This is a genomic window from Lentibacillus sp., from assembly GCF_035301925.1.
Classification (GTDB): Bacteria; Bacillota; Bacilli; order Bacillales; family Amphibacillaceae; genus Lentibacillus.
In genome coordinates, this window is record NZ_DATGTI010000188.1 from 1 (window position 1) to 46,581 (window position 46,581).

The 46,581-nt window shown below is 44.2% G+C and carries 44 protein-coding genes; 4 read left to right on the forward strand and 40 right to left on the reverse strand.

Going from position 1 to position 46,581, the window contains the following annotated elements; translation table 11 throughout:
• The 4 genes from VK080_RS15105 to smc form a co-directional block, all read right to left on the reverse strand.
• On the reverse strand, positions 1–809 hold an 809-nt coding region (locus tag VK080_RS15105), incomplete at its 3' end, for a signal recognition particle protein (protein ID WP_324225603.1).
• A gap of 13 nt (positions 810–822) precedes the next feature.
• Complete coding sequence (locus tag VK080_RS15110; protein ID WP_324225604.1) at positions 823–1,140, reverse strand: putative DNA-binding protein; 318 nt, start codon at positions 1,138–1,140, stop codon at positions 823–825.
• Positions 1,141–1,186: 46 nt separating this feature from the next.
• Positions 1,187–2,185 (reverse strand): signal recognition particle-docking protein FtsY, encoded by a 999-nt coding sequence (gene ftsY / locus VK080_RS15115; protein ID WP_324225605.1) that lies wholly within the window; start codon positions 2,183–2,185, stop codon positions 1,187–1,189.
• Between the two features lie 15 nt (positions 2,186–2,200).
• Positions 2,201–5,767 carry a chromosome segregation protein SMC gene (smc, locus tag VK080_RS15120; RefSeq protein WP_324225606.1) on the reverse strand — a complete coding sequence of 1,189 codons (3,567 nt, stop codon included), beginning with the start codon at positions 5,765–5,767 and terminating at the stop codon, positions 2,201–2,203.
• Positions 5,768–5,922: 155 nt separating this feature from the next.
• Here smc and VK080_RS15125 point away from each other — a divergent pair, with 155 nt between their 5' ends.
• Entirely contained in the window at positions 5,923–6,147 is a 225-nt protein-coding gene (locus VK080_RS15125; RefSeq protein WP_324225607.1) for a DUF1128 domain-containing protein, read from the forward strand.
• 207 nt (positions 6,148–6,354) lie between these two features.
• On the opposite strand, the gene rnc is transcribed toward VK080_RS15125, so the two are convergent.
• The 9 genes from rnc to sdaAB all read right to left on the reverse strand — a co-directional run bounded on the left by rnc (position 6,355) and on the right by sdaAB (position 14,834).
• A complete protein-coding gene (rnc, locus tag VK080_RS15130) occupies positions 6,355–7,038 on the reverse strand; it encodes a ribonuclease III (RefSeq protein ID WP_324225608.1) in 684 nt (227 codons plus the stop codon).
• A gap of 98 nt (positions 7,039–7,136) precedes the next feature.
• Positions 7,137–7,373, reverse strand: coding sequence for an acyl carrier protein (gene acpP, locus VK080_RS15135; protein ID WP_324225609.1), 237 nt, complete (start codon positions 7,371–7,373; stop codon positions 7,137–7,139).
• A gap of 91 nt (positions 7,374–7,464) precedes the next feature.
• Entirely contained in the window at positions 7,465–8,205 is a 741-nt protein-coding gene (gene fabG, locus VK080_RS15140) for a 3-oxoacyl-[acyl-carrier-protein] reductase (RefSeq protein WP_324225610.1), read from the reverse strand.
• Complete coding sequence (fabD, locus tag VK080_RS15145) at positions 8,205–9,146, reverse strand: ACP S-malonyltransferase (protein WP_324225611.1); 942 nt, start codon at positions 9,144–9,146, stop codon at positions 8,205–8,207. The genes fabG and fabD overlap by 1 nt, the downstream gene beginning before the upstream one ends.
• Entirely contained in the window at positions 9,143–10,150 is a 1,008-nt protein-coding gene (plsX, locus tag VK080_RS15150; RefSeq protein WP_324225612.1) for a phosphate acyltransferase PlsX, read from the reverse strand. The genes fabD and plsX overlap by 4 nt, the downstream gene beginning before the upstream one ends.
• On the reverse strand, positions 10,134–10,727 hold the full coding sequence (gene fapR / locus VK080_RS15155) for a transcription factor FapR (RefSeq protein ID WP_324225613.1): 594 nt from the start codon (positions 10,725–10,727) through the stop codon (positions 10,134–10,136). The genes plsX and fapR overlap by 17 nt, the downstream gene beginning before the upstream one ends.
• A 287-nt stretch (positions 10,728–11,014) precedes the next feature.
• Positions 11,015–13,048, reverse strand: a complete 2,034-nt coding sequence (gene recG, locus VK080_RS15160) for an ATP-dependent DNA helicase RecG (RefSeq protein WP_324225614.1) — start codon at positions 13,046–13,048, stop codon at positions 11,015–11,017.
• 16 nt (positions 13,049–13,064) lie between these two features.
• Complete coding sequence (sdaAA, locus tag VK080_RS15165; protein WP_324225615.1) at positions 13,065–13,940, reverse strand: L-serine ammonia-lyase, iron-sulfur-dependent, subunit alpha; 876 nt, start codon at positions 13,938–13,940, stop codon at positions 13,065–13,067.
• 231 nt (positions 13,941–14,171) lie between these two features.
• Positions 14,172–14,834, reverse strand: a complete 663-nt coding sequence (sdaAB, locus tag VK080_RS15170) for an L-serine ammonia-lyase, iron-sulfur-dependent subunit beta (protein WP_324225616.1) — start codon at positions 14,832–14,834, stop codon at positions 14,172–14,174.
• A gap of 143 nt (positions 14,835–14,977) precedes the next feature.
• On the opposite strand from sdaAB, the gene VK080_RS15175 reads away from it, so the two are divergent.
• Positions 14,978–16,261, forward strand: a complete 1,284-nt coding sequence (locus VK080_RS15175; RefSeq protein WP_324225617.1) for an NCS2 family permease — start codon at positions 14,978–14,980, stop codon at positions 16,259–16,261.
• Between the two features lie 40 nt (positions 16,262–16,301).
• On the opposite strand, the gene VK080_RS15180 is transcribed toward VK080_RS15175, so the two are convergent.
• Together VK080_RS15180 and VK080_RS15185 are read right to left on the reverse strand one after the other, a co-directional pair.
• A complete protein-coding gene (locus VK080_RS15180; RefSeq protein WP_324225618.1) occupies positions 16,302–17,963 on the reverse strand; it encodes a DAK2 domain-containing protein in 1,662 nt (553 codons plus the stop codon).
• Positions 17,964–18,018: 55 nt separating this feature from the next.
• A complete protein-coding gene (locus VK080_RS15185; RefSeq protein ID WP_324225642.1) occupies positions 18,019–18,381 on the reverse strand; it encodes an Asp23/Gls24 family envelope stress response protein in 363 nt (120 codons plus the stop codon).
• Between the two features lie 275 nt (positions 18,382–18,656).
• Between VK080_RS15185 and rpmB the strand changes: the two genes are divergently transcribed.
• On the forward strand, positions 18,657–18,845 hold the full coding sequence (rpmB, locus tag VK080_RS15190) for a 50S ribosomal protein L28 (RefSeq protein WP_324225619.1): 189 nt from the start codon (positions 18,657–18,659) through the stop codon (positions 18,843–18,845).
• Positions 18,846–19,000: 155 nt separating this feature from the next.
• Here rpmB and spoVM read toward each other — a convergent pair whose 3' ends face one another.
• The 14 genes from spoVM to VK080_RS15260 all read right to left on the reverse strand — a co-directional run bounded on the left by spoVM (position 19,001) and on the right by VK080_RS15260 (position 34,266).
• Positions 19,001–19,084: a stage V sporulation protein SpoVM gene (spoVM, locus tag VK080_RS15195; RefSeq protein WP_324225643.1), complete on the reverse strand. Its 84-nt coding sequence runs from the start codon at positions 19,082–19,084 to the stop codon at positions 19,001–19,003.
• Positions 19,085–19,134: 50 nt separating this feature from the next.
• A complete protein-coding gene (locus VK080_RS15200; RefSeq protein ID WP_324225620.1) occupies positions 19,135–19,782 on the reverse strand; it encodes a thiamine diphosphokinase in 648 nt (215 codons plus the stop codon).
• Between the two features lie 4 nt (positions 19,783–19,786).
• Positions 19,787–20,449: a ribulose-phosphate 3-epimerase gene (rpe, locus tag VK080_RS15205; protein WP_324225621.1), complete on the reverse strand. Its 663-nt coding sequence runs from the start codon at positions 20,447–20,449 to the stop codon at positions 19,787–19,789.
• A 1-nt stretch (position 20,450) separates the two neighbouring features.
• Complete coding sequence (gene rsgA, locus VK080_RS15210; protein WP_324225622.1) at positions 20,451–21,332, reverse strand: ribosome small subunit-dependent GTPase A; 882 nt, start codon at positions 21,330–21,332, stop codon at positions 20,451–20,453.
• Positions 21,333–23,369: a Stk1 family PASTA domain-containing Ser/Thr kinase gene (pknB, locus tag VK080_RS15215; protein ID WP_324225623.1), complete on the reverse strand. Its 2,037-nt coding sequence runs from the start codon at positions 23,367–23,369 to the stop codon at positions 21,333–21,335. It lies immediately after the preceding gene.
• Complete coding sequence (locus tag VK080_RS15220; RefSeq protein ID WP_324225624.1) at positions 23,369–24,124, reverse strand: Stp1/IreP family PP2C-type Ser/Thr phosphatase; 756 nt, start codon at positions 24,122–24,124, stop codon at positions 23,369–23,371. The genes pknB and VK080_RS15220 overlap by 1 nt, the downstream gene beginning before the upstream one ends.
• A 48-nt stretch (positions 24,125–24,172) precedes the next feature.
• The gene (gene rsmB, locus VK080_RS15225; RefSeq protein WP_324225625.1) at positions 24,173–25,519 is read right to left on the reverse strand and encodes a 16S rRNA (cytosine(967)-C(5))-methyltransferase RsmB; all 1,347 of its coding nucleotides are present in this window, start codon (positions 25,517–25,519) and stop codon (positions 24,173–24,175) included.
• Positions 25,520–26,461, reverse strand: a complete 942-nt coding sequence (gene fmt, locus VK080_RS15230) for a methionyl-tRNA formyltransferase (RefSeq protein WP_324225626.1) — start codon at positions 26,459–26,461, stop codon at positions 25,520–25,522.
• Positions 26,462–26,492: 31 nt separating this feature from the next.
• Entirely contained in the window at positions 26,493–28,901 is a 2,409-nt protein-coding gene (gene priA / locus VK080_RS15235; RefSeq protein WP_324225627.1) for a primosomal protein N', read from the reverse strand.
• Positions 28,898–30,106, reverse strand: coding sequence for a bifunctional phosphopantothenoylcysteine decarboxylase/phosphopantothenate--cysteine ligase CoaBC (coaBC, locus tag VK080_RS15240; RefSeq protein WP_324225644.1), 1,209 nt, complete (start codon positions 30,104–30,106; stop codon positions 28,898–28,900). The genes priA and coaBC overlap by 4 nt, the downstream gene beginning before the upstream one ends.
• A 115-nt stretch (positions 30,107–30,221) precedes the next feature.
• On the reverse strand, positions 30,222–30,425 hold the full coding sequence (gene rpoZ, locus VK080_RS15245) for a DNA-directed RNA polymerase subunit omega (RefSeq protein ID WP_324225628.1): 204 nt from the start codon (positions 30,423–30,425) through the stop codon (positions 30,222–30,224).
• A 1-nt stretch (position 30,426) separates the two neighbouring features.
• Positions 30,427–31,041 (reverse strand): guanylate kinase, encoded by a 615-nt coding sequence (gene gmk, locus VK080_RS15250; protein WP_324225629.1) that lies wholly within the window; start codon positions 31,039–31,041, stop codon positions 30,427–30,429.
• 11 nt (positions 31,042–31,052) lie between these two features.
• Positions 31,053–31,319, reverse strand: coding sequence for an extracellular matrix/biofilm regulator RemA (gene remA, locus VK080_RS15255; RefSeq protein ID WP_010530483.1), 267 nt, complete (start codon positions 31,317–31,319; stop codon positions 31,053–31,055).
• 292 nt (positions 31,320–31,611) lie between these two features.
• Positions 31,612–34,266, reverse strand: a complete 2,655-nt coding sequence (locus VK080_RS15260; RefSeq protein WP_324225630.1) for a calcium-translocating P-type ATPase, SERCA-type — start codon at positions 34,264–34,266, stop codon at positions 31,612–31,614.
• A gap of 603 nt (positions 34,267–34,869) precedes the next feature.
• Here VK080_RS15260 and VK080_RS15265 point away from each other — a divergent pair.
• Positions 34,870–36,576, forward strand: coding sequence for an Rqc2 family fibronectin-binding protein (locus VK080_RS15265; RefSeq protein WP_324225631.1), 1,707 nt, complete (start codon positions 34,870–34,872; stop codon positions 36,574–36,576).
• 38 nt (positions 36,577–36,614) lie between these two features.
• Here the strand turns inward: VK080_RS15265 and VK080_RS15270 are convergent, their stop codons facing one another.
• From VK080_RS15270 to pyrR, 11 genes are all read right to left on the reverse strand, one after another.
• Positions 36,615–37,046 carry an organic hydroperoxide resistance protein gene (locus tag VK080_RS15270; RefSeq protein ID WP_324225632.1) on the reverse strand — a complete coding sequence of 144 codons (432 nt, stop codon included), beginning with the start codon at positions 37,044–37,046 and terminating at the stop codon, positions 36,615–36,617.
• A gap of 290 nt (positions 37,047–37,336) precedes the next feature.
• The gene (locus VK080_RS15275) at positions 37,337–38,197 is read right to left on the reverse strand and encodes a LysR family transcriptional regulator (RefSeq protein WP_324225633.1); all 861 of its coding nucleotides are present in this window, start codon (positions 38,195–38,197) and stop codon (positions 37,337–37,339) included.
• 312 nt (positions 38,198–38,509) lie between these two features.
• Positions 38,510–39,124, reverse strand: a complete 615-nt coding sequence (pyrE, locus tag VK080_RS15280) for an orotate phosphoribosyltransferase (protein WP_324225634.1) — start codon at positions 39,122–39,124, stop codon at positions 38,510–38,512.
• Complete coding sequence (pyrF, locus tag VK080_RS15285) at positions 39,108–39,824, reverse strand: orotidine-5'-phosphate decarboxylase (protein WP_324225635.1); 717 nt, start codon at positions 39,822–39,824, stop codon at positions 39,108–39,110. The genes pyrE and pyrF overlap by 17 nt, the downstream gene beginning before the upstream one ends.
• Positions 39,821–40,738: a dihydroorotate dehydrogenase gene (locus VK080_RS15290; protein ID WP_324225636.1), complete on the reverse strand. Its 918-nt coding sequence runs from the start codon at positions 40,736–40,738 to the stop codon at positions 39,821–39,823. Before VK080_RS15290 ends, pyrF begins: the two co-directional genes overlap by 4 nt.
• Positions 40,735–41,490, reverse strand: coding sequence for a dihydroorotate dehydrogenase electron transfer subunit (locus VK080_RS15295; protein WP_324225637.1), 756 nt, complete (start codon positions 41,488–41,490; stop codon positions 40,735–40,737). Before VK080_RS15295 ends, VK080_RS15290 begins: the two co-directional genes overlap by 4 nt.
• A complete protein-coding gene (locus VK080_RS16095; RefSeq protein WP_414672261.1) occupies positions 41,487–41,765 on the reverse strand; it encodes a carbamoyl-phosphate synthase domain-containing protein in 279 nt (92 codons plus the stop codon). The genes VK080_RS15295 and VK080_RS16095 overlap by 4 nt, the downstream gene beginning before the upstream one ends.
• Positions 41,758–43,041: a dihydroorotase gene (locus VK080_RS15305; protein WP_324225638.1), complete on the reverse strand. Its 1,284-nt coding sequence runs from the start codon at positions 43,039–43,041 to the stop codon at positions 41,758–41,760. Before VK080_RS15305 ends, VK080_RS16095 begins: the two co-directional genes overlap by 8 nt.
• The gene (locus VK080_RS15310) at positions 42,995–43,924 is read right to left on the reverse strand and encodes an aspartate carbamoyltransferase catalytic subunit (protein WP_324225639.1); all 930 of its coding nucleotides are present in this window, start codon (positions 43,922–43,924) and stop codon (positions 42,995–42,997) included. Before VK080_RS15310 ends, VK080_RS15305 begins: the two co-directional genes overlap by 47 nt.
• 25 nt (positions 43,925–43,949) lie before the next feature.
• Positions 43,950–45,338, reverse strand: a complete 1,389-nt coding sequence (locus VK080_RS15315; protein ID WP_324225640.1) for a solute carrier family 23 protein — start codon at positions 45,336–45,338, stop codon at positions 43,950–43,952.
• Positions 45,339–45,775: 437 nt separating this feature from the next.
• Positions 45,776–46,318 (reverse strand): bifunctional pyr operon transcriptional regulator/uracil phosphoribosyltransferase PyrR, encoded by a 543-nt coding sequence (pyrR, locus tag VK080_RS15320; RefSeq protein ID WP_324225641.1) that lies wholly within the window; start codon positions 46,316–46,318, stop codon positions 45,776–45,778.
• Between the last annotated feature and the right edge of the window lie 263 nt (positions 46,319–46,581).

The following is a 46,581-nucleotide window of genomic DNA, read 5'->3' on the forward strand; positions in this document are numbered from 1 at the left end:
GGTTTATCGGTGACTGCTTTAATGGAAAGCGCAGCACCGCCGCGTGTGTCACCGTCAAGTTTTGTCAGAACAACACCGGAGATATCCAGCTGTTCATTAAAACTTTCAGCCACATTGACGGCATCCTGACCAGTCATGGCATCGACGACAAGGAAAATTTCGTCAGGTTTGACTGCTGATTTAATCTGCTCCAGCTCATCCATCAAGTCTTCATCAACATGCAGCCGGCCTGCCGTATCAATAATGACATAATCATGGTGTTCCGCTTTGGCCTGTTCAAGTGCCTCACACGCGATATCAACCGGATTCGCGTCCGTGCCTTTGGAAAACACCGGCATATCAAGCTGCTGACCAACTGTTTCAAGCTGATCGATCGCAGCCGGCCGATAAACGTCGGCGGCTACCAGTAAGGGTGAACGATTGTGTTTTTTGCGCAAATGATTGGCAAGTTTACCGCTCGTTGTCGTTTTCCCCGCACCCTGTAAACCCGCCATCATGATAACGGTTGGCGGACGATCAGCGACTGCTATCTTGCTCTGTTCGCCGCCCATCAGTTCAGATAATTCTTCTTTAACAACTTTAATCACCTGCTGACCGGGTGTTAAGCTTTCCATCACTTCTTGTCCGACAGCCCGTTCTTTAATGCGTTTGATCAGATCTTTGACCACTTTAAAGTTGACATCCGCTTCCAGCAGGGCCAGGCGGACTTCCCGCGTCATTTCTTTAACATCCTGCTCAGAAACCTTGCCTTTACCGGTGATTTTTTTCATTGTACTTTGCAAACGCTCGGCCAATCCTTCAAATGCCATAGAAGGTGTCCCCCTACTCTAATTCTTTTAATTGATGAATCAATGCACGTATCACACCGTCTTCAGCTGCTTCATCCATCCTGTCCAAAATAGTGGTGCGTTTTTGAAATTTATCATATAATCCTAACTTTTTTTCATACGATTCGAGAATCTTTTCGGTACGCCGGATATTATCATAAACGGCCTGCCGTGATACTTTCAGCAACTCGGAAATTTCTCCAAGCGAATAATCTTCACGATAGTACATATCCATATAACTGCGCTGTTTAGGGGTTAAGAGTGATTGATAAAAGTCAAACAGATAATTGATTCGTGTTGTTTTTTCCAGCAATCAAAACACCCCTTGTTAAGTGAAAACCCTTTACAAAAGTTTACCATCATTCAGCGTCATCTTCAAGCAGATCCGCAAACAATCCATAGACGAATGCATGCGCATCAAATGCCTGCAGATCCTCAATTTTCTCACCCAGACCGGCAAATTTAACCGGAATCTGCAGTTCGTTCCGGATGGCCAGTACAATCCCGCCTTTTGCTGTTCCATCTAATTTTGTCAGGACGATTCCTGATACATCAGTAGCCTCGGAAAATGTCTTCGCCTGGCTCAAAGCATTCTGACCGGTCGTCGCATCCAATACGAGCAGCACTTCATGCGGGGCATCGGGCACTTCCCGTTCAATCACCCGCTTCACTTTGGCAAGCTCGTTCATTAAGTTGACTTTGTTTTGCAGCCGGCCGGCCGTATCACAAATCAGGACATCGGCATTGCGTGATTTGGCTGCTTTGATGCCGTCGAAAATAACGGCAGCCGGATCACTGCCAGCAACTTGTTTGATAACATCAACACCGGCCCGTTCACCCCAAACATCCAACTGTTCAATCGCACCGGCGCGGAAGGTATCACCAGCAGCCAGCATGACGTGTTTCCTTTCCTGCTTTAACTGATGGGCAAGTTTGCCGATTGATGTTGTTTTACCAACACCGTTCACACCAACAACAAGAATGACAGAAAGCCCCTCTTCCTGCAGGTTTAATTTCTCAACTTCATCGTCATCATCACCGTAATAAATCTCCACGAGCTTTTCGGAAATGACGTCTTTGATTGCCTTTGTATCTTTAATATTTTGCCGCTTCACTTCCATTTTCAACTCATCGACAAGGTCCATCACTGTATTGACACCAACATCTGCTGCAATCAGCACTTCTTCCAGTTCCTCAAAAAAATCCTCATCGACTTTCCGATAGCGGGCAATCAGATCATTGATTTTTCCAGAAAACGAATGCCGTGTTTTTTCCATACCTTTTTTATACTTTGTGGACACTTCTTCCGTTTCCTCATTTTGTTTGAACTTGCTTTTCAGTTTATCCATGAAACCCATCGATAAATGACCTCCTTACGAATTAACAAGCTCTTCCGTTTCTTCCAGCCGTACAGAAACGAGCCGTGATACCCCGGATTCCTGCATCGTGACACCATACAGGACGTCTGATTCTTCCATTGTACCCTTGCGATGGGTAATGACAATGAACTGCGTATTTTCACTGTATGTTTTCAAATATTTGGCAAACCGGACAACATTTGCTTCATCCAATGCTGCCTCAACCTCATCCAATACACAGAACGGTACCGGACGGACACGCAAAATCGCAAATAGTAATGCAATAGCCGTTAATGCCCGTTCGCCGCCGGAAAGCAGTCCGAGATGCTGCAGCTTCTTGCCGGGCGGCTGGGCGGTGATTTCCACACCCGTATCAAGCAGATTATTCGGGTCGGTCAGTTTCAGTTCAGCCTTCCCGCCGCCGAACAATTGTTTAAAGACAACGGTGAATTCTTCTTTAATCTGGCCGAATGTATCACCAAACCGTTTTTCCATTTCCTCATCCATTTCCGCAATCACGGAATACAGCGTCTGTTTGGCCTCAATCAGATCGTTTTGCTGTTCGGATAGAAAATCATACCGCTCCGAAACACGATCGTATTCATCGATAGCTCCCAAATTGACCGTGCCCAATTGATCGATGGACTGCTTGATCTGTGCCACCATTGATTGTGTTTCTTCGATATTATCGGTCCTATCGTAATTTTGCTTGGCCTTTTCAAACGTCATTGTATATTCCGTCTGCAGTTTGGACAGACGATTCTCAAGCTCAACATCGAGACGATTGGCTTTTACTTCTTTTTCCTGAATGGCCTCTTTGAACGCCTGATGCTGCTTGTTTTCCTCTTTCAGTTCACGGTCTTGATCGTTTAACAGCTGTGTACGCTCTGAACGGTTTGACCGCATACTCTGAATTTCAGCCGTGATAGATTCTTTATCCGCTTTTGCTGATGCAATTTTCCGTTCAATCTCTTCCTCGGTTTCCGCTGAATTCTGCATGTCCAGCAGCTCGTTCAGATCATTTGCATAGATTTCATATTGCTCCTGGTAATCATTTAATTGCGTCTTTAAAGTATTTGTTTTTTCGCGCTGGTTCTTCAGACGTTCCTCCTGTTCGGCTAAAGCAACCTGTGCCTTCTGATAATCGTCTTTCAGCTGGTCCTGATTTTCCTGGAATGCTGCTTCTTGTTCAGACAGCTTGTCGATTTGTTCCTGAACTGTTTCAAGCCGCTCCGAAATGGCATCAAGCTCTTTTGACAGTAGTTCATCTCGTGTTCTCAGTTCATTCGTATCCTGGTCAAATTGCTGTTTATCCTGATCATATATTTGAAGATTGTCGTTCACCGAAACCAGCTTCATTTCCGTTTCTTTAAAAGATGAACGAATTTCCTGCAGTTTTTCCTGCTCTTTACTGATTTGTTCTTCTTCAGCCGCAATCTCCTGCTCCAGCTCGCTGATTTGTTGTTTTTGTTTATCAACTTGCTGCTCAAAGGTGTTTGCTTTTTGCTGAAAGTTTTCAAGTTTTTCGGTCACTTCCTGCAAATCTTTTTCTCGTGTAAACAGCGATTGCTTGTTTTTTTTCTGCGCACCGCCGGACATGGAACCACCCGGATTGACGACATCTCCTTCAATCGTAACGACCCGGTGCTTGCGCCTGATGAGTCCGGCTATTTCGTTGGCATCTCTTAATGATTTAGCAACGAGGACGTGTCCCATTAAATGGCCCACCGCTTTTTGATATTCTGCCGATGCTGACACAAGATCACTGGCAACCCCGACAAATCCTCGATGATTCCCTGCTTTTGCCAGCAAATCTCTCGGGACAAACCGCGCCTGAATTGAACTAAGTGGTAAAAAAGTAGCCCGGCCGCTGTTTGTTCTTTTCAACCAGCTAATCGCTTTTCGTGCTGCCTGATCATCATTGACAACAATGTGCTGCGCCTGTCCACCCAGTACTGTTTCGATGGCGGTAATATATGGCTTTGGGACATCAATCAGCTCAATGACAGCTCCGCGAACACCGTCAAGTTTCTGTTGTTCCCGGGCTTTAAGAACAGCTTTAACCCCGTGGAAAAAACCTTGAAAATCCTCTTTCATATCTTCAAGCATTTCTTTTTTGGATTTCAGCTTTTCAATATATTGATAACCCTGGTACAGTTTTGTCTGTGCTTCCTGAAAGGCATTGCGTTTGTTTGTCAGGTCATCTTTCTTCTGCTGAACAGCCTGAGATTTAGATTGACACGTTTCTTGTTGCCGATTGAAATCAGTTGTCATTTTTTTCATTTTCGCGCTAAGTTCTTCCCGCTCAGCCAGCAGGCCTTCAAATTTTTCTGCCTGCTTGTCCTTTTTGCCGGAAATTTGCTCAAGCTGCTGTTGGATCGATTGTTTTTCATTCCGTTTGGCAGCCTGTTCATTCAAGTACTCGATATAATCGGATTTCAGTTCCTCAATTTGTTCAGCAATGTTTTCTCTGTCTGTTGTCAGATTGGCTTCCAGCTGTTTAACCTGTTCCTTCGTTTCGTCGCGGCGTTCCTTGAGTGAATAGAACTTCTCATTTTCCTGGTCAAGCTCATACTTAAGCATATCGATCCGTTCTGCCGTTTCTTTTTTCTGTCTTTCAAGTTTCTCTTTATTTTCGGCAAAATGTTTGGTTCGTTCATTAAACACTTGCTTTTTGCCTTCATATTGTTCAAGCTGCTGAGTGGTAGACAGCAATTTGGCCTGCAGCTGTTCGATATCGTTATCAAGCTTCTGGATTTCCTGACGCTCCTGTTCCAGCTCGGCTTCTTTTGTCTGGATCGTTGTTTTTTGATTCAGTTCATCGTTTTTTTCTTTTTCCAGTTCATCCAGCAAGGCCTGCCACTCACCATGAAGCTGTTCGATCTCCGTAATAAGCAGCGAAATTTCATACTGTTTTAACTGCTCTTTTTTATCCAAATAGGTTCGTGCGGTTTGCGCCTGCTCCTCGAGTGGCTCAATTTGCTGTTCAATTTCATGGATAATATCTTCCACACGATTTAAGTTTTCTTGTGTTTCGGCTAATTTATACTCAGCTTTTTTCTTTCGATGCTTGTACTTTAAGACACCGGCAGCCTCTTCAAAAATGGCCCGTCGTTCGTCTGCTTTGGAACTGAGTATTTCCTCAACTTTTCCCTGACTGATAATTGAGAATGCTTCACGCCCAAGTCCTGAGTCCATAAATAAATCGACAATATCTTTCAATCTGCACGACTGTTTATTGATATAAAATTCACTTTCACCGGACCGGTAGATACGTCTGGTGACACTGACTTCCTCATAATCAAGCGGCAATGCCTTGTCACTATTTTCCAGTACCAGCGTAACTTCCGCGACATTGAGTGCACGTCTCGAGTCACTGCCCTGGAAAATGATGTCTTCCATTTTTGAACCCCTAAGTGACCGTGCCGACTGTTCACCCAGCACCCACCTGATTGCATCGGTAATATTGCTTTTTCCACTTCCATTAGGGCCCACTACCGAGGTCACACCCGGAACAAATTCAACACTGATCCGTTCAGCAAATGATTTGAAGCCCACACTTTCTAATCGTTTTAAATACATAACCATTCTCCTAATTTCGTTCAGGGATTACGCAAAATATGTATCCAAGCTGGTTGGCATTTTAACGCATTTATTTTATCATAAAGAGAAGCACAAAAGAAGGCTTAAACCGATACATAGGCTTTAAGCTGACTATTTATCAAAGGAGTGTTCATGTGAATCTCAAGAAACCAACACAGGAAAACCTGAAATTTATGCTGGATGAACTGGCTGAACAATTGAGTGTCGTCAATCCCGAACTGATGGATGCACAAGACTATGATCTGGACAAATACGATGACATCAAATTTATGTATGATATGGTTAAACAGAAAGGGCAGCTCAGTGCACCCGAAACACAGGCGTTTATTGATGAATTGCGGTCTGTGAGGAAATCATAACAAAAACATGAGTAAAACGGCGATTGCCTATTAGTGCGTGTTCACAGCGGAATAATTTTCTCTGCTGAATGTTGGTTGAACCGAGTCGGGTATTTAAGGTCAGTTAGCCGCCATATTTTGGCGGGTTACTGACCAAATATAAAACAGTTTATCACTCAAAATATTTGAAAAGGCTGGTGCCTATTCCAAAAGCACACAGCCTTTTGTTTAATCATCCAACGTATCCAACGCATGCTTAGCGGCACGTTGTTCGGCTTCTTTTTTGGTATGGCCTTCTCCCTCACCTGCTACATTGCCATTTATAATGACTTGAGCAACAAACTGCTTATCGTGGGATGGCCCTTTTTCATTTGCAATCACATATTCAATGCTGTGATTGCGGTTCTCCTGGATGTGTTCCTGCAGCCTGCTTTTATAATCCATCGCATGCGAAAAAGCACCTGTCGTTATTTTCGGATAAACATATTGTTTCAGGAATTGAATGACGGCATCATAACCCTGGTCAAGGTATAGAGCACCTAAAAACGCTTCAAAAACATCTGCCAGAATTGCTGGTCGTTTGCGGCCGCCTGACTGTTCCTCTCCGTGGCCAAGCAGCAAAAAATCACCAAAATCCAACTGAAGGGAAAATTCCACCAGAGACGGTTCGCAGACAATAGAGGCACGAAGCTTGGTCAAATCCCCCTCTGCCAAACGTTCCTTTTGCTTGTATAAATATTGGGATACCCCCAATTCCAGAACGGCATCGCCCAGGAATTCCAACCGCTCATTATCCGAAATATTTTTATCCCGATGCTCATTCACATATGATGAATGTGTAAAAGCCTGCTTCAGCAGATTTTTGTCATTGAACACAATATCCAGCTTTTTTTCCAATTGTGAAAAACTCATGTCAGTTATCACCACTCAACATTAAGATTCGATGCATTTATACGGTGACATGACAGAAAGTCCCGCGTGGTGCGGGACTTTCCCAAAGCTATATGAAGTCAGGACTGGTTGCTGTTTATGTAATCGACAGCATCACCAACCGTATTGATTTTCTCAGCCTCTTCATCAGCGATTTCCATGTCAAATTCATCTTCAAGTTCCATAACGAGTTCAACCACATCAAGTGAATCAGCCTCAAGGTCGTCTTTGAAAGATGCTTCCATCGTTACCTGGGATTCTTCAACCTCAAGTTTATCAACAATAATTTCTTTTACTTTATCGAATACGTCTGCCACGATTCGTCACCCCCTTTCGATAGGTTGTATTACCAAAAATCGCTTTGAAAACCGATTTCGTTAAATCCCGACTTTGATAACTGACTTCGGTCTACATCACCATACCGCCGTCGATATGAATTGTCTGCCCAGTGATGTAATTCGCATCCTCTGACGCCAGGAAGCGGACAACCCGTGCCACATCTTCCGGTTCGCCAAGCCTCTCCAAAGGAATCAAGGACAGCATACCTTCTTTCTGCTCGTCAGTCAGTGTATCGGTCATGTCGGTTGCAATAAATCCAGGAGCAACCGCATTAACTAGAATATTCCTGGAAGCCAATTCTTTGGCGGTCGATTTTGTCAAACCAATTACACCTGCTTTAGCGGCCGTATAGTTGGCTTGTCCAGCATTGCCACTGACACCGACAACTGATGATACATTGATGATCCGACCGCTTTTTTGTTTCATCATCTGTCTTGAAACAGCTTTTATGCATTGGAAGACACCTTTCAAATTGGTATCAATTACCTGGTCAAATTCATCTTCCTTCATCCGCATTAATAAATTATCCCGGTTGATGCCGGCATTATTCACTAAAATATCCAGGCTGCCAAAATCACCGACAACTTCTTTTACCATGGTCTTCGCTTCTTTTTCATCTGCTACATTCGCCTGAATCTTAAACGATTGTACACCAAATTGCCTGACTTCTTCAACAACAGATTGTGCCTTGTCTTCACGCCCGGCGTAATTGACAGCGACATTGGCACCCTGCCTTGCCAGTTCAACAGCAATCGCTCGTCCGATGCCGCGTGAAGCACCGGTTACTAACGCATTTTTTCCTTCCAGCATCAGGATCCCCCCTTATACCATGTTAAAAACTTTTTTAGTGAATCCGGATCTTGTACAGCAAATGTTTTAGTTTTGCGATCGATTTTCCGCACAAGTCCGCTCAGTACTTTGCCTGTTCCAAGTTCGACGAAAGCATCAATACCTTCATCAAGCATATGCCGTATTGATTCTTCAAACCGGACTGGTGAATACAGCTGTCTGATTAACAACTCTTTGACGCTGTTCTTATCGGTTACAGGCTCAGCCGTCACATTGGCATAGACCGGGAATTCATTATGACTGAATGTTATTCGGTCAAGTTCTTTTGCATATTGCTCATTGGCCGGTTTCATCAGTCTGGAATGAAACGGCCCGCTCACATTCAGCGGAAGCACCCGTTTGGCGCCATTTTCCTTTAACAGACCTGCCGCGGCATCAATGCCTTCTTTTGATCCCGAAATCACAATCTGTCCCGGGCAGTTCAGATTGGCAATATCAACGACTTGATCATCATTTAACTGCTCCAATGTCTGTTCAATATCACCTTGAGACATACCCAGCACTGCTGCCATTGTGCCCTTGCCTTTTGGAAAAGCTTCTTCCATCAGCTTTCCTCTCGTTGCAACAAGCGGTAATGCTTCCTCAAAAGACATGGCACCGGCAGCTACCAGTGCACTGTATTCACCAAGACTGTGGCCGGCTGCCATTACCGGACGTACACTTTCCTTTTGTAACAGTTTTTGTACAGCAATGCCGGATAATAATAACGCTGGCTGAGCATTTTCTGTTTCGGTCAGCTCATTCTCAGGACCTTCAAACATCAGCTTGGTCAACTCTTTCTCCAAAAGCTGATCAGCCTGATGGAATAATGCCCGTACATCGGAATGTTCATTGTAAAGCGCTTTCCCCATACCAACCGCCTGCGAACCCTGGCCGGGAAATAAAAATGCGACACGTTTCATATTGAGTCCCCCTTGTTCCAATCAACGGATTCCACCGTTGTTTTAATCGTGTCGGTTACATTGTTATTTACCATATGTGCTGCCTGCTGGATAGCGTTGAAAACTGCACGGCTGTTTGATGATCCGTGTGCTTTAATCACTGGTGATGCCAGACCAAACAATCCTGCCCCACCATACTCCGAATAATCCAGCTTGCCCTGCAGTCTCTTTAGATCGGGCTTTACCATACCGGCTGCAAGCTTTGTTTTCATCGATGACATAAAGGTTTCTTTCAGCATGGAAAACATAGTCATCGCTGTTCCCTCAATCGTTTTCAGTGCAATATTCCCGCTGAATCCATCGGTGACAACAACGTCAGCAGCACCCGACAGGATATCACGTGCCTCAACGTTTCCGATAAAATTAACCGGCGTCTCCTTCAACTGGCTGAACGCCTTTTTCATCAGATCATTTCCTTTTCCTTCTTCTGTGCCGATATTCATGAGTCCGACAGTCGGATTTGGAATGGATCTAACTTTTTTCGTATAGATGGAGCCCATGATGGCATACTGAACAAGATTATGCGCTTTTGCATCAACATTCGCGCCAACATCAAGTAATAAAAACCCTTTCCCACCGATGGTTGGCAGCGTCGGGCTTAATGCCGGCCGGTCAATCCCGCGAATTCGTCCGACAACAAATAACCCTGCACTCATCAAAGCGCCGGTATTCCCTGCTGAAATACACGCATCAGCACGTTTTTCCTTCACTTCTTTAGCCATCAGGACCATTGATGAATTTTTTTTGCTCCTTACTGCTCTTACCGGTTCATCATTCGCCGTGATAACCTCATCTGTATGAATAATGTCAATCCGGTTTGAATCAGTGAGATACTGGTTGATTTTTTTCTCATCACCAATCAGCGTCATATCCAGGTTATCAATCTTGGATACGGCCTCTTCTGCACCCTTGACAATTGCTTCAGGTGCATGATCTCCTCCCATCGCATCAATTGCTATCTTCATTTCGAATGTCCCCTTTTGGATCGTCTGAACGATACATATGAAATAAGCCGGTAAACACTTTTTCATTGTCGACAAAGCTGTTTACCCGAACCACTGTCATTCCCTTATCATCCACATCTTCAACGAAAGCCTTAGCAACAACACGCTCCCCTGCTTTTACCTGCCTGGTGAACTTGATTTCTGATTTTGCTGTCAGCGCAAGCTCATCATTGATGACCGCGACTGCCAGGGAATTTGCCTGGGCAAACAAGTGATGCCCGCGTGCGATTTTATTCCGTGAAAAAACATGTTCTTTTTTAATTTCCAGTATCGAAATGGCACGTCTGTCGAGATCCAGATCGATTATTTCACCGATTACTTCATCCAAAGGAAGAGCTTTTACGGTCTCATTCCACTGGTATGCGGCGACAGATTTGATCCGTTCACGGAGTTCAGGGATGGAAAGTTCCATCCGGTCAAGTCTGATCGTCTGTATACTCACATCAAATTTTTCAGCTAATTTTTCATCGGTTATAAAAGGTGTCGCTTCAATCGTATCTTTTAATAACCGTTGTCGTTCTACTTTACTGATTTTCATTTGCAGCACCGTCCAATAGGAAAAACACGGTATTCGCCGAGTTATGACGGCAGCAACTTTGTTTTTCCTTTAATTAATCACATGTTAATCCTATGACTTGGTACTAATAGTAATATATAATACCACATCAGGATATGCAAGCTATTATAAATTACATCGGACATTAGATTAGTTTCTTTAAGTGCGTGTTCACAAGGAGGATATGCGCACGTCACAGGACGTGGGCGGTTTTAGCAGAAGGTCCCTAATCGACGTGTCACTTTTACCGGACTGTTTGAACAACCTCTTTAATCCAGTTTCTTATTTAAACCCGCATTTTCTTCCAAATACATTTGTATATGGCGGAAAGAGGGGTCATTTTCCAGCAGTCCATTCTCAATAATCTCCTCCGCATCCCGGCGTGCCGTCTCCAGCGCCCTGTAATCATGAACCATATCCGCGACTTTAAATTCCGGGAGGCCGCTCTGTTTCTTTCCGAAAAAGTCCCCGGGACCTCGGAGTTTCAAGTCCTGTTCGGATAACTCAAAACCATTGTTTGTATCGGTCATAATCCGCATCCGTTCTTTGCCTGTTTCGCCTTTTGGATCGGCAATCAGGATGCAATAGCTTTGCCTGTCACCTCGGCCAACACGGCCCCTGAGCTGATGCAATTGGGAAAGCCCGAAACGCTCGGCATCATAAATGACCATGATTGTGGCATTGGTAACATTGACACCGACTTCCACAACAGTCGTTGAAACAAGAACATCCACTTCCCCATCGGCAAACTGTTTCATCACCCTGTCTTTTTCATCGGTTGAAAGCCTGCCATGCATTAGTCCAATTTCTAATGAACCCTGATAAAATGTCTCAAGCTGATGGTATAAATCGACTGCATTCTGGATATCCAGCTTGTCTGACTCCTCAATCAGCGGACAAACGACATACGCCTGTTCACCCTGCTCAACGCGTTTTCCGATAAACTGCAAAACACGTTCGAATGTATTCTCTTTTGCCCAATATGTTTCAATTGCTTTTCGGCCCGATGGCATTTCATCAATCACCGACACATCCATATCACCGAACGCGGTTATCGCCAATGTTCGCGGTATTGGTGTCGCTGTCATGAATAATACATCCGGATTCAGACCTTTCTCCCGCAATGCGCGGCGCTGTTCAACCCCAAACCGGTGCTGTTCATCGACAATAACAAAACCGAGATCGTTGAAATACACGTCGTCTTGTATCAACGCGTGGGTTCCGACAACAATATCTGCTTCATGATTTTCAATCGCATTAAGGGTTTCTTGTCGTTTTTTTCCTTTGACAGATCCGGTCAATAATACTATTGAAGCCCTGTTCCCAAACGTTTCGTTTAATGACTGGAAATGCTGCTCAGCCAATATTTCGGTCGGTACCATCAAAGCGCCCTGTTTGCCAGCGGTAATCGATGCATAAAGACACACTTCTGCAACGGCCGTTTTGCCTGATCCGACATCCCCCTGCAGCAGCCGGCTCATCCTGTATGGCGATTTCATATCAGCCAAAATCTGGTTTAGTGCCTTTTGCTGTGCTTTTGTGAGGGAAAATGGGAAACTGCTGATAAATTCCCTGAGGCTTTGCGGTTCATAGTGCTGTGCATTTCCGCTGGTTGATTCACGTTTTAATTTCCTCAACAGCTGCATTTTGAGCTGAAACAATAAAAATTCCTCATATATGAACCGGCGCCTGGCATGTTTCAGATCAACTCTGTTTTTGGGAAAATGCATGGTGGAGACTGCAGCTGACCTATCCGGAAGTTTATAAGAATTAAGGTAGCGTTCCGGCAACAATTCCGTGATGTTATGCCGGTATGTTTTGATGGCATTCCTGACTACTTTTTTCATCTTATAATTGGTCACATCACCTTTTAATGAATACATGGGCTGAATGGACGCGTGTTCATTTGCCGGCCCTTTCTTATAATGGCTGACCGTTATTTGCAGCCGGTGTGCATCCCATTTGCCTGTCAACGTCACAGTATCACCGGGATTCAGCTGCTTTTTGGCAAATGAACGGTTGAACATAACTGCCTTTACCGCAACCCCTTCAACCTCCACATTAAAAGACAGCCTGGATTTTTTTCTTTCATAAAAATGAAGGGAAGGCTCATGGAGAATCCTTCCCTCAATGGCGACCTTATCTTCATGAATCAATTCACTCAGTGGTTTGATTTCAAATACATCATAGCGATAGGGGAAATAAAAAAGGAGATCTTCCACGTTATGAATGCCCATTTCCCCCAGATCGGCCGCCATTTTTTCGCCGATGCCTTTAATGGCGGTTATTGGATCATTTAGCATGTTCGATCACTCTTTCTCAAACTGACATTCCAAATATTTTCTCTTTTAACAGGCGTCCTGTTGGTGTATCAGCAAGACCGCCCTCGCCTGTTTCCCGCAGGCTTGACGGCATTTGTTTTCCGATACGGTACATGGCACCGATCACTTCATCACACGGAATCGTGCTTGTAACACCAGCCAGTGCCATGTCGGCTGACACAATGGCAAGTGTCGATCCCCCAGCATTCCGTTTGACACATGGCACTTCGACAAGGCCGGCAACCGGATCACAAACAAGTCCAAGCATATTTTTCAGGGTCATGGCGAATGCTTCAGCCGATTGCTGTGGGCTCCCCCCTGCCATTTCGACGATGGCCGCCGATGCCATAGCGCCGGCTGATCCGACTTCAGCCTGACATCCGCCGGCAGCTCCCGAAATGAATGAATTATTGGCGACAACAAACCCGAATGCGCCGGCTGTGAATAAGTAGCGTACCATCTGTTCGCGGGTAGGATTCAACTGGTTTTTAACAGCAAATAATGTTCCCGGCACACAGCCTGCACTGCCTGCTGTCGGTGTTGCACAGATAGTCCCCATAGCAGCGTTCACTTCATTCGTGCCCATTGCTTTGCTGACAGCATCCATGACGAGATTACCGGACAATGGTGTATGTTCTTTCATATATTGCTGGACTTTTACCGCATCCCCCCCGGTCAGTCCTGTAACAGATTCAACGCCTTTCAGACTGTCCTCTACAGCCTTTTCCATCACATCAAGATTTCTTTCCATTTCAGAAAATACCGCTTCCCGTGATTTTTCTTTTATATCCATCTCTTGACGGATCATAACTTCCGAGATTAATATATTTTCCTTTTCAGCTGTTTCCACTAATTCAGCAACTGTACGAAACATGGCATTGACTCCCCCTTCTGAAGTAGGCATTCTTTTTTAAAAAATTTGATTGCTTAACATTCTGGACGAACGCACGAATTTTTCAGTCTTTCGCGCGATTTGGTAAGGGTGTTGCGCGAATTTATATAGGCGTCGCGCGATTTTATTAAGTTGTCGCGCGAAATTTTTGTTTACTGCGCGAATTTCAGTTTCCGTCGCGCGAATTTTTTAATCCTGGCCGATGTCGATTCTCTAACCGACGATTTTGGCAATCTGCTCAATATGGTATGCATTTTCCATCTCTCTCAAAACACTGTCATCCACGTTCTGGTCAACTTCAATGACCATTAATGCTTCCTTGCCGACATCCTTGCGATTGACTTCCATATGACCGATATTGATTTCATGTTTTGCTAAAATTTCCGTAACAGATGCAATCGCCCCGAACCGGTCATTATGCATGATTAAAATGGCTGGATGATTGCCGGACAGACGCAATTCAAATCCATTCAATTCTGTGATTTCAATTTTCCCGCCACCAATCGAAATACCGACCAGTTCAATCTGCTCGGTATCATCACCGATAATCAGTCGTGCCGTGTTGGGATGGTCGACACCGGCACTGTCTTCAATAAATTCAATGCTGAGTCCACGTTCTTCAGCAATCTTTAGTGCCTGATTCATCCTGGGGTCGTCTGTTTCAAATCCTAATAACCCGCCTGCCAATGCAAAATCCGTACCGTGACCCTTATATGTTTTGGCAAATGATTCATACAAATGGATCTTGGCCCATTTCGGTTCTTTTCCCAATAAATTCCGTGCTGCCTTTCCGATTCGTGCTGCTCCTGCAGTATGTGAACTTGATGGACCGATCATGACCGGTCCGATAATATCGAATACTGAATTGTATTTCACAATGGAACACCGCCTGTCACCGTATAATTTTTCTCTCTTTGCTAATTATAACAAAAAGCTTTATAATAATCACTTGTGGATTGTACATTCAAATCATGTATGATCGGGCGGGAGAGGGATCGTAACATAACGGTGAAAAACACATGTCTGTTCAAGACAGCATGAGATTGCAAAATAACAAGGGTACATGGCTTACCGAAATGACTGCAGGGTTAATTGGCTATCTGACGACGCTTTATATTGTTGCGGTAAACGGATCAATACTAAGTGAAGCCGGTATATCGCTGGAAATCGGCATGACAGCTACCATCCTTGCCAGTTTTACCGGCAGCATCCTTATGGGATTATACGCCAGACTGCCATTGATTCTGATTCCTGGAATGGGAATTAACGCGTTGTTTGCTTACTCCATTGTCGGAAGCACAGGGCTTTCATTTCAGGAAGGCCTGGCAGTTGTCCTCGTTGCCTCTGTCCTGTTTATTATCACGGCATTCACCAAACTTGGAAGTGTACTAAAAGAGGCCATCCCCGAGTCACTGAAACATGCCATAACTGTCGGACTGGGCTTTTTCCTGATTCTGATTGGTCTGGAAAAAAGCGGTCTGGTTGTAAGTGGTAAAGAGACGATTATTGCGATCGGGGACTTTACATCGCCGGAATTTATCGTCAGCTTGCTGACATTGTTTATTGCGATATTTTTATTTATGAAAAATATCCAGGCCAATTTCCTGATTACAATGATTGTTGGGAGTATTTTGGCTTACTTGTTTGAGGTGCTTGACACAACAAAACGTTCGTTTGAAATCAATATGAATGATATGTTGTTCATGCCTTCATTTTCAGCTGCAGGTGACATCGAATTTTGGCTGGCTGTGTTTCCGCTGACCATTATTCTTATTTTCGAAAATATGGGCTTGCTTCACGGCCAGCTCCATATGCTAAAACGTCACAACCAATACAATAAGGCGTACCGGACGACAGCTTTTTCAGCATTCATGTGTGCTTTTTTCGGAACATCACCTACTGTTTCAGCGGCGGAAAATGCAGCTGTCATTACTTCGACCGGCAAAACGGGAAAAGCTGCGGTAACGGCGGGGTTATTATTTTTGGCAACGTTATTGGTTATACCATGGATTTCCATGATTCCGAATGCTGCTATCAGCCCAATTTTAATCATTGTTGGCGTCCTGATGGCACAAAATCTTCGGAATATCCCTTTGGATGACCTGTCAGAAGCGCTCCCTGCCTTCCTGATTGTTGCAATGATTCCGTTCACCTACAGCATTGCTGACGGTATGGCATTCGGGTTTATCGCGTATCCGGTTGTGAAAGCAGCTATGTCCAAACGGAAGGATTTATCGGCCATACTGCTGATTATTTCCGGTTTATTCCTATTTTATTTTGTCATGAAAATAATCGGGATTTAAAAATGCCTCCCTTATCGTGAGGGAGGCATTCATTATATTGTTATTCCACTGAAAATATAAACGCATAAATTGGCTGATTGCCTTTATGAACTTCTATTTCAATATCTTCATATGTTTCCTCAACATATTGCTCAATCGCTTTTACATCCTCGTCACTGGCATCTTCACCCTGCAGGATCGTCAGGATTTCATCATCGTCCGTAATCATTTCAGCGAGCAATGATTTAACCGTTTCGATTTTATCCTGATTGGAAGCTTTGATCGATCCATCGGCCAGCCCCATAAAATGATCTTTCTCAATCGTCATGCCTTCGATTTTGGTATCTCGGATTGCATATGTAATTTGCCCTGTTTTAACTTCCTTGCCCGCAGCTTCCATCAATTTTTGGTTTTCATCAATACCCGCTTCGGGATGGAATGCCAAGAGTGCACTGATACCTTGTGGAATTGTCTTGGTCGGAACAACCACCGTGTTAACCTCAGCCAATTCTGCAGCTTGCTCAGCTGCCATGACAACGTTTTTGTTATTCGGCAAAATCAGCACATTGTTTGCGTTCGCTTCCTGAATTGCACTGGCTATATCCTGTGTGCTCGGGTTCATCGTCTGACCGCCTTCAATCACAACGGTTGCCCCGAGACTTTCAAACAGCTCTTTTATTCCGGAGCCCATTACGGCAGTGACAATGGCATATTCTGCTTTTTCCTGTGCCGCTGTTTTCCTGTGTTCCCCGACAATGGCTGTATGCTGATCACGCATGTTTTCAATCTTCATGTTTGTCAGTGATCCAAACCGCTGTCCAAGTGTCATCACTTCACCCGGATATTCAGCATGGACATGAACTTTGACCAGATCATCGTCCGAAACAACCAAAAGCGAGTCACCATGTTCTGACAGTTCTTTGCGGAAAGTTTCCTCGTCAAATGGATGTTTCTTAAGCTTGTCCGGTTCAAATCTGACCATGAATTCCGTACAATAGCCATACTCAATCTCTGAGGTATCCATGAAATCCTGGGCGATTTTGTGATGCTCAGCATTGACCATTTCTTCCATTTCAATGTCATCCGCATCCGCTTCAGGCACTTCTTCACCTTTCAGTGCCGCCAGAAAGCCTTCATAAATCGTTACAAGACCCTGGCCGCCTGAATCAACCACGCCTACTTCCTTCAATACAGGCAGAAGATCCGGTGTACGTTTGAGGGACGCTTTCGCTTCCTTTACGACCTCCTCCATTAAAGCGGTTACATCTTTTTTGGTTTCCGCTGCATCGACTGCTGTTTCAGCGGCATCTTTAGCGACTGTCAAAATCGTGCCTTCAACAGGTTTCATAACCGCTTTATAAGCTGTATTAACGCCGCTGTCAAAGGCATTGGCGAATTCTTTGACTGACAGTGTTTGCTTTTGTTCTATTCCTTTGGAAAACCCGCGAAAAAGCTGGGATAAAATAACGCCGGAATTCCCGCGCGCTCCCATGAGCAATCCTTTTGAAAAAGCATTGGCAACCTCTGAGATATTATCACTGTTCAATTTTTTGACTTCATCTGCTCCGGACGTGATCGATAAATTCATGTTCGTGCCGGTATCACCATCCGGAACAGGGAAAACATTTAATGTATCTATTTTTTCGGCATTGTTTTTCAAATGGCGCGCACCTGAGAGTACCATTTGTGTAAACATCGTGCCATTTAATGTTTCTGATGTCACAATACTTTCCTCCCTCATAGCAACAATCGCAAAAGCGGTTAATCCGGATGCACGGTTAATCTTTAGCCACCCGGACACCCTGAATATAAATATTCACCGAATCAATCTCCAGACCTAATGACTTGCTTAACGTATACTTCACCTGTGATTGAACATTATGCGCAACTTCGGAAATTTTTGTACCATAACTGACAATAATATACATATCAATATAAAGGTGGTCTTCTTCCTGTCTGACAATAACACCTTTTGAAAAGTTCTCTTTTCTTAAAATTTCAGCAAGACCGTCCCTGATTTGGCTTTTCGATGCCATCCCGACAATGCCATAGCATTCAACGGCTGCACCACCGGCAATTGTGGATATCACTTCATTCGTGATGGTTACCTGACCATCGTTTGTATTCAGTTCTATGGACATCATGATCCTCCTTTGACACCACGATCATTATTGGAGTCTGTTCAAAAAGTCCAGTTAATCCTCCTTTTTGAACACGTATTATAAGGATATTTTACTATAAGCGTACGTTGATTAAAAGGATTTTATGAACGATTGCCTCTTATAACAATGGACGATTACTGCCTTTCTGTCAAGCAGTTTTTCTTTATATTCCCCGCCGGCAATTGCATTGGCTGATCAATTATGATAAATTGGATGAGTGATAATAGGACACAGTATTGACAGGAGGGATTACAATGTCCAGAAAATGTACCGTGACCGGACGTCAAACCCGCAGCGGAAATAATCGTTCCCACGCTATGAATGCAAATAAACGCAACTGGAAAGCTAATGTGCAAAAAGTTCGTATTATGGTAGACGGGAAACCAAAACGCGTTTATGTATCTGCCCGTGCCTTAAAATCAGGCAAAGTGCAGCGCGTTTAAATAGCATGACGAAAGCATCCATATACAGGATGCTTTTTTATTTGCTGTTTTCAAAAGTTATGTTTCATCATATAAAACCACACTTTTTGACATACATGAAGTTGCGAGCCAAAAAATAAGCTTCTGCCAATTAATGACAAAAGCAAAAAACACGTTTACTTATCTTTTTTGAAAACACCTGCAATAATCCTGACAAATCCGCCGATAAACCTCGGGAGTTTAATCGTATAAAATTTCATGAGATCTCCGCCTCCTCTGTTTCCAAACAAAGCTTTCAAACAATTTGTAACTAGACATCACGACTCTTTATTACTAATAGTATGCCTTCTTCGTACGAAAAAGTACCAAAATCTGAAATAAGCTTGTTTGAAATACAGCGTGTTGAACCCCAGGATATCGTTTCGTTAATAAGGGGATAATAAAATCCTTCCAATGTCAGTCCCTTTACATCACGTGAATATGGGATAAAAGAGATGTTCGGATACTTTTTATCGTGGTTGATTTTATGTGTACCGGGTTCTGATATGGCGAGTTCATTTTGAGCATCCACAACGCGTCCTTGAATATTGCGGGTCATGATTGAATAAAGCAGCTGAATATTGATTAATTCATGGTCAAGACGGCCGCCGGTCACACCAAATAAATAGATTTTTTCCGCATGCAATGCATATGCCTTATCCAGCGCAATTTCCAGGTCAGTCTGATCTTTTTCAGAAGGATGCTGTTCAAATACATTTGCCTGTTTCCTTACTGACTCTTTGTCCGTTTCAGCCATCGAATCAAAATCACCCACGGCATAGTCCGGTGTTATGCAATGATCCATTAATGTCAGGGATCCCCTATCAGCACCGATCCAAATATCAATCTCAGCTTTGTACCGGGTGAGATCGGGAACCAATTCCTGCGGGCCATTTCCCATAACGGCAATATTTGACACAGTATTATTCCGCCTTTCCCGATGCCTGGATAATTTCCCGGATTGCTTGCTGACGGTCATTCTGTTTAAAAACGGCGCTTCCGGCAACAAGTACATCTGCCCCGGCATCCGTACATAATTTTGCCGTATCTCGATTGACACCGCCGTCAACTTCAATTTCAAAGTTTAATTGACGTTTTTCCCGCCATATGGCTATCTGTTTAATTTTTTGCACAACTTCAGGGATAAATGATTGACCGCCAAACCCCGGATTAACAGTCATCAGCAGCACAAGATCAACATCTTGTAAAATATCCCGGATCATTTCAGCTGGTGTTGCCGGGTTAATGACCACGCCGGCTTTCGCGCCATGATTTTTAATCAACTGAACGGTCCGGTGCAGATGCGGGCATGCTTCCTGATGAACCGTGATGATAGATGCACCTGCCTCGGCAAAGACTGGAATGTATTGATCAGGGTTTTCAATCATCAAGTGCACATCCAATGGCAATTCAGTATGCGGCTTGATAGATTCAACAATAAGTGGACCGATTGTGATATTCGGCACAAAATGCCCATCCATCACATCAACGTGAATATAATCCGCACCGCCTTTGTCAACATCCTGAATTTCTTTTCCAAGCTGTGAAAAATCAGCTGATAAAATGGAAGGTGCTATTTTTGTCATATTAATACCTCGGCTTTCGTGAGTTGATTTCGTCCAAAAAACGAAGATAATGATGATAACGGATTTCAGCCATTTGGCCATCCGCTACCGCCTGTTTCACCGCGCAGTTTGGCTCTTTGTTATGAAGACAACCGCGAAACTTGCAATCCGCCTGGCGCTCAGCGATCTCCGGAAAGCAATCACCTAATTCTTTCGTAGTTATGTCACTGAAATCAAGTGTGCTGAATCCTGGCGTATCGGCAACAAGTCCACCACCGGCTTCAAGCAATTCAACATGTCTGGTAGTATGTTTTCCTCTTCCCAAACTCTGGGATATGTCGTCCGTTTTCAGCTCAAGCGAAGGATTGACAGCATTTAATAACGACGATTTTCCGACACCGGACTGTCCAGCAATGACTGAGACCTGATTTGTGAAATAACGTCTTAAATGATCGGGGTTATCCAATTCTATGGATGACACGAGTTCAATTGGATATCCGATTTCTTCATATAATGTTTGATACTTGGCGATCGTTTCCAGCTCTGGCTCAGCCAGCAGATCCTTCTTTGTAATGAAGATAAGCGGTTTTATTTCCTTCGATTCAATCAGGACCAGGAATCGGTCCAATAAGAGCGGATTAAAATCAGGCATCGCGGCGGAACTCACAATGATAGCCTGGTCAACATTTGCCACAGGGGGCCGAACAAGCTCATTCCGCCTCGGTTTGATGGCGTGAATATACCCTTCTTCCGGATGATCTCCCTCAAACTCTACAAAATCACCGACAAGCGGCGTGATGTTCTGCTTGCGGAAAACACCTCTTCCTCTGCATTGAAATATGTTTTCGCTGGACTTAACGTAGTAAAATCCGCTAACTGCTTTCATGACTCTGCCTTCAGCCATTCATTCACCTTCCGCTTCTTCATATGGAATAGATTTATCAATCACGACCTCATCATCACGAATAACACGGTAATTGGCAACACTGTCCGGTGCTATCGTCAGCGTGATAGTGAACTGCCGGTCCTCCGTTATGGTATATTCATTATAAACCTCTGAAATCGAACGGTTGTTATCACCAATATAGATTTTTACAGTCTGTTCAACAGGGCCATCTCCGTTTTCTCCATCCTGACTCGGATTATGGGAGATCGTGAATGTCTCTTCATGGTTTAGTGGTGGTTTTTCTTCAGGACCTGCAGAAATATAAACATTAACGGTATCACCGGCCCCCAGTTCGGTACCAGCTTCAGGTTCTTGACGAATTACCTCACCTTCAGGGGTGCTGTCAGAGTTTTCTTCCTTGATGGAAGCATTCAAGCCCTGTTCTTCAAGCGAATTGACAGCATCCTCTTCGCTCATTCCTCTCAGGTTACGCAATGTAATTGGTTCCGGACCAATACTGACATCAAATATGACCTCTGCTTCATCAGGTATCACTTCAGTGCCTGGAGCAGGGTAAACATGGTTCATAATGTCGCCTGAATTGTATTCATTGGAATATCCCTCATTAGCGGTGATATTTTCAAATCCTTTATTTTCAAGAATACGTTTGACCTGGTCAAAATTTTGACCGACATAATCATCAAATGCTACGGTTTCTTTCCCCTGACTGACAACCAATGTAACAGTATCGTCTTCCTCAATGGTACTCCCGGCTTCCGGTTCCGTACGTATAACAGTATCCGCTTCGAACTCAGCTGAATACATTTCATCACGCTCAGTATCCAGATTCAGTTCATTTAAATCAGCCAAAGCCTCTTCATAAGCCATACCGCTCACATCAGGGATCTCAACCTCTTTTGGCTGGAGCAGCCCTGGTATGAAAAATAGTGTCACAATCGCGGCAGTCAACAGTATCAGCAGAATACCGGATATAATCAGCCATTTTTTCTTTCTCTGCTTTTTCCCTTTTTTCTTCTTTTTCTTCTTTTTACCTTTTTTTACATCATTAACTTTATTATCCTCATCCGCAAACGATTTTGTGTTCTCGTCCGGATGATTGACGATGGTATCGCCATTCGGATCTTCCTCAATCTGGTTATCAGTTATGATTGGAATAGCTTTCGTTTCTTCACCTTCTTCTGCCGGCGGTACAAACCTTTCCTCATCAATTCTGTCCAAATCAAGTGCTGTTTCAAGCCCATCTTCCATATCATATACCGATTCATAACGATGGAAGGGGTCTTTAGCCGTAGCCTGGAGCACAATGTTTTCTACACTTTGCGGTATATCCGGATTATACTGCTTGACAGATGGTGTATCATGCTGCAAGTGTTTTAAAGCAATTGATACTGGTGACTGGCCCGAAAAAGGGAGTCTGCCAGTCAGCAATTCAAATAAAACAATACCCAAAGAATAAATGTCCGATTTTTTTGTTGCTGTACCGCCACGGGCCTGTTCCGGCGATAAATAGTGCACAGAACCAAGGATGGAGTTGGTTTGTGTCAAAGCGGTTGAACTTAACGCCATGGCAATCCCAAAATCCGTTACTTTTGCCTGACCATATGTATCAATCAAAATATTTTGCGGTTTAATATCGCGATGAATAATATCGTTGGCATGAGCGTGTGCAATTGCTGACGAAATTTGTTTCATAATGTCCAGTGCTTCCTGGACATCAAGCGGGGCATAGCGTTGTATGTATTCCTTGAGTGTCATCCCGTCAACATATTCCATTGCCATGAATAAAATCCGGTCTTCTTCCCCTACATCATAGATGCTGACGATATTCGGATGCGACAAACTTGCTGCTGATTGTGCTTCACGGTCGAACCGGGCTATGAATTCCTCATCATCTGCATAATCAAGGCGCAATACTTTAATGGCTACGTCACGGTCCAGTATCGTGTCTTTTGCCAGATAAACGTCAGCCATACCGCCGCCGCCTATCGATCTTTTTATCCGGTAACGTTCATTCAGCAGATGCCCGTCCAGCATTATGCCTCACCCTCTTCCCTGGCTGTATCATGATGTACAATGATAAGGGATATGTTATCCTCACCGCCGCGGTCGTTGGCAAGTTCAATCATGTCACTGCAGATTGTTTCAATATCCTGATCTTTTTTTAAGAATGATGAAAGTTCATCGTCAGCCAGTTTATTGGTCAGGCCGTCAGAACATAACAAAAGCTTGCTGTCTATTTCCCATTTAATTGTTTGTGTGTCTGCAGCTATTTCATCATCAGTGCCAAGTGCCTTTAACAAAACATTTTTCCGAGGATGATGTTCAGCATCATCTTTACTGATCTGACCAGATCGGACAAGTTCATTAACCAATGAGTGATCCTCGGTTATTTGTGTGAACCCATCCATATCCAATTTATAACACCGGCTGTCACCAACATGAGATACAGCCACAAAGTCAGCTGTGCATACAGTTGCCACCACGGTAGTTCCCATACCTGCACACGCTTCATTTTCACGGGCATGATCCAAAAGCTCTTGGTTTGTTTCCTGAAGGATGTCACTTAACCATGCCTCAGTTTCTTCGGATGAATCAAAACAATCAGTCTGCTCCCATCTATCCCCGACAAAGGAAATTGTCATCTGGCTGGCGACATCTCCTGCCTGATGACCGCCCATCCCGTCGGCAACGATTGCCAGCAACTGGCCGGTTCGGTTAAAAAAGACACCGCCGGAATCTTCATTATGGGTTCTGACTTGTCCCTGATCTGTCTGAAAATGTGCTTTCACTTTTTCACCTCTCAACAGCAAACGGTCGATTTTAACCTTTACGCTGGATCATTTTCGTTTTAGCCTTGTCAGAAAAAATCCGTCCGTCGAAAATGTTTGCGGAAATAATTGTAAACCTGTTTTAGAAATCCCTGGTGATTGTCGGATCATGACTGGCAATTGTTCAAAAAAAGTGGTGTCCACAGTGAAATCCGGATTTTGCGCCAAAAAAGTTTCTGTCACGTTCTCATTTTCTGATTTATTGACCGTACATGTACTGTATATCAACAGTCCACCTTTTTTCAATAATGGTGCTACATGTTCCAGTATATCTGTCTGAATCCGGACAAGCCGCTTAATATCGTCTTCCTGCTTATGATACTTGATATCCGGTTTGCCGCGTATCACACCAAAGCCTGTACACGGTACATCAACCAGAATACGATCAAAACTTTCCTTTTCGTGTATATCCTGTAATTTACGGGCATCTCCCGCTTTGGCATCGATGATGGTTAAATCAAGTGAAGCTGCTTTTTTTTGGATTTGCTTTGCTTTTTTGGCATGAAGGTCATATGCGACAATGGACCCTTCATTTTGCATTTTTTCGGCAGTATGTGTTACTTTTCCCCCTGGTGCACTGCAGGCATCCAGAACAGTCATGCCAGGTTCGGCATCAAGCATTTCTGTTACCAGCATCGAACTTTGATCCTGGATGGTGATATAACCTTCCTCGAAAAGTCTTGTCCGCAAAATATTGCCCTTGTCAACAATTATGCCTTGACTGGAAAATTCAGATTGTCTTGTTTCAAACCCCAATTTATGAAGCTCATCCATGACTGCCTTTCGAGTGATCTTGATCGGCTGCACACGGATTGATAATGGTTTTCTTTCCAGATTGGCATGACACATCGCACACGTTTCATCATAACCGTACATATCTATCCAGCGTTTGACAAGCCATACGGGATGACTGGTTTCAATTGCGAGCCGTTCCGCTTTATTACTGATGTCTGATGTATTCGGGACACCTTTGCGCTGCACGCTTCTGAGCACGCCGTTAACAAACGACGCAATGCCTTTATGTCCGCGATCCTTGGCAATCTCAACCGCACCGTGAATAATGGCATGATCAGGAATCTTGTCGAGAAAATGCATCTGATAGACGGACATTCGCAGTAACATGCGTACCCAAGGCTTTATTTTTTTCTTTGTATTTACAAATTCTTCCAAAAAATAGTCCAGTGTCAATTTGCGCTGAATCGTTCCGTAAACAATCTCCGTCAGTAATGCCTCATCTTTTGGCGGTATGTTTTTAGAGTTGATTTCATGATCAATCAGCAAGTGACTGAAACCGCTATCCTGCTCAATACGGACAAGCAAATCAACAATGGCTTCCCGGACCTGAAAATTCTTCATCTAATCACCCATTACAATACCTGTTTTAATCCGGTCAGGAGACCCCTGCAAATATTGCTTGACCGTCATCCGCTTTTTCCCTGCAGGCTGAATCTCCGTTATCCGGATGCCTTTTTGGTTGCCGCATACAACAATAAAGGCTTCATCACCGATGATTTCAGCAATTTCACCAGGTGTCCCCCCATAGTGGCCATCATCCATTTCGCCCCACCAAATTTTCATGACCTTGCCATTATACGTCGTGTACGCGACCGGCCAAGGATGCAAACCTCTAATATGATTATAAATGACATCATGACGCTTGCGCCAATCGATTCTTTCCTGTTCACGTTTGATGTTATAAGCAAATGTTGCGCGACTTTCATCCTGACTCACAGGTGTTACGTTCCCGGCAAATAGTTTAGGCAATGTGTCACTCAAGAGACGTGCTCCGGTTTCGGACAGTTTATCATGCAATGAGCCGACATGGTCATTGTTGGCAATCGGTACTTCCTGCTGCGCGATCATATCACCGGCATCCAGTTTCTCGGCCATATACATGATGGTTATACCTGTTTTTTGTTTTCCCTGTAAAATCGCATGATGGATCGGGGCACCGCCTCTAAGTTCCGGCAATAGTGATGCATGGACATTAATACAGCCGAATTCAGGAATTTCAAGCAGTTCTTTCGGCAAAATTTGGCCATAGGCTGCTGTTACGATGATGTCAGGCTCATACGCGAGAATTTTTTGATATTCATCTTTCAGTTTTTCCGGCTGGAGTACCGGAATATCATATTTTTCGGCCACTTTTTTAACAGGAGGCGGTGTCATGATTTTTTTTCTGCCTTTGGGGCGGTCCGGCTGTGTTACGACCAATACAAGCTCATACGCTGTCTGTATAAGTGTTTCCAGGATTGGTACGGAAAAATCCGGTGTCCCCATAAAAACGAGTCGTTTCATTGGTTGGTACTCCTTTCCGCTGCGATCTTTATCACATTAACTGGTATGGCTGCATATCGACTGTAATTTGCAAATCATCTTTGCGTATCTGATCGTCAAATTGCTGAATAATTTTACGTATTAACGTCCTTAGTCTGGGTTCTTGTTTGTATTTTACCATGCATTGGTAACGATATCTATCCTTCACCCGGGTTATCGGTGATGGTGTCGGTCCCAGAATGACCGTATCCCGCCGCACATGTTTCCATAAGCTTTTCGCGATTTTTTGAGTTGATTGAACGGCCGTAACATGGTTCTGATGGGATACCGTTATCAACGCTAAAAAGACATATGGGGGATATTGAAATTTTTTGCGCATCTGCATTTCCTGCCTATAAAACTGTGGATAGTTATAATGGCTTGCCAGTTCAATACTGTAATGTTCCGGTGTATACGTCTGGATGATCACTTCACCGGGCAAATCGTGTCTTCCTGCCCGCCCGCTGACCTGTGTCAGGAGCTGAAACGTTTTTTCGGATGAGCGAAAATCCGGGAGATTCAGCATGGAGTCAGCAGTCAGCACGCCGACAAGCGTCACATTCTCAAAATCAAGCCCTTTGGCAATCATTTGCGTCCCCAGCAGGATATCTGCTTCCTTATTGGCAAATTGGCCCAGCAGTTTTTCATGTGCACCTTTTCGGCGTGTTGTATCCACATCCATCCTTAGTACCCTTGCTTGTGGCATCAACTGGGTCAATGCTTCTTCTATACGCTGTGTTCCCGTTCCGAAAAATCGGATTAAATGGCTGCCACACGACGGACAGATCATTGGCATGGGCTCTTCATAAGAACAGTAATGACATTTTAATCGATTGTGATGTTTGTGGTAAGTCAATGCGATATCACAATGCGGGCATTCATTCACATGACCACATTCCCGGCACATGACAAAGGTTGAATATCCTCGCCGGTTCAACAGCAGAACAACCTGCTCACCACGGTCAATTCGTGCTTCCATATTTTCTTTTAGGCTGCGTGAAAACATGGAACGGTTGCCGGCATGCAGTTCATCCCGCATATCAACAATCGTGACCTCAGGCATTGCTTGGTCATTGGTTCGTTCAGTCAAGGTTGCCAGCTTATAGACACCTTTTTGTGCCCTGGCATAGGATTCCAATGTCGGTGTCGCACTGCCGAGGATAACCGGGCACCCGTGATACTCAGCGCGATGAATGGCAACATCGCGTGCATGATAGCGCGGCTGATCTTCCTGTTTATAGCTGTTTTCATGCTCTTCATCAATTATGATAATCCCAAGATTTTCAAATGGGGCAAAGACAGCCGACCTGGCCCCTACCACCACTTGTACTTCTTTACGATGAACACGCCGCCATTCATCATACTTTTCGCCGTGGGATAGTGCGCTATGCAGGACGGCCACGTTTGATCCAAATCTCCCTTTGAACCTTTTGACCATTTGCGGTGTCAGCGAAATTTCCGGAACGAGTACGATCGCCTCTTCACCTTTATCAATCACATCCTGGATCGCCTGCAGGTAGATTTCTGTCTTTCCACTCCCTGTTACACCGTGCAGGAGAAACACATCATGCCGCTCTTCCCTGATATGCTGCTTTACCGGTTCAATGGCTTTCTTTTGCTGTTCTGTCAGCTCCAAAGCGGTTGTCCGTTCAAATTTATTATCATCATAGGGATTTCTGTACACTTCTTTTTTAAACGTCGTTAGCAAACCTTTCTGATGCAATGCGTTTATAACCGATCGTGTGGTTCCAAATTTATTTAGGATACGATTTAGCTCAATTTCTTCAGGATGATCGATAAAAAAAGCAAGTATTTCCTGTTGTTTTTTGGCTTTGTTGGACATATCGCCTAATGCCTCTTCCAGCAGATGGATCTCACGTGCCGGTTTCAGGAAAGTGACATGCTTTTTCGTCACTCTTGATTTGACCAGGTAATGAACAGCAATCTCACCGGCCTGAATCGCTTTTTGCACCTGGTGATAACTGATCTGGGCATTCTCCAGTTCCTCATAAGAAACAAAATCCCTTCCGGCAAAGAGAGCTTCAAGCTCTCGAGGCAGCGAATCGCTTGTCAGTCGTTCCAGCTCTTTTTTATAGTTTGCTTTCAACACTTGTGGCAGCATGGCCTGAAAAGCCGTAATGTATAGACTTAATGTCTCTTCCGCCAGCCATTTGCCCAAATCAAGCAATTCAGCAGTTAGAATGGGTGTTAAATCAAGTATGTCGATTAATTCTTTTAACTGATCAAAAGAAGATTCACTCACCCTGTCGACAACATACCCCATTATTTTCCTGGGACCGAATGGAACAATCACGCGCATCCCCGGCTGCAGAATCTCCTGAAACCGTTCGGGTATCTGATAATCAAATGTCTGGTTTATGGAACTTGCTGGAACATCGACGATTACTTTTGCGATATTCACTTTGCTTCATCCTTCATATCACGGGCTATCAATTTCAGTATTTCCTCAGCGATCTCCCGTTTTGACCTTAGTGTAATGGTTTCCTTTTTCTCTGCTTTGTTCACATAAGTGACCACATTGGTATCACTGCCAAAACCGGCGCCTTCAGCTGCAACGTTATTAATGATGACTGCATCAAGATTTTTTTTCTGTAATTTGCTGATGCCGTATTCAACCGGATTGGTTGTTTCAGCCGCAAACCCCGCCAAAAATTGGTGTGCTTTCCGTTCGCCAAGTGACGCCAGGATGTCTTGAGTACGCTCCATTTCAACATACCAGTCACCAGGCTGTTTTTTCATTTTTTCATCGTAAATTTGTTTTGGCCGATAGTCAGCAACTGCAGCAGCTTTAATGACAATATCACTCGTTTCAAAATGTCCGTGCATCTCCTGGTACATTTCTTCGGCTGTCACGACATCGATGCGTTTTATGTTTTTGTTTCCGGTTTCCAGACTGACCGGTCCGGCAACCAGTGTAACGTCTGCACCTGAATTTGCTGCCGCTTCAGCCAATGCAAACCCCATCTTGCCGGATGAACGGTTCGTAAACAATCGGACTGGATCCACTTTTTCCTGTGTTGGACCCGCGGAAATGAGAACTTTTTTTCCAGAAAACAATGCCTGTCCTGCCTGATGCTGTGAAACGGCTGAAATTATACTTTCCGGCTCTTCCAGCCTCCCCTTGCCGACATATCCGCAGGCAAGGTACCCTGCGCCTGGTTCGATAAAATGATAGCCCCAGGATTCAAGCTGTTTCATATTGTTTATAACAGCTGGATGCGCATACATATGTACATTCATCGCCGGCGCAATATAGACGCTTGACTGTGTGGCGAGCAGTACCGTTGAAAGCATATCATCAGCGATCCCATTTGCCAATTTGCCGATAATATTGGCTGTAGCCGGGGCAATCAGCGTCATATCAGCCCAATCAGCCAGATCAATATGGGCAATTTCTGCAGGGTCTTTTTCATCAAACGTATCAATGTGAACCGGATTTCTCGATAAAGCCTGAAATGTCAGCGGGGAAACAAATTTTGCCGCATTTTCGGTCATAATCACTTTCACATTAGCACCTTGCTGGGTTAATTTACTCGTTAATGCACACGCTTTGTATGCGGCGATACCACCTGAAACACCTAGAAGTACATTTTTGTTCTGGATCATCATACATCCCCTCGTTCCCTAAAATGTCGTTGCGGTCAAAAGTCTGCCTTAAAGTGTATAACCACTAAAACTTAGACCCCCGCAAACTAAAGGGAGAAAGCGAGGGTCATCAGGATTACTTGCTATCTTCTTTTACAAACAGTTTATCCGCCATAATTTCCTCAAGTGCCTGCCCGACGTACTTATTCGATTGGGGCTCATCAACAAGGACTTTATCTGTTGCCCGGATTTGACGTGCCCGTTTGGCAGCAATTGTAACGAGTGTATACTTGGAATTTATTTTTGTCTGCAAATCATCAATGGACGGTTCCAGCATCATATTACTCATCCTCCAATAACTGTTTATATTGTTTTGCAATTCGCTCACGTTTGCAATGTTCGCTCTGTATGATTGATTGAATTTTCGTGACCGCAGCATCAACATCATCATTGACAACAACATAATCATAGGCATCCATCATGTCAATCTCTTTCCGCGCTTCTTTCAGCCGTTTCAGCACTGATTCCTGTGATTCCGTACCTCGCTCGACGATCCGGTTTTTTAATTCTTCCAGACTGGGCGGGAATAAAAAGATGAAAACACCTTCCGGAAAATTTTTTTTCACCTGCATAGCGCCCTGCACTTCAATCTCAAGAAATACATCCTTGCCTTCCTGTAATGTATCTTCAACATATTTCCGGGGTGTTCCATAGTAATTATTGACAAATTTGGCATATTCCAAAAGCTGACCCGCTTCTATCAGCTGCTCAAATTCCTCATTCGTTTTGTAAAAATAATCCACACCTTCTGCTTCACCGGGGCGTTTTTCCCTTGTCGTCATGGAAATTGAATATGCCAGGTCATTTGCACGATTGAAAAGTTCCCGTCTGACAGTACCTTTTCCGACGCCTGAGGGTCCGGATAAAATGAACAAAATGCCATTCTCATCAGCCACAACGTTTCCTCCTAGTTATTTTCATCGATAACTTCCTCATGACTGATCACACGTTGTCCCACAGTTTCAGGCTGTACAGCCGACAGCACAACGTGATCACTGTCCGTAATGATAACAGCCCGCGTACGCCGACCATATGTTGCATCCACTAACTTATTATTGTCACGGGCTACCGTAATAATTCGTTTGATCGGTGCTGATTCCGGTGAAACAATCGAAATGACCCGATTCGCCGAAACAACATTCCCGAACCCTATATTGATTAACCTTAAACTCAAATTGGCTCCCCCTTAGAAACATAGTCTGTTTCTATAATTGTTGTATAATTCTAGCACTATAATAAATCTATTATAGTGTAAATAAAAACGAAAACACAACCGGTTACTGTGTCATTTACCCTTATTCTTTCATTTTCTCAATATCTCGTTACGATTAAGGGTTTGCAGGCCAAAAGCTGACACGCCCCTCGATCACCTGAATTACTAGAATATCATTATAACAACTTAACGGCAAAAATAAAAACCCTTCTCTGACAGAAGGGCAGCAATGGTGGGACAGAAATCCCCTTCTTTATTTTTTGGAAAAACCAAAGAGGACACTTGGCAGAAAACTTAAGGCAAGAATCAGCATCCAGTCTCTGATCCCTAAGGCTGTCGTATGAAAAACCGGCTGCAATGGAGCCCAATAGATGACAACCAGCAATAGCAAAATGGACGATAATACCGCCAGAACCAAGTATTTATTTTCAAATGGGTTTCGTGCAAAAATCGAATGTTCACTCCGGCAGTCAAAGACATGAATCAGCTGCGCCATCACCAAAGTCGTAAAAGCGACTGTCTGGCCGTAAATCAGGTTATCCGGGTTCCCCTGATAGGCAAGCATAAATGCGACTAATGCAACAACACCGATCACAATACCGCGGCTAAAAATCTTAAAGCCCAATCCCCTGGCAAAAATACCTTCTTTTGGATTCCTCGGACCGCGTTTCATCACATCGTCTTCTGACTGATCCAGGCCGAGCGCCATTGCGGGCAGTCCATCTGTAACAAGGTTGACCCATAGAATCTGCACCGGCACGAGCGGCAGCGGCATAGCGAGCAGCATGGCAAACAGCATCACCAAAATTTCACCGACGTTGGATGCCAATAGATAGCGGATAAATTTCCTGATATTTTCATAGATATTGCGGCCTTCGATAATGGCCGATTTGATGGTGGCAAAATTATCATCCATCAAAATGAGTGACGAAGCTTCCTTAGTTACATCGGTTCCGCTTTCACCCATGCTGATGCCGATATCACTGGCCTTGATAGCCGGTGCATCATTAACCCCATCGCCTGTCATGGCGACAATATGGCCTTCTTCCTGCAGTGCCTTAACAATTTTCAATTTATGTTCAGGAGTGACTCTGGCAAAAACGTAAACCTGATCGATGACATCCTGCAGTTCGGTCACTGACATGTTATTTAACTGATAGCCATCCAGCACCATGCCATTTTCAGGAAGCAGATCCAGTTTTTTTGCAATAGCCCTGGCAGTTTTTTCGTGATCGCCGGTTATCATGACGGATTTTATACCAGCTTCACGACATTCTTCAATAGCCATTTTCACTTCTTTTCTCGGCGGATCCATCATCCCGTACAAACCAATAAGAGTTAAGTCTTTTTCCAGTACTGCAGAATTCAGCGATTCGTCTTTTGCCAGTGGTTTCATGGCAATGGCAAGTGTCCGTAAGGCTTTATCGGCCATACTCCCGGTCGCTTGGTCAATCGCTTTTTTATCTTCTGATCGCATCAGTTTCCTTCCTTGTTCCTTCATGATATAACTGGAACGGGGAAGCAATACATCCGGTGCTCCTTTTGTTATCAAAAACCGCATTTTATTATCATCTTCCACAACCACACTCATCCGTTTTCGCTCGGAATCAAAAGGCAGTTCTTTGATAATGCGGTAATTGTCATTCAGCTGATGGGACAGCCCCAATTTCCGGGCGGCAACAAGCAGTGCACCATCAGTGGGATCACCATCAACAGAGTACTTCCCTTTTTTAATCATTAATGCTGCATTGTTGCACAGCATACCATATAAAAACATCGATTCAAGGTTTGGAAAATCCCTTCCAACCGTATTCTTGTTCAGAAATACGTTCCCTTTCACATCATAGCCGTCACCTGTTACATTCAGCAAATTGCCATTCAAAAACACTTCTTTCACCGTCATTTGGTTTTCCGTCATCGTTCCGGTCTTGTCCGAACATATGACAGAGGCACAGCCTAACGTTTCAACAGCTGACAGTTTTCGGACGATTGCTTTTTTCCTGATCATGCGCTGAACGCCCAATGAAAGTGCAACGGTTACGATTGCGGGCAAGCCCTCCGGTATGGCTGCGACAGCCAGTGAAACACCAGCAAGAAACATATTATATACCGGGTGACCCTGATATACCCCAACCAGGACAACCATTGCTGTCAAAAGCAGTGCAACCGCAATCAATATTTTGCCCAGTTCGGCAAGTTTGTGTTCGAGGGGCGTTGTTGTTTTCTTCGTTTGGACCATTAATGAGGCAATCTGCCCCATGACCGTATTCATTCCTGTTCCAACAACAATGCCTGTTCCCGATCCACGTGTGACCAATGTATTCATAAAACCCATATTCACTTGATCCTGGGCATCGAGCTTGTCCCTCGAAATGCTTGTTGCATGCTTCATGACCGGCAGTGATTCACCGGTCAATGCCGATTCTTCTGTTTCCAGACTGCTGGATTTAGTGATCCGGATATCGGCAGGGATTCGGTCACCGCTGTTTATCCGCACAACATCACCGACAACCACTTCTTGTGACGGAACCTTCTCCCACTTGCCATCACGCAGCACATCGGCGATAGGAGCTGACATTTCTTTTAATTTAGAGAGTGATTTTTCAGCTTTCTGTTCCTGAAAATACCCCAAAAAACCATTGACCAGAACAATGGTCATAATAGCTATGGCATCAACATATTCACCTAACATCCCGGCGATTAAGGTGGCAGCAAGCAGAATCAATACCATAAAATCCTGAAATTGCTTCAGGAAAATGAGCCACCTTGATGTATTTTTTTCGGATTCCAGCCGGTTTGGCCCATATTGTTTGCGCCGCTGTTCCGCCTGCTTATCGGTCAGACCATGATTTGTTGTAACATGCAATTTTTGTTCAACCGTATCAACGTCCATCTGATACCATTTCATCCTGCATTCCCTCCAGATCATCTTAATCAGCCTTGGCTTATCACTTGTGCAGACAGAAAAGTATAAAATTATCCTGCTGCAAAACTTTTTCTAAGAGGATGTTCAAAAAGTCCGGTAACAATGACGCATCGAATAGGGTACCTTCTGCTAAAACCGCCCACGTCAATCGCGAACGCAGAGTCACCACAAACAAGAGAAGCCCACTCCTTGGAAAAGAAAACCGCTTTTCCTGCGTGCGATAGGATTCGGTGAAGCATTCCTTGTGCTCGAAACGACGCCGCCTCGAACATTGACGCGATTGACGTGCCAGTGCAGGCGCCCGTGATTGTCGTCGCGAACTTAGCCTGCCGATCCCTGTTACCCCGCATGTAATGGTTAGTAATCCGCCAAAAAACGGCGGCTAACTGCCCATAAATGCCTGATTCTGTTCAACTGACATTCAGCGGAGAATATCATTCCGCTGAATGAGGTTTCACTTTATCCTCCTTTTTGAACACGCACTTTAAGCGTCGTCCCGTATACCAATACCTATGCAGACTTGTCCGGAAAAATGCTATAATAGAGAGAAAAGTGCAAGCGCCAAATGCAGGAGGAGGCGATCATATGCCATTTGACGGAATTGTTACCCGCGCTGTAACAAATGAACTGAATGAAAAAATCATTCCCGGTAAAATTGCCAAAATTTATCAGCCAACAGACACGGAACTTGTATTCACCATACGCAGTCAAGGACAGAACCATTCACTTCTGTTATCAATACATCCCGTTTATGCACGCATACACTTAACGAAGGATTCTTACAACAATCCAAAGGAACCGCCGATGTTTTGTATGCTGCTACGAAAATACCTTTCAGGGGCGGTTATCGAATCAATCACACAATACGGAATGGAGCGGATTATTACTGTCACGGTCCAGTCACGAAATGAGATCGGGGACGTCACAACCAAAAAACTGATCATCGAACTGATGGGTAAACACAGCAATGTGATGCTGGTCGACGGGGAAAAAGAACATATTCTGGACAGCATGAAGCACATTTCCGTTTCCCAAAATCGTTACCGCACGATCTTGCCGGGACATCCATACAAACTTCCGCCAAGCCAGAACAAGCTGAATCCTTTGGAAATCGACGGTAAAACATTTATCCGTAAATTGGATTTTAATGCAGGAAAAATAGCGAAACAAATTGTCCGGACACTGGTTGGCATTTCACCCTTCATTGCAAACGAGATTGTTCATCAGGCCAAGCTCGGTGCCATCGAAATATATCAGGAAAAATTCGAAAATATGCAAGCGTTGATTAAGCATAATCGTTTTACACCGGCCATTTATCGGAACGGCAAAGAGGAATTTCATGTGCTTCCGATTACACATTTAGAAAGCAATCCGGAAGCTTTCAACGATACAAATACAATGCTCGACGCCTTTTATTCCGGAAAAGCTGAGCGTGACCGGGTTAAACAGCAGGCAAAAGATTTATATCAGTTTATAAAAAATGAACGAGACAAAAATACGCGCAAACTAAAAAAACATGAAAAGACGTTAAAGAAAGCGGAAAATGCCGTTACGTATCAGCGGCTTGGTGAACTGCTGACGGCAAACATGCACCAGGTGAAGCACGGCGATTCCAAAGTCAAGGTTATAGACTATTACGATCCCGAACAAAACGAAATCACGATTGAACTAAACCCTAACAAGACCCCCAGCGAAAATGCACAAAGCTTCTTCAAAACGTATCAGAAGCTAAAAACATCAAAAGAAAAAGTGCAACAGGAAATGGTCAAGGCAACAAACGAAATTACTTATCTCGATCAGCTGCTGCAGCAAATTGATGCCGCAAGAGAAGCGGATATCGAGGAGATTCGCGATGAGTTGCGTGAAGAAGGATACCTAAAGAAACAAAAACAGGGGAAAAATAAAAAGAAACCAGCTAAACCTAATCCCGAAAAATTCATGGCTTCCGATGGGACGGTCATTTTAGTCGGCAAAAATAATAAACAAAATGAGTATTTGACCAAGAAACTGGCACATCGTGATGACATTTGGCTGCACACGAAAGATATTCCGGGCTCGCATGTGGTCATTCGTTCCACAAAGCCAAGCAAAGAAACATTACTGGAAGCAGCCCAGCTGGCCGCTTATTTCAGTAAATCACACCAGTCATCGTCTGTTCCTGTTGACTACACAAAAGTGAGACATGTGCGAAAACCGAACGGCGCCAAACCCGGCTATGTCATCTATGACAACCAGAAAACACTGTTTGTGACACCGGAAAAAAACATTTCGGAAAAATTAAAAGACGGATGATCCGATTGATTGGATTATCCGTCTTTTTCGATACGATGTCAGCTTGGCTTTTCAACTGCCTTAGGGTTTAATGTGACATCAATATTGCCGCGCGTTGCCTTTGAATATGGACAGGCCTGATGAGCGTCTTGCGCAAGTTCTTCAGCTTCTTCCGGATTAACCCCTTCAATTTGAATGTTGAGGGTAACGGCTATTTTAAAGCCATTATCTTCTGGATCTTTTAAAAAGCTGACTTCTGCAGTCGTTTCTGAGTCAATTGTTTTATTCTGTTTTGATGCCACCAGGTTAAGTGCCCCATCAAAACACGCCGAGTATGCCGCCGCAAATAGCTGTTCCGGATTGGAACCCTTGGACTCTTTATCGTTTGCCGGATTAACCAGATCTAAATCGATTAAGCCATCAGCTGACCGTACATGTCCATCGCGTCCGTTTTTTGCCGTAGCTTTTGATGTAAAAATAACGTCACTCATGAATATTCACTCCTTTAAATAGTTCTATTATATGGTTCCCTTTTCTTTCGGCAATTAAAACACTTAAGGTGCGTGTTCAATAAGGATAGAACGGCGGTTAAGTTCGCGACGACAATCGCCAATGCCGGCACTAGCACGTCAATCGCATCAACGTTCTAGGCGGCGTCGTTTCAAGCAGCGTGCTTCTTTTGTTTTGTGATGATGTCTATAGTTGGCGATTGACGTGGGCAGTCTTAACAGAAGAACCTCTGTCGATATGTGATGATTACCGGACTTTTTGAATAACCTCTTTAAAGAAATTCTTTACCCAATAAAGCGGATAAAAACTGATCAACTTGAGGCAGACTGCGGACGCCTTCCTGGTAGCAAACCCATGTGTCACGTGTAACAGGTTGATTATCAAGCAGCAGTGGAACATGCGGGTACTCATCCATCATGGAATCGGAAACACTTTTTGGCAGCACTGCCATCCCAAGTCCCTGCTTCATTAATTGTTTGCATGTTTCAATCTGATCGACACTGATCATTTTTATCGGTTTGATCTGTCCCTGGTGATAATAAAGCCAATTATCAACCAACTCGTGCATACTGTCATCACTCTTAAATGAAATGAGCGGGCGTTCCTTTAATTGATTGTCCGGGAATGGCTCGGTATCAAAGATATATAACGGGTCTTCAAATAATGGCTGGCTGACCGTTTCCTTTAATTTTTCACCACGGATAATACAAACATGATAGTTTTTATGTTCACGCTTAATGTCTTCACTGATACCTGTGACAAGATCAATCGTCACTTTCGGAAATGCATGCGTGTATTCACCCAAAATTGCTGGCAAAAACCGCTGACTGACCAAGGATGAACAAGCAATCGACAGCGTCCCTTGCACTTCACCGCTTGATTGGGCAAGCGAGCTTTTAATCGCTTCCTCCTGCTCAATTACGTTTCTGGCATGTTCCAGAATCATTTCGCCGGCAGGGGTGAGCACCAGACTTTTGGACGTACGGATGAATATCGATTCGCCAAAATATTCCTCAATATATTTCAGACGCTGGGTCACAGCAGGCTGCGAAATTAAAACAGCCTTAGCCGTACCACGGACTGTACCAATTTCATTCAGTTTCAAAAGTAATTCATAGTCGTCTATTTTCATGAATGATACCTCGTTTGATAATTAATTGTTATTTATTTTGATTATAACGTAAAATATTATTTATTGCACATCGATCGTCCTGGTGAACTTCCAGCCAAACATAAAGCTGACCGGTTATCCATCAAGGTCAGCTAATCTTTATCGATTGCTTTGTCTTATTCGGTTAAGAAAATAGATGAAATTGTCTCGGTGATTAAAGAATACAATGAATATGTTGCCCAATCGCTCAAATTAAAAGAGTAGCAATTTATAATTCATGGATCCCTTGATTTTATTCTTCACATATGGAACCATTCAAATGATCTCACAAACCTAAAGTTCATCACGCCATGCCTGCAGCGCTTTGCCTTTATTTTCACTAATGTTGCCTTCACGCTTTAATAATCGCAATATGTCATCATAATTTGTGATGGTTTTATAATCCAACGCAGCTTCGGAAAATAACTTACTCGACTTTCCTAATCCATATGTGAAAATCGCCAGGACACCAAGTACATGCACACCCTCTTGTTGCAATGCTTTCGCTGCTTCAATGGAAGATTTACCAGTCGAAATTAAATCCTCAATGACGACAGCAAGCTGTCCTGATTCCAGCTTCCCTTCAATTTGATTCTCTTTTCCATGTCCTTTTGGTTTAGACCGAACGTAAACCATTGGCAGATCAAGTTTATCCGCAACCAATAACGCATGCGGAATTCCTGCCGTTGCGCAGCCGGCAATGATGTCGGGCTTTCGATCCATCGCTTTAATCATCTGGACAAATGCGTACGCAATCTTATTACGTATGCCTGGATAGGCCATCGTTAACCGGTTATCACAATAGATTGGCGATTTAATTCCCGATGTCCAGGTAAAATAATCATCAGGCCTGATCTGAACCGCCTTTATATAAAGCAGGTCGCTTGCTATTTCATGACTTAATTCCATGTTTCCACTCCTTTTGTACTTTTTCATATGCTGCCCTCGGATTTCCGGCATTTGTGACGGCCCGTCCCACAATAAGAATATCTGCCCCATTTTCACGGGCTAATGTCGCCGTGGCAATCCGTTTTTGATCATTATCCGCTGAATCCAACAGTCTAATTCCTGGTGTTACGGTTAAAAATGACGAACCACAGGCTTCCTTAATCCTGTTTGCTTCATGTACTGAGCAGACCACACCGTCCGCGCCATTTTGACAGGCAAAATCGGCAAAATGAACAGCATTATCCTGCACATTTCCTTGCAGCCTCATTTCATCGTTCACGGTTCTGTTATCCATTGATGTCAGTACCGTAACAGCAATCAATTTTGGTACGCGAGATGCTGACGAACCAGCCATTAACCCCTCTCTCGCCCGTTGAATCATGTCGCTTCCGCCCAAGGCATGAACATTTACCATTTCAACGCCAAGCCCGGCAATATTTTTCATAGTCTTCATAACAGTTGTGGGAATGTCATGAAGTTTTAAATCGAGAAAAACATCATGATTATGTTGCTTTAACGTATTAATCAACCGGGGGCCTTCACGGTAGAAAAGCTCCATTCCCACCTTGACAGGAACGCCATAAAGTTCATTCTGCGCTATAAAATTCTCTGCTTCTTGCCATGCCGGAAAATCCAATGCCAGAAATATTTTTCCCTTCATGCAGCATAATGCCCCCTTCCGATAGCAGCGCTCACCGAATCGAAACCATATTTTTGTAAAACATGTGGCAATTCACCAATGATTTCCAGACAAACATACGGGTTTTGAAAATTCGCTGTTCCAATCGCAACCGCACTTGCCCCTGCCAGCAGGAATTCCAGCACATCCTCGGCTGCTGAAATACCGCCCATGCCAATAATCGGAATCGAGACATGCTGCTTCACTTCATAGATCATGCGGATCGCGATTGGCTTGATCGCCTGACCGGACAGCCCGCCGGTTTGATTGGCCAATAATGGCCTCCTTCCCGACAAATCCATTTGCATGCCGGTAAGTGTATTGATCATGGACAAACCATCCGCTCCTGCCTGTTCAACAGCTTTGGCCACCGCCGTAATGTCTGATACGTTTGGTGAAAGTTTGACATAGACCGGCAGATTGCTGGCAGCCTTCACTTTCGCCGTTACATCGGCGGCCATGTCAGGATCCGTCCCGAACTGGATTCCCCCTTTTTTCACGTTCGGGCACGAAATGTTAAGTTCAAATGCATTAACGGCCTTCGTTTTGTAAAACGTCGAAGCAATTTTGACATATTCTTCAGTTGTTCTTCCGGCCACATTTGCAATGATCGGTACTTCATACCCTGCCAGGAATGGCACTTCATTCGCTATAATCTTTTCCACACCGGGATTTTGCAGTCCGATTGCATTCAGCATACCAGACGCTGTTTCTGCAACACGGGGCGTATTATTGCCATAACGCTCCTCACCAGTTGCGGCTTTCATAATAATTGCCCCAAGCTGACTCAAATCGTAAAATTCACTATATTCCCTGCCGAATCCAAAACATCCTGATGCCGGCATTACCGGATTTTTCAGTTTTAACCCTGGTAAATCAACAGATAAATTTGTCATAACATCACCTCATCTGCAGCAAAAACCGGACCATCTGAACAAATTTTCCGGTATCCCCCTTCTGAATCGGTTGGAATGACACAGGCGAAACATGCTCCCACACCACAACCCATACGCGCTTCCAGTGAAATGGAACCTTGATGGTCGGACAGCTTATTCGTGACGGCCTTAAGCATTGGGATTGGGCCACAGGAAAAGTAGCGGTCAAAATTTCCAACCTGATCCAATACACTTGTTACGAAACCTTGGTTGCCGTAACTGCCATCATTAGTGACGACATATGTTTTTCCGAACTCCTGGAACATCCCTTCATAAAATACATACTCTTTCGACTGAAATCCAAGTATGGTTTTAATATGAATGCCTTTTTTGCTGAGCTCTTTGCCCAGACCATATAAAGGCGGGATACCTATTCCACCGCCGATCAACAGCGCCGTTTCCATTGTTGCCTCATCATAAGAAAACCCATTTCCGGCCGGTCCGATGGCATCCAGTGTCACCCCGGGCTGACACGCAGATAACCACTTCGTTCCATTACCGGTTATTTTAAATAAAATGGTTACGGCGTCGTTTTCCTGATTAATACTTGCAATGGAGATCGGTCTTCTTAGCGTACGACTGTCGACCAGCAAATGCAGGAACTGACCCGGCTTGGCATTACAGGCTATATAAGCATTTTGCAAGATCATTTCAAACGTATCCCGACCAATTTCCCGTACAGACGCCACCGTCATCTCAACACGTTTCATCATAATGGAACCGCCCGTTTATCAATCATTGGTTTAACACTGAATGTTGTCGCATCTATTACATTCAAAATGGCCTTTACCGTATCCAGGTTTCTCAAAAAGACGATGCCATGCTCCACCGATTCACGGCGGAACCGTCCTACTGTGACCAGATTGTCGCCGTGATTGCCGGTCATGCTCGTGTTAAAAACGACTTCTCTCATCGAATCTTTTTCAGCACCAAAGCCAATGCCTGCGAAAATGATGCCGTCTCCCAAAATAAGCTGTCGCTCAGTCATCCAACCCCTCCTTATAAACGATTTTTCCGTCAACGACAGTTGCTTTAGGAACACCCTGAACCTGCCAGCCATGAAAAGGCGTGTTTTTGCCTTTTGAATAAAACGCGTTTTTATCCAAATATGTTGTTTTATTCAGATCCACTATTGTTAGATCGGCAGCCGCCCCTTCTTCTAAAACACCATAAGGCAATCGGAAAGTCTTGGCCGGTTTAACGGTCAGCCAGTCAATTAATTGTTTCAGGGTCACGTGTTTTGTTCTGACCAAATATGTATATAAGAGCGGAAAGGCCGTTTCCAGACCAACAATGCCAAATGGCGCCTGTTGCATGCCTGATGCTTTTTCGGCCTCTGCATGTGGGGCATGGTCTGTTGCAATGAAGTCGATTGTTCCATCAAGTAATCCGTCGATTAATGCCTGCTGGTCCGCTTTAGTACGCAAAGGCGGATTCATTTTGAAATCAGCATTATTTTCTCGGAGATCTTTTTCATTCAGTAACAAATGGTGTGGGGTTACCTCAGCGGTTACGTGAATACCGGCATTTTTGGCATCCCGGATGATTCTTACCGATTCCTCTGTACTCACATGGCAGACATGGTAATGGCATCCTGCTGTTTCCGCCAGTAATACATCACGGGCAATCTGCACCGATTCACTTAATGACGGGATTCCAGGCAGGCCGAGACGTTCACTTACCTCACCATCATGAACAACGCCGCCATAGACAAGCGAATTATCCTCGCAATGCGCAACGATCGACTTTCCAACAGAAGCCGCTTCTCGCATTGCCTTCAGCATCATGTCAGCACTTTGAACACCCACACCGTCATCCGTAAAAGCAAATGCACCGAATTGGGCCAAACTGGTTATGTCCGTCTGTTCCTCACCTTTTAACCCTTTCGTGATGGATGCATATGGCAAGACACGTACGCTGGCGTCCCGATTAATTTTTTCCAGCAGTATTTGAAGTGTTTCGGTATGATCTGGAGCAGGCTTCGTGTTCGGCATTGCACATATCGTCGTAAATCCGCCGCATGCGGCCGCTTTTGTACCGGTAGCAATAGTTTCCTTATGTTCGTCTCCAGGTTCACGTAAATGAACATGCACATCAACAAAACCGGGAAACACAAGCTTATTCTTACAATCTATCGTTGTATCAACATCGTCATCGATATCAAATGCTATTTTCTTAATCTTTCGCTCGTCAATTAAGATGTCACATTTTACTGTTTCATTGTCTTGTAATAATTGTCTGGTATTTTTCAGCAAAATTGTCATGTTCGACTCCCCATTCGTTCAGCAAAATTGATATGATAGCCATTCGTGTATACACACCATTTTGCATTTGTTTAAAAATCCTTGAACGCTCACATTCTACCAATCTGGTATCTATTTCAACACCACGGTTTACGGGGGCGGGATGCATGACAATGGCATGCCGCTGCATTCTCTGTTCGCGTTCCATCGTCAGGCCGTGGTTTGCGAGATATGAAAATGAATGAAACGATGCCGATGTATGCCGTTCATGCTGGACTCTGAGCAGCATGAGCACATCACACATGTCACACGCTTCATCGATTGACACATATGGTATACCCAATGAATCATCTTCAAACCCTGGTGCTGCCGCAAAATACACGTTTGCGCCGAGCGTCACCAATGCATAAACGTTTGACCGTGCTACCCGGCTATGCTTGATATCACCGGCTATGACAACATTCAAATCTTCAAATGTTCCAAATTCCTGATAAATTGTCAATAGATCCAGCATCGACTGTGTCGGATGCTCCCCTGTACCGGCACCGGCATTAATGACCGGAATCGACGTCCGATCAATCAACTCATCGTACCAGTGAGCACACGTATGGCGGACAATCAGCATATCAGCCCCGATTGCTTCATACGTCCGCGCCGTATCATAAAGTGACTCGCCCTTGGCCATGCTTGATTTTTCCATCTGAAAATCCAGGCTTTCCATTCCCAGCTTCTTTTCGGCAATTTGAAAACTCATTTTGGTCCGGGTGCTCGGTTCAAAAAACAAATTGGCTGCAATATAGTTTTCCGATAATAACGCTGGGTGTTTCCGCATTTCTTCAGCTGTACTCAAAATGCGATAAATGGAAGCGGCCGAAAGTTCTCTCGTCGATATAAAATGACGCATCGAAAATCATCCTTTCCAGTACAAACTAGGCTGCATCACCACGGTTCTTTTTCTTCTGAACTTCACTGTCATCAAACATAGCGCCATTACCGTATCCGCTCTCTTTTCCAGGTAATACAAGGTTCAGTAATACACCAATGATGGCGGACAGTGCCATTCCGGCAATTTGCAGATTATCTGATAACTGAATAAACGCCCCGCCAACACCGATCACCAAAATGACAGATGCAATCACAAGATTTCGTTTGTCGCTCAGATCCACCTGATTATCAATCAGCATGCGCAAACCATTCGAGGCAATAATCCCGAATAATAGGATTGAAACTCCGCCCATGACGGCTGACGGAATTGAACTGATCAAAGCTGTAATAATGCCGGTAAAGCCAAAGGTGATGGCGAATAAAGCTGCCCCGCCAATGACAAACACACTGAACACCCTGGTAATGGATAAGACACCGATATTTTCACCATACGTCGTGTTTGGCGGTCCGCCCAGAAAAGATGCAATCACCGTTGCGACGCCATCCCCGAGAATGGATCGGTGCAGGCCAGGCTTCTGAATGAAGTTTCTTCCGACAACCTTGGACAGCACCATCTGATCACCGATATGTTCGGCAATTGTGACAAGAGCGACCGGAACCATCAGCAGTACGATTTCACCACTGATGATGTCAAGCGGCGAATAATGGACAAACGGTACAATAAAATCCGGTGATTTGAAAATTGCGGAAAAGAATTCCCCAATGGACCCTGCTGACATGATGGCTGTCCATTCCGCTTTGACAGCTGCTGTGTCCACAACACCTTGGAAAAGAGCAAACACATAGCCAGCAACAATCCCGATGAGGATCGGGATTAATCCAAAAAACCCTTTGAAAAAGATTGAAGCAACAATCGTGACGGCCAAGGTGAACAGTGCAACACCAAAGTGCGTACCGCTGTATACATTTTCATCCAGCCCCGGTACATACATGGACATGTCAATGGCTGTTGAGGCAAGACCAAGTCCAATTACAATAATCACAGGACCTACAACAATCGGCGGTAAAATTCGCATGAGCCAATTTAACCCTGATAATCGGATGAACACGGCTACAATGCCATATACAACGCCGGCCAAAAAACTTCCAATCATCGCCCCGGCAGGACCGCTGGCGCTACTGGCACCAATAATCGGCGCAATAAATGCAAAGCTTGATCCAAGGTATGCCGGAATTTTTCCTTTGGTAATCAGTAAATAGGCAAGTGTTCCAAGACCGCTTGATATCAGTGCTACTGCCGGCGACAATCCAGTCAGGAACGGAACCAAAATAGTGGAACCAAACATCGCAAATAAATGCTGTAGACTCAACACCACCCACTTTTGCAGTTTTGGCACCTCCTGGACATCCATAACCATCTTCTGTTCACTCATGACGATCTCCTCCCATTAGCATTTCATTTTAATTTTTTTGATTAAAGCAATATCTTGCAGCTGATCCAATGAGATCGATTGCGAATTTGTTCAAATTACGGCGAATATCCACTGAACTAAGCAATTCTCTATCAAACTATAGCGCAACGCTCAAATCTACAGCGATATTGCTACAATCTACAGCGGTATGCCCGAGTTTTGCCAACATCTGACGTGACTGCCGGCATGCACCTTATCTGCACGAAAAGTTCTTGTCCTTCAAGCCGCATTTCTCCTTTTGCTGAGATTTACAAACTCGACAAACCTTAGTGCACTTATGCCATAAAAAAAACCTCTTTGCGAAAGGCCGCAAAGAGGTATACGTGTCTTGTTAATACACACACGTTTCCTGATAGCGACCTTTTAAATCTCTCGGGATTTAATTAAAGGTCCTTCTATTATTTTTCGTAAATACTCACTTCATCCTGCTGATCCACTTCATGCAGCTGAACCATAATGATTTCCTGCTCAGATGTCGGAATGTTTTTCCCGACGTAATCAGCTCTGATTGGCAACTCGCGATGGCCCCGGTCTACCAGAACGCCGAGCTGGATCTGTGCCGGGCGTTCAATATCCATGACCGCATCCATCGCTGCCCGGACCGTTCTGCCTGTATAAAGGACATCATCGATTAAAATGACTTTCTTATTCTTCAGTTCAACGTCAATCTTCGTATCCTTTAACTCCGGATCTTCATTAGCGGTTACCTTCTCCAAATCATCACGGTACAAGGTAATATCCAACTCACCAGTTGGCACCGTTATGCCTTCAATCTGCCGGATTTTTTCCTGGAGCCGCTTTGTCAGCGGTATGCCTCTTGTTTTGATGCCAACCAGCACAAGATGATCACCGCCTTTATTCTTTTCGAGGATTTCATGTGCGATCCGCGTCAGCGCTCGCTCCATTGCTGCCTGATCCAGAAGCGTTGTTTTTTTCCTCAACCTATCACCCCTGATACTGAAAAAACCCTTTTCACCACTGAGGCAAAAAAGGTTTTGGACACACATTACTCACATATGACAACGTTCCGGTACCTTTTTAGCCTCACTGGACCATTTTAAAGGTTTATATTTATTTGAGATAATTATGACAAAGTTCCCATCACCTGTCAATGCTTTTTCAGCACATTCTGTAAAAATTCTTTATGCCTATCCTTCCCTATGCAAAACATGGTAAAATAAAAAGAACAGTTAAAGAAAATGGG

Coding starts and splice junctions, on each gene's coding strand:
- VK080_RS15310 (WP_324225639.1), bottom strand. CDS start 43,924: ATGCGTCATTTTATATCGACGAGAGAACTTTCGGCCGCTTCCATTTAT.
- VK080_RS15185 (WP_324225642.1), bottom strand. CDS start 18,381: ATGTCCATAGAACTGAATACAAACGATGGTCAGGTAACCATCACGAAT.
- VK080_RS15270 (WP_324225632.1), bottom strand. CDS start 37,046: ATGAGTGACGTTATTTTTACATCAAAAGCTACGGCAAAAAACGGACGC.
- coaBC (WP_324225644.1), bottom strand. CDS start 30,106: ATGATCCAGAACAAAAATGTACTTCTAGGTGTTTCAGGTGGTATCGCC.
- fabG (WP_324225610.1), bottom strand. CDS start 8,205: ATGCTGGAAGGAAAAAATGCGTTAGTAACCGGTGCTTCACGCGGCATC.
- rpoZ (WP_324225628.1), bottom strand. CDS start 30,425: ATGATGCTGGAACCGTCCATTGATGATTTGCAGACAAAAATAAATTCC.
- pyrF (WP_324225635.1), bottom strand. CDS start 39,824: ATGAAGGGAAAAATATTTCTGGCATTGGATTTTCCGGCATGGCAAGAA.
- recG (WP_324225614.1), bottom strand. CDS start 13,048: ATGCTAAATGATCCAATAACCGCCATTAAAGGCATCGGCGAAAAAATG.
- smc (WP_324225606.1), bottom strand. CDS start 5,767: ATGTATTTAAAACGATTAGAAAGTGTGGGCTTCAAATCATTTGCTGAA.
- VK080_RS15290 (WP_324225636.1), bottom strand. CDS start 40,738: ATGACAAATTTATCTGTTGATTTACCAGGGTTAAAACTGAAAAATCCG.
- VK080_RS16095 (WP_414672261.1), bottom strand. CDS start 41,765: ATGACTGAGCGACAGCTTATTTTGGGAGACGGCATCATTTTCGCAGGC.
- VK080_RS15265 (WP_324225631.1), top strand. CDS start 34,870: ATGCCATTTGACGGAATTGTTACCCGCGCTGTAACAAATGAACTGAAT.
- pyrE (WP_324225634.1), bottom strand. CDS start 39,124: ATGGAATTAAGTCATGAAATAGCAAGCGACCTGCTTTATATAAAGGCG.
- VK080_RS15315 (WP_324225640.1), bottom strand. CDS start 45,338: ATGAGTGAACAGAAGATGGTTATGGATGTCCAGGAGGTGCCAAAACTG.
- rsgA (WP_324225622.1), bottom strand. CDS start 21,332: ATGGCTGAAGGCAGAGTCATGAAAGCAGTTAGCGGATTTTACTACGTT.
- spoVM (WP_324225643.1), bottom strand. CDS start 19,084: ATGAAATTTTATACGATTAAACTCCCGAGGTTTATCGGCGGATTTGTC.
- VK080_RS15275 (WP_324225633.1), bottom strand. CDS start 38,197: ATGAAAATAGACGACTATGAATTACTTTTGAAACTGAATGAAATTGGT.
- rnc (WP_324225608.1), bottom strand. CDS start 7,038: ATGAGTTTTTCACAATTGGAAAAAAAGCTGGATATTGTGTTCAATGAC.
- fapR (WP_324225613.1), bottom strand. CDS start 10,727: ATGAAAATCAGTAAAGTAGAACGACAACGGTTATTAAAAGATACGATT.
- fmt (WP_324225626.1), bottom strand. CDS start 26,461: ATGAAACGACTCGTTTTTATGGGGACACCGGATTTTTCCGTACCAATC.
- VK080_RS15175 (WP_324225617.1), top strand. CDS start 14,978: ATGTCTGTTCAAGACAGCATGAGATTGCAAAATAACAAGGGTACATGG.
- fabD (WP_324225611.1), bottom strand. CDS start 9,146: ATGAAACGTGTCGCATTTTTATTTCCCGGCCAGGGTTCGCAGGCGGTT.
- VK080_RS15260 (WP_324225630.1), bottom strand. CDS start 34,266: ATGAAATGGTATCAGATGGACGTTGATACGGTTGAACAAAAATTGCAT.
- sdaAA (WP_324225615.1), bottom strand. CDS start 13,940: ATGTTTCGTACAGTTGCTGAATTAGTGGAAACAGCTGAAAAGGAAAAT.
- plsX (WP_324225612.1), bottom strand. CDS start 10,150: ATGAAGATAGCAATTGATGCGATGGGAGGAGATCATGCACCTGAAGCA.
- VK080_RS15305 (WP_324225638.1), bottom strand. CDS start 43,041: ATGACAATTTTGCTGAAAAATACCAGACAATTATTACAAGACAATGAA.
- rsmB (WP_324225625.1), bottom strand. CDS start 25,519: ATGAAGAATTTTCAGGTCCGGGAAGCCATTGTTGATTTGCTTGTCCGT.
- pknB (WP_324225623.1), bottom strand. CDS start 23,369: ATGCTGGACGGGCATCTGCTGAATGAACGTTACCGGATAAAAAGATCG.
- rpmB (WP_324225619.1), top strand. CDS start 18,657: ATGTCCAGAAAATGTACCGTGACCGGACGTCAAACCCGCAGCGGAAAT.
- ftsY (WP_324225605.1), bottom strand. CDS start 2,185: ATGGGTTTCATGGATAAACTGAAAAGCAAGTTCAAACAAAATGAGGAA.
- rpe (WP_324225621.1), bottom strand. CDS start 20,449: ATGACAAAAATAGCACCTTCCATTTTATCAGCTGATTTTTCACAGCTT.
- VK080_RS15295 (WP_324225637.1), bottom strand. CDS start 41,490: ATGATGAAACGTGTTGAGATGACGGTGGCGTCTGTACGGGAAATTGGT.